The organism is Pantoea sp. GABEPS69 (assembly GCF_045780835.1).
GTDB classification, from domain to species: Bacteria; Pseudomonadota; Gammaproteobacteria; order Enterobacterales; family Enterobacteriaceae; genus Pantoea; species Pantoea septica.
This window is the reverse complement of record NZ_CP118618.1, coordinates 3225349-3280842: the sequence shown is the minus strand read 5'-3', so window position 1 is coordinate 3280842 and position 55494 is coordinate 3225349. Positions and strand designations below refer to the sequence as shown.

The following is a 55494-nucleotide window of genomic DNA, read 5'->3' as shown; positions in this document are numbered from 1 at the left end:
ATGCAAAAGCAGAGGCGATCGGCCAGGCCGACATGTTCGGCGTGCTGGCGGAAGAGCCGGAGCAGGTAGAGAAATCCTACGCCAGCGTGGCGCCCTGGCCGGAGCAGGTGCAGCTCGACGGCGAGCGGGAAACGCTCGGCCTCTATCTCACCGGCCATCCGATCAATCAGTATCTGAAAGAGATTGAACGCTACGTAGGCGGCATGCGCCTCAAGGACATGCATCCTACCGAGCGTGGCAAAATTACCGTCGCCGCCGGTCTGGTGGTGGCGGCCCGCGTGATGGTGACCAAGCGCGGCAACCGAATTGGTATCTGTACTCTGGACGATCGTTCCGGTCGTCTTGAGGTGATGTTATTTACCGATGCGTTAGATAAATACCAGCAGTTGCTGGAGAAAGACCGTATCCTGATCGTCAGCGGACAGGTCAGCTTTGATGACTTCAGCGGCGGCCTTAAAATGACCGCTCGTGAAGTCATGGACATTGACGAAGCGCGCGAAAAATACGCGCGCGGACTTGCTATCTCGCTGACGGACAGGCAAATTGATGACCAGCTATTAAACCGGCTCCGCCAGTCTCTCGAGCCCCATCGCTCGGGGACGATACCGGTGAATCTCTACTATCAGAGAGCCGACGCGCGAGCGAAGCTACGCTTTGGTGCAGCGTGGCGTATTTCGCCCAGCGATCGCCTGCTCAACGAACTGCGTTCGTTGATAGGGTCGGAGCAGGTTGAACTGGAGTTTGACTAAAACAGGAACATTATGAGTCTTAATTACCTGGATTTTGAACAGCCGATCGCGGAACTTGAAGCGAAAATTGATTCGCTTACGTCGATTGGTCGTCAGGATGATAAACATATTAATCTGGACGAAGAGGTGCAGCGCCTGCGCGAGAAAAGCGTCGAGCTGACCCGTAAAATCTTCGCCGATTTGGGCGCATGGCAGGTCGCGCAGCTGGCGCGCCATCCGCTGCGTCCTTATACGCTTGACTACGTTCGCAACGCTTTTGACGACTTTGACGAGCTGGCTGGCGATCGCGCCTATGCCGACGACAAAGCGATTGTCGGCGGTATCGCCCGGCTCGACGGCCGCCCGGTCATGATCATTGGTCATCAAAAAGGTCGCGAAACCAAAGAGAAAATCCGCCGCAACTTCGGTATGCCGGCGCCGGAGGGCTACCGCAAAGCGCTGCGCCTGATGGAGATGGCCGAGCGCTTCAAGATGCCGCTGATCACCTTTATCGACACGCCGGGCGCCTATCCGGGCGTGGGCGCGGAAGAGCGCGGCCAGTCGGAAGCAATCGCCCGCAACCTGCGTGAAATGTCCGGCCTGAAAATCCCGGTGATCTGCACCGTCATCGGCGAAGGCGGTTCAGGCGGCGCGCTGGCCATCGGCGTGGGCGACAAAGTGAATATGCTGCAGTACAGCACCTATTCGGTAATCTCGCCGGAAGGCTGCGCCTCGATTCTGTGGAAAAGCGCGGATAAAGCCCCGCTGGCGGCAGAAGCGATGGGCATCACGGCCAACCGTCTGAAAGAGCTGAAGCTGATCGACTCGATCATTCCTGAACCGCTGGGCGGCGCGCATCGTCAGCCGGTGGATATGGCGCTGTCGCTGAAAAACCAGCTGCTGGCGGATCTGGCCGATCTCGACACCCTGAGCACCGAAGAGCTGCTCGATCGTCGCTATCAGCGTCTGATGAGCTACGGCTACGCTTAAGGGCGTACAGCGGTGAAAAAGCGGACTCCGGTCCGCTTTTTTTATGCCTCTGATTTGCCGATCGGCAACAGAGTAGAGCATTCCGACAGCACCCGACCGCTATCCTTCGCTATGATTAGCCCTGCCACACTAAAAGGGAGGTGCGCATTGAATATTCTGGCGATCATGGGTTCACACGGCATGTTCTACAAAGACGAGCCGCTGCGCGAACTGAATACCGCGCTGACGCAGCAGGGCTTTCAGCTGATTTATCCGACGAACATCGACGACCTGCTGAAGCTGATAGAGCACAACCCGCGTATCTGCGGCGTGATCTTTGACTGGGACGCGCACAACAGTCCGGCGCTCTGCGCCGATATCAATCAGCTCAATGAACACCTGCCGCTCTACGCCTTTATCAACACCCATTCCCAGATGGATGTCAGCATCAATGAGATGCGCATGGCGCTGCACTTCTTTGAATATGCGCTGAGCGCCGCGGACGATATCGCGCTGCATATCCGTCAGTACACCGACGACTATATCGACCACATTACTCCGCCGCTGACCAAAGCGCTGTTCACCTACGTGAAAGAGGGGAAATACACCTTCTGTACGCCCGGTCATATGGGCGGCACCGCTTTTCAAAAAAGCCCGGTCGGCAGCCTCTTTTACGACTTCTTCGGCGCTAATACGCTGAAGGCGGATATTTCGATCTCCGTGACCGAGCTCGGTTCGCTGCTCGATCATACCGGCCCGCACCTGGAGGCCGAAGAGTACGTCGCCAGAACTTTCGGCGCCGAACAGAGCTATATGGTGACCAACGGCACCTCGACCTCGAATAAAATCGTCGGCATGTATGCGGCGCCGACCGGCAGCACGGTATTGATCGACCGCAACTGCCATAAGTCGCTGACGCATCTGCTGATGATGAGCGATATTGTGCCGATCTGGCTAAAGCCGACGCGCAACGCGCTGGGCATTCTCGGCGGCATCCCTAAGCGGGAGTTCACCCGCGCCAGCATTGAGGAGAAGGTGGCGAACACCGCGCGCGCCAGCTGGCCGGTGCACGCCGTGATCACCAACTCCACCTACGACGGTCTGCTCTATAACACCCAGTACATCAAGGAGACGCTGGAGGTGCCGTCGATACACTTCGATTCCGCCTGGGTGCCCTATACCAACTTCCATCCTATCTATGCCGGCAAAAGCGGCATGAGCGGCGAGCGTACGCCTGGCAAAGTGATCTATGAGACCCAGTCGACCCACAAGCTGCTGGCGGCCTTCTCGCAGGCGTCGCTGATCCATATTAAAGGCGATTACGACGAGCACACCTTCAATGAAGCCTACATGATGCACACCACCACATCGCCCAACTACGCGATTGTGTCGTCGATTGAAACGGCGGCGGCGATGCTGCGCGGCAATCCCGGCAAGCGGCTGATCAATCGCTCGGTCGAGCGCGCGCTGCATTTTCGCCGGGAGATTCAGCGCCTGCGGGAGGAGTCCGACAGCTGGTTCTTCGATATCTGGCAGCCGGAGCATATCGACGAAGCGGCGTGCTGGCCAATTCAGCCGGGCGAGGAAGAGTGGCACGGCTTTACCCAGGCGGACGCCGACCATATGTATCTCGATCCCATTAAGGTCACCATTCTGACGCCCGGTATGAGCGAGCTGGGCGAGATGGCGGAAGAGGGGATTCCGGCGGCGCTGGTGGCGAAATTCCTCGACGAGCGCGGCATTGTGGTAGAGAAAACCGGGCCTTATAACCTGCTGTTTCTGTTCAGCATCGGCATCGACAAGACCCGGGCGATGAGCGTGCTGCGCGGCCTGACCGAGTTCAAGCGCGCCTACGATCTCAATTTGCGGGTGAAAAACATGCTGCCGGATCTCTACGCCGAAGATCCCGACTTCTACCGCAATATGCGCATCCAGACGCTGGCGCAGGGGATCCACCAGCTGATCCGCCAGCACGATCTGCCGCGCCTGATGCTCAAGGCGTTCGACGTGCTGCCGGAAATGAAGATGACGCCGCATCAGGCGTTCCAGCAGCAGGTGCAGGGCAGAGTAGAGACGGTGGATCTGAAGCAGCTGGTGGGACGCGTCTCCGCCAATATGATCCTGCCCTATCCGCCAGGCGTGCCGCTGGTGATGCCAGGGGAGATGATCACCGAAGAGAGTCGCGCGGTGCTCGACTTCCTGCTGATGCTCTGCACTATCGGACGCCACTATCCCGGTTTTGAGACCGATATTCACGGCGCGACGCTGACGGAAGAGGGCGATTATCGCGTTCGGGTGCTGAAATAATGGAAAAAGGCTGCGGCTTCAGACAATTGCGCATTGCAAGCCGCCGCCGCACGTCTCAGGATAGACAAAACAGTTACGGAGTCTTTTCATGTTGCAGTTATCTTCTGTTCACCATATCGCCATCATCGCCACCGATTATGCGCGCAGTAAGGCTTTTTACTGCGATGTGCTCGGCTTTAGCCTGATGGGCGAGGTTTACCGCGAAGCGCGCGATTCGTGGAAAGGCGATCTGGCGCTGAACGGCCAGTACACCATTGAGCTTTTCTCCTTTCCTTCGCCGCCGGCGCGCGTCAGTCACCCTGAAGCCTGCGGCCTGCGTCATCTGGCCTTTACCGTGCCGGACGTGGGCGCAGCGGTTGCAACGCTGGCGGAAAAAGGCGTAGTGTGCGAACCGATCCGCATCGACGATCTGACCGGCAAGCAGTGCACCTTCTTTGCCGATCCGGATGGTTTGCCGCTGGAGCTCTATCAGGCGTAAAATAGCGCGCGCAGGGGCCGCATCCGGCGGCCCTGATTCTGGAACGCGTCATGCCTTTGTCTCATCTCGCTTCGCTGTTGCCCGACGATGCCGCGCTGGTGGTGGCGTTTAGCGGCGGTCTCGATTCCACTGTGCTGCTGCATCAGCTGGTTAGCTGGCAACAGGCGCACCCACAAGCGCGCCTGCGCGCCCTGCATGTCCACCACGGATTAAGCCCCAACGCCGACAGCTGGGCCGCGCACTGCGTGGCGATCTGCGAATCCTGGCAGCTGCGTTGCGAAGTGCTGCGCGTGCAGGTCGACGCGCGCGAGCAGGGCGTCGAGGGCGCAGCGCGCACGGCGCGCTATCAGGCGCTGACGACGGCGATGCAGCCTGACGAGTGGCTGCTGACCGCACAGCATCTCGACGACCAGTGCGAGACGCTGCTGCTGGCGCTGAAGCGCGGCAGCGGACCGGCCGGGCTGGCGGCGATGCCGGTGCGGCATCAGCGCCACGGCCGCGTGCTGCTGCGTCCGCTGCTCGGGCAGTCGCGTCAGCAGCTTGAAGCCTACGCGCGGCAGCATCAGCTGCGCTGGATCGAAGATGAAAGCAATCAGGACGCGCGCTACGATCGCAATTTCCTGCGCCAGCATCTGCTGCCGACGCTGCAGGCGCGCTGGCCGCACTTCGCTGCCGCGTGCGCGCGCAGCGCGGCGCTGTGCGGCGATCAGGAGCAGCTGCTGGACGAACTGCTGGCGGAGCAGCTGGCCGGTCTGATGCATCCAGACGGCAGCCTGCATTTCCCGCCGCTTTTACAGATGAGCGAGACGCGCGCGAACGCGCTGCTGCGACGCTGGATCGGCTGGCAGGGCGCGCCGATGGTGTCGCGCGCCGCGCTGACGCGTCTGCGCGAGGAGGTGATGCTGAGCCGCGAAGACGCGCAGCCGCGTTTACGCTTTGGCGAGGCCGAGGCGCGCCGCTATCGCGATCGGCTCTACTGGGTGCCGCGCTGCGCGTCGCTAAAGGATCGGCTGCTGCCGTGGCCCGATCGCCGCGCGCCGCTGGTGCTGCCGCAGCGGCTCGGCGTGCTGCATGCCTACCGCGCGCCTTCGGCGCTGCGTCAGCCCGACGCGCACGAAGAGGTGAGCGTACGTTTTCATGCGCAGGGCTATTTTCATCTGGCGGGCCGCGCTGGCGGCCGCGAAATCAAAAAGCTGTGGCAGGAGCTGGCGATCCCGCCGTGGCAGCGCGGACGTATTCCGCTGATCTACTACAATCAGACGCTTGTCTGCGCGCCCGGTCTGTTCGTCACCCGGGAAGGCGCCGCCGTTGACGACAGCGGCTGGCAGGCGATCTGGCAAAATAACGAGAGTGCTGGAGAGCAACCATGAAGAGATTACTGGCCGCCTTACTGCTGGCGGCGGCGCTGCCGACGCTGGCCGACGGCGACGTCAACGCGGGGGCGCAGAAGTCGGCCGCCTGCGCCGCCTGCCATGGCGCGCAGGGAAAAAGCAGTATGCCGCTCTATCCCAACCTTGCGGGACAGAATGCCGCTTACCTCAACCATGCGCTGCAGGCTTATAAAAAGGGCGAGCGCAGCGGCGGGCAGGCGGAAGTCATGAAAGCGTTTGTGGCTGGATTAAGCGATGAGGATATGTCGGATCTGTCGGCTTACTATGGGTCGCTGAAACCTTAGGGAAGGGGGCGGGAATATCCCGCCCGAGGCGCTGTCGTTATTCTTCGCTGACGACAACGGTGCCCAGCTCAGGATGGCTGAAGCTGGCGATGTGATCGAGGCGCAACTCGCGCGTTTCGCCGGAGAGATCGATAGAAAGGTATTCGACGTTTTTACGTGAAACCATATCCGTCGCTTTCGCCTTCAGCGCTTCCCCGTTTTTCAGAGTCAGCTCAAGCGTCCAGCGTTTCGTGCAGGCGAGTTCCAGGTTGTCGTAATCATCGCAGTTGATGGGTCTATAAGCTTCATTCGTCAACATAGTCGCTCACCAGTAAGTTTGCAGCGGCATAGGCTGCCTGTTCCCTGACAGAAGAGTTTAGCGCAGAATTTGCGGCAATATCATCGAGTGCCTTTAAAACGCATCCGATCGCATCGGGCACATATCCCAGTTCGCCGCTGCCGATCTCGGCATACTTCTGACGAACCAATTCACAATATTTTTGCACTTTCACCTCCTCAGCAGAGCAAGAATACTCTGGTTGCCTGAGGAACTATATCACAGGCATTTCCAGGATTTCAGCCAGACCAAAGCAGGATCGTAGCGTCGAAAGAGGCTAAAGTGACAGAATCCGCTGGCTACGCGCCACAAACAGCAAGCACAAAAGGTTAAGTTGATGAACAGGTTAAACGAGACGACGTTGTCTCAGGTGACAGATGATTAAAGTTTCACATACGGTTGAGCTGCCTGACAGCGAAGTCGAGCTAAGCGCCATTCGCGCCCAGGGCGCAGGTGGGCAGCATGTGAATAAAACCAGCACCGCTATCCATCTGCGTTTCGATATCGCCGCGTCGTCACTGCCGCCGTTTCACAAACAGCGCATGCTGGCGGCGAAGCATCATCTGATTACGCCGGAAGGCATAGTGATTATCAAAGCGCAGGAGTATCGCAGCCAGGAGATGAACCGCGAGGCGGCAGTGCAGCGGCTGGTCAATTTGATTCAGGAGCTGACGCGGGTAGAGAAGGCGCGGCGCGCCACGCGGCCGACGCGCGCGTCGAAAGAGCGGCGGCTGGAAGGGAAAGCGCGGCGCAGTTCGACCAAATCGATGCGGGGAAAGGTGCTGTAAAAAAACGCCCCCGAAAACGGGGGCGGGAAGGATCTTACTTGTTAAGCGCTTTCAGCAGGAAGTCGACGATTTCGCTCTGCTTGATCATCTCTTTCTCGCCGGCGCGGCGCGCTTTGTACTCAATCTCTTCGTTATCGAGATTGCGGTCGCCGATGACGATAGTGTGCGGCACGCCAATCAGCTCCATATCGGCGAACATCACGCCCGGGCGCTCTTTACGGTCGTCGAGGATCACTTCGACGCCTTTGGCGCGCAGGGTGTGGTAAAGCTCTTCCGCCAGCTCTTTCACGCGGAAAGATTTGTGCATGTTCATCGGCAGAATCGCAACGTCGAACGGCGCCAGCGCCGCAGGCCAGATAATGCCGCGCTCGTCATGGTTCTGCTCGATGGCTGCCGCGACGACGCGCGTAATGCCGATACCGTAGCAGCCCATGGTCAACACCTGATTGCGGCCATCTTCGCCCTGAACCGCCGCTTTCATCGCTTCCGAGTATTTGGTGCCGAGCTGGAAAATATGGCCGACTTCGATGCCGCGTTTGATCTGCAGCGTGCCTTTACCGTCCGGGCTCGCATCGCCTTCTACCACGTTGCGGATATCGGCCACGATCGCCTGCGGCAGATCGCGTTCCCAGTTAATCCCGACATAGTGTTTGCCGTCGACGTTGGCGCCGGCGCTGAAGTCGCTCATCTTGTCGACGCTGCGATCGGCGATAATCGGCATCGCCAGACCCACCGGGCCAAGCGAGCCTGGACCAGCGCCTACTGCGGCGCGGATCTCTTCTTCGGTGGCGAACGCCAGCGGCGAGGCGACGATGTCGAGCTTCTCCGCTTTAATCTCGTTCAGCTCGTGATCGCCGCGCACCAGCAGCGCAACCAGCGTATGGCCGCTCTCTTCGCTGGCTTTCACCATCAGCGTCTTCACGGTTTTCTCAATCGGCAGCTGGAACTGCTCTACCAGCTCGGCGATGGTTTTCGCGTTCGGCGTGTCGATCTGCGCCAGCGCCTGAGTCGGCTGCGGGCGATCGCCAGCCGGCGCCACCGCTTCGGCCATTTCGATATTGGCGGCGTAGTCCGATTCGGTAGAGAAGATCACATCATCTTCGCCGCTCTGCGCCAGCACCTGGAATTCGTGCGACGCGCTGCCGCCGATCGAGCCGGTGTCCGCCTGAACCGCGCGGAAGTCGAGGCCCATACGGCTAAAGCTGTTGCTGTAGGCGCGGTACATCGCGTCGTAGGTTTCCTGCAGCGACTCCTGCGAGATGTGGAAGGAGTAGGCGTCTTTCATGATGAACTCGCGCGAGCGCATCACGCCGAAGCGCGGACGCACTTCATCGCGGAATTTAGTCTGGATCTGATAGAGGTTCAGCGGCAGCTGCTTATAGGAGCTGAGCTCGTTGCGGATCAGATCGGTGATCACTTCTTCATGCGTCGGACCGAGCACGAACGGGCGCTCGTGGCGATCGGCCACGCGCAGCAGTTCCGGACCGTACTGTTCCCAGCGACCGCTCTCCTGCCACAAATCGGCAGGCTGAACCACCGGCATAGAGATCTCAATCGCGCCCGCGTTGTTCATCTCTTCGCGCACGATGTTTTCGACTTTTTTCAGCACGCGTAAACCGGTCGGCAGCCAGGTGTAGAGACCTGAAGCCAGTTTGCGGATCATCCCGGCGCGCAGCATCAGCTGGTGGCTGATCACTTCCGCGTCGGAGGGCGTCTCCTTAAGGGTGGAGAGCAAATATTGAGTAGTACGCATTGATTAAGGTTCCAGTTGAACGGAGAGTCACTGACAAAAGTTTTGTTGGCGGCTAGTGTACCAGCGAGATCACGGGCTCAAAAGCGCGTTTTCGCGCGGCTCGATGCCGGTTACCTCGGTACCGCTTTCATCGACGCGCCAGCGCACATTGAAATCGAGCAGCCAGACGGCATATTCGCGCGACTGCGCTTCGCCTTTGCGGTAGGCGGGACGCGGATCCTGCGCCAGCACGTCGCGGATAAAACGCGCCAGATAGGGATAGCGCTGCTGCTGCTGCGCCAGCTGCTGTTCCGCCTGCGGCGAGAAGCGCACCGGCATATCGGCCGCGGGCGCTTCCTGCGCGAAACCGGCCCTTGCCTGCGGCAGCGCCTCGGCGAAGGGGAGGTAGGGCTTGATATCCACGACCGGCGTGCCGTCCACCAGATCCAGGCTGCCGAGCTGCAGGATCACCTGATTCTTCTCGCAGCGTATGGCTTTCAGCTCAACCAGCGACATGCCGATAGGGTTTGGGCGAAAGGTCGAGCGCGTCGCGAACACGCCCATGCGGGCATTGCCGCCCAGGCGCGGCGGGCGCACCGTGGGCCGCCAGCCGCCTGCCATGGTCTGATGAAACACGAACAGCACCCAGAGATGGCTGAAACTCTCCAGGCCGCGTACCGCCTCCGGCTGGTTATAGGGCGCCATCAGATGTAGCTCGCCGCGACCATCCTGCACCAGGCCAGGCTGGCGCGGAACGGCGAATTTTTCTTTCCACGGTGAACGGATTACGCCGATCTGCTCGAAGGCGAAAGCGCTCATTGATTCACTTTCAGCGCGGAGCCCTGACAGATCGCCTGACGATAGCAGCCTGGCGTGCTGCTGACGATTTCACATTTATGCAGCAGAACGGCATTGGCTTTCAGATAAGAGGCTTTAATCTGCAGACGCTTGCGCGCGGTGGCGATATTCGGCGGCGAATCCTGGCGGCTGCTCTGACAGTCATCGCCGGCGACTTCGCCCAGATCGCGGAACGGCTTGCTGACCAGATCGGCGGCGTCGGTATAGACTTTGACCGGCGCGGGACGCGGCGCGGGCTTGCGCGCGGGCTCGCGGGATGGCTGCGAATGAGCGGGTGCGCTGCTTATCGGGTGATATTCGTGAACGCACCCGGTCAGCATCAATGCTAACAAGCAGAGCGGTAATAAACGCATGGCAACATCCTCAAGGTTGTAAAAAGTGGCGTTATTGAAACAAGGACCAGGCGAAATAACAAGTCGCGCCGGATGCGGCGCAAAAGAAAGGGCGGCTAAGCGCCGCCCTGGTCAGAAGTGTCAGGAAAGAGATTACCAGCCTTTCACTGCGCCGCCGTTAAAGATCTTGTTCGCAGCTTCCGCGACTTCGTCAGACTGATAAGCCTGAACGAATTTTTTCACGTTTTCAGCATCTTTGTTATCTTCGCGGCTGACGAGCAGGTTCACGTACGGCGAATCTTTATCTTCAACGAAGATGCCGTCTTTGGCCGGCGTCAGGCCGATCTGGCTGGCGTAGGTGGTGTTGATTACCGCCAGCGCGATCTGCTGGTCATCCAGCGAACGCGGCAGCTGCGGCGCTTCCAGCTCGACGATCTTCAGGTTTTTCGGGTTCTCGACGATATCCAGCGAGGTCGGCAGCAGGCCGACGCCATCCTTCAGCTTGATCAGGCCCACTTTCTGCAGCAGCAGCAGAGAACGGCCAAGGTTGGTCGGATCGTTAGGGATAGCGACCTGCGCGCCGTTCTGCAGCTCGTCCAGCGATTTGATTTTTTTCGAGTAGCCAGCAATCGGATAAACGAAAGAGTTGCCGACCGGCACCAGCTTGTAGCCGCGATCTTTGATCTGCTGATCCAGATAAGGTTTGTGCTGGAAGGCGTTGACGTCGATATCGCCTTTGCTCAGCGCTTCGTTCGGCAGCACGTAGTCGTTAAAGGTCACCAGCTCGACGTCGAGGCCATATTTATCCTTCGCGACTTTCTGCGCCGCTTCGGCGACCTGCTGCTCTGCGCCGACAATCACGCCCACTTTGATGTGGTTCGGATCTTTGGCTTTCTGATCGCATCCTGCCAGCGCAATCGCGCCAATCAGTGCACCCACAGCGGCAATCTTTTTAAATGTAGAAGTCATATCTCTTCCTTAATGGAGACGTAATGATATTGCTGACTTATTTATGGGACACGGCACGCACGATGCGGTCGCCACAAAACTGAATTAAATACACCAGAACGACCAGTAACACGAGCACCGTATTCATCACCGTCGCGTTATAGCCGATATAGCCGTACTGATAGCCAATCTGCCCCAGCCCGCCCGCGCCGACGGCGCCGCCCATGGCGGAGTAGCCGACCAGCGTAATCAGCGTGATAGTCGCGGCGTTCACCAGGCCCGGCAGCGCTTCCGGCAGCAGCACCTTGCGCACAATTTGCAGCGGCGTGGCGCCCATGGCGCGCGACGCTTCGATCAGTCCAGTCGGCAGCTCAAGCAGCGCGTTCTCAACCATACGCGCGATAAAAGGCGCGGCGCCGACGGTCAGCGGCACGATAGCCGCCTGCAGGCCGATAGAGGTGCCGACGATGGCGCGAGTAAAGGGAATCATCCAGACCAGCAGAATGATAAAGGGAATAGAACGGAAAATATTCACCAGCGCGGAGAGGATGCGATAGAGCGTCCGGTTTTCCCGAATCTGTCCCGGACGAGTGACGTAGAGCAGCACGCCGACCGGCAGACCCAGCACGAAGCCAAAGAAGCCGGAGACAAAGGTCATCATCAGCGTTTCCCAGACGCCGCGCGCCAGTAAAGCCATCATCGCCTCAGACATAACCCAGTACCTCTACTTTCACATGATTTTCCTGCAGCCACGCGATAGCGGCGTTGGCGTCGCTCTCAGCGCCGTCCATTTCGGCCAGCATAATGCCGAACTTCACGCCGCCGGCGTAATCCATCTGCGCGCTGATAATATTGTTATTGACGTTAAAGCGTCGCGCGGCTTCAGAGAGCAGCGGCGCGTCGACCGACTTGCCGGTGAATTCAAGACGCAGCAGCGGCACGCGCTCGGCAGCAGGCTGCGACATCATGCGCTGCTGATAATCCTCAGGGATATCGAGGTGCAGCGTCGACTGGATAAACTGCTGCGCCAGCGGCGTTTTCGGATGCGAGAAGACTTCGCTGACGCTGTCTTTTTCAATCAGCTCGCCCTGGCTGATTACTGCAACCTGATCGCAGATGCGCTTCACCACGTCCATCTCGTGCGTAATCAGCAGAATGGTCAGGCCGAGGCGACGGTTAATGTCTTTCAGCAGCTCGAGGATAGATCGGGTGGTAGCGGGATCGAGCGCGCTGGTGGCTTCGTCGCACAGCAGCACTTTGGGATTGCTGGCCAGCGCGCGGGCGATGGCGACGCGCTGTTTCTGACCGCCGGAAAGATTGGCGGGCCAGGCGTCATGCTTATCAGCCAGGCCGACCAGCTCCAGCAGTTCCGTTACGCGCTGTTTAATCGCTTCGCGCGACAGACTGCCCAGCTCAAGCGGCAGCGCCACGTTGCCGAAGACGGTACGCGAGTTCATTAAATTAAAGTGCTGGAAGATCATGCCGATTTGACGGCGCGCCTGAGTCAGCTGACGTTCGCTCAGGGCGGTTAACTCCTGGCCATCAACCAGTACGCGGCCTGACGTCGGGCGTTCCAGCAGGTTAACGCAGCGGATAAGCGTACTTTTACCGGCGCCGGACGAGCCGATAACGCCATAAATCTGTCCTGCAGGCACATGTAGGCTCACATCAGAGAGCGCCTGAATAGTGCGTGAGCCTTGCTGGAACACTTTGGTAATATTTTCGAGTTTAATCATTAGGTTATTTATTATCGTCTTGCGTTGTCCGTGGTGTGGAACCTTTCGCGCTGAACTCCGGTGCGAAAGCTGAACGGATGGTAAGGCATCCAGACGTCTAAATCAATCAAAGTCATCTCATCTGCCATTCTCTCTTTTATTGCAATCATGCAATACTAGGCGGCAATTTTAGTAGCATCTTTAGTAGCAGGAGTTTCTCAGTGGCGAATAAAGTCCCGGCTGTATTTCTCGATCGTGATGGCACCTTGAACGTGGATCACGGCTATGTCCATGAAATCGACAACTTCCAGTTTATCGACGGCGCCATCGAGGCGTTGCAGGAGCTGAAGAAGATGGGATTCGCGCTGGTGCTGATCACCAATCAGTCCGGCATCGCCCGCGGCATGTTCAGCGAAGACCAGTTCATGCAGCTGACTGAATGGATGGACTGGTCGCTGGCGGACCGCGACGTCGATCTCGACGGCATCTATTTCTGTCCGCATCTGCCGGACGCGCCGGTGGAAGCCTATCGTCAGGAGTGCGACTGCCGCAAGCCGCATCCTGGCATGCTGCTTTCAGCGCAGAAGCATCTCGATATCGACATGGCGGCTTCTTATATGGTGGGTGACAAAACAGAAGACGTGCTGGCCGGCAAAGCGGCGGGCGTAGGCATAAACGTGCTGGTGCGCAGCGGCAAACCCGTCACGGCGGAAGGGGAAGCGGCTGCAGATTGGGTACTTAATAGTATCGCCGAGCTGCCTCAGGCGATTAAAAAGCGCTAAAAACATGCGTTTTGCGCATTAATCAGACGAACGACACAAAACTTTAAAAAAGGGTCTTGCGCTCTCTGAACGACTCCCTATAATGCGCCTCCATCGACACGGCACAACGGCTTACGGAATGCGGTGTTGAGGTGATGAAAGTCACCGTCGGTCAGAGCGAAAATAAACGCTTGACTGACACAGAGAGTAGCGTAATATACGCCACCTCGCAGCAGCAGGCTCCGCCGCTGACTGCACCGCTCTTTAACAATTTATCAGACAATCTGTGTGGGCACTCGAGAGCAGATATCAAAGCCTCCGGGCTTAAAAAATATCAAGCCTCACGAGTGGACACATAATGACATTCATTATGACGTTTTACAGATGAGCACCGCTTAACTGGTTTAAGCAAATCAAACTTAAATTGAAGAGTTTGATCATGGCTCAGATTGAACGCTGGCGGCAGGCCTAACACATGCAAGTCGAACGGCAGCACAGAAGAGCTTGCTCTTCGGGTGGCGAGTGGCGGACGGGTGAGTAATGTCTGGGAAACTGCCCGATGGAGGGGGATAACTACTGGAAACGGTAGCTAATACCGCATAACGTCGCAAGACCAAAGTGGGGGACCTTCGGGCCTCACACCATCGGATGTGCCCAGATGGGATTAGCTAGTAGGTGGGGTAACGGCTCACCTAGGCGACGATCCCTAGCTGGTCTGAGAGGATGACCAGCCACACTGGAACTGAGACACGGTCCAGACTCCTACGGGAGGCAGCAGTGGGGAATATTGCACAATGGGCGCAAGCCTGATGCAGCCATGCCGCGTGTATGAAGAAGGCCTTCGGGTTGTAAAGTACTTTCAGCGGGGAGGAAGGCGACGCGGTTAATAACCGGGTCGATTGACGTTACCCGCAGAAGAAGCACCGGCTAACTCCGTGCCAGCAGCCGCGGTAATACGGAGGGTGCAAGCGTTAATCGGAATTACTGGGCGTAAAGCGCACGCAGGCGGTCTGTCAAGTCGGATGTGAAATCCCCGGGCTTAACCTGGGAACTGCATTCGAAACTGGCAGGCTAGAGTCTTGTAGAGGGGGGTAGAATTCCAGGTGTAGCGGTGAAATGCGTAGAGATCTGGAGGAATACCGGTGGCGAAGGCGGCCCCCTGGACAAAGACTGACGCTCAGGTGCGAAAGCGTGGGGAGCAAACAGGATTAGATACCCTGGTAGTCCACGCCGTAAACGATGTCGACTTGGAGGCTGTTCCCCTGAGGAGTGGCTTCCGGAGCTAACGCGTTAAGTCGACCGCCTGGGGAGTACGGCCGCAAGGTTAAAACTCAAATGAATTGACGGGGGCCCGCACAAGCGGTGGAGCATGTGGTTTAATTCGATGCAACGCGAAGAACCTTACCTACTCTTGACATCCAGAGAACTTGGCAGAGATGCCTTGGTGCCTTCGGGAACTCTGAGACAGGTGCTGCATGGCTGTCGTCAGCTCGTGTTGTGAAATGTTGGGTTAAGTCCCGCAACGAGCGCAACCCTTATCCTTTGTTGCCAGCGATTCGGTCGGGAACTCAAAGGAGACTGCCGGTGATAAACCGGAGGAAGGTGGGGATGACGTCAAGTCATCATGGCCCTTACGAGTAGGGCTACACACGTGCTACAATGGCGCATACAAAGAGAAGCGACCTCGCGAGAGCAAGCGGACCTCATAAAGTGCGTCGTAGTCCGGATCGGAGTCTGCAACTCGACTCCGTGAAGTCGGAATCGCTAGTAATCGTGGATCAGAATGCCACGGTGAATACGTTCCCGGGCCTTGTACACACCGCCCGTCACACCATGGGAGTGGGTTGCAAAAGAAGTAGGTAGCTTAACCTTCGGGAGGGCGCTTACCACTTTGTGATTCATGACTGGGGTGAAGTCGTAACAAGGTAACCGTAGGGGAACCTGCGGTTGGATCACCTCCTTACCTGAAGATACTGCCTTTCGAAGTGCTCACACAGATTGTCTGATAGAAAAGTAAAGAAGCAAGACGGCTGCGAAGTCGTGACGCATTTTTTGTGTCCCCTTCGTCTAGCGGTTAGGACTCCGCCCTTTCACGGCGGCAACAGGGGTTCGAATCCCCTAGGGGACGCCACTTGCTTGGTGACAGGTGAAAGGTGTCTCCACGAAGTATCTCAAAACTGGCCTCAGGGTCACGTTTGAGATATTGCTCTTTAACAATCCGGAACAAGCTGAAAATTGAAACGACGCGTCGCGTTATTCCTCCGTAATAAGGAATAAAGGCAGCGCGTTCGAGTCTCTCAATTAATCACATCCGCGACGTCGCAAGACGCCTGTGGGTTGTGAGGTTAAGCGACTAAGCGTACACGGTGGATGCCCTGGCAGTCAGAGGCGATGAAGGACGTGCTAATCTGCGAAAAGCGCCGGCAAGGTGATATGAACCGCTACAGCCGGCGATGTCCGAATGGGGAAACCCAGTGTGTTTCGACACACTATCGCAACATGAATACATAGTGTTGCGAGGCGAACCGGGGGAACTGAAACATCTAAGTACCCCGAGGAAAAGAAATCAACCGAGATTCCCCCAGTAGCGGCGAGCGAACGGGGAGCAGCCCAGAGCCTGAATCAGCTTGTGTGTTAGTGGAAGCGTCTGGAAAGTCGCAGGGTACAGGGTGACACTCCCGTACACGAAAACACACATTCTGTGAGCTCGATGAGTAGGGCGGGACACGTGGTATCCTGTCTGAATATGGGGGGACCATCCTCCAAGGCTAAATACTCCTGACTGACCGATAGTGAACCAGTACCGTGAGGGAAAGGCGAAAAGAACCCCGGCGAGGGGAGTGAAACAGAACCTGAAACCGTGTACGTACAAGCAGTGGGAGCCTCTTTATGGGGTGACTGCGTACCTTTTGTATAATGGGTCAGCGACTTATATTCTGTAGCAAGGTTAACCGTATAGGGGAGCCGCAGGGAAACCGAGTCTTAACTGGGCGTTAAGTTGCAGGGTATAGACCCGAAACCCGGTGATCTAGCCATGGGCAGGTTGAAGGTTGGGTAACACTAACTGGAGGACCGAACCGACTAATGTTGAAAAATTAGCGGATGACCTGTGGCTGGGGGTGAAAGGCCAATCAAACCGGGAGATAGCTGGTTCTCCCCGAAAGCTATTTAGGTAGCGCCTCGTGAACTCATCCTCGGGGGTAGAGCACTGTTTCGGCTAGGGGGCCATCCCGGCTTACCAACCCGATGCAAACTGCGAATACCGAGGAATGTTATCACGGGAGACACACGGCGGGTGCTAACGTCCGTCGTGAAGAGGGAAACAACCCAGACCGCCAGCTAAGGTCCCAAAGTCATGGTTAAGTGGGAAACGATGTGGGAAGGCCCAGACAGCCAGGATGTTGGCTTAGAAGCAGCCATCATTTAAAGAAAGCGTAATAGCTCACTGGTCGAGTCGGCCTGCGCGGAAGATGTAACGGGGCTAAACCATGCACCGAAGCTGCGGCAGCGACGCGCAAGCGTTGTTGGGTAGGGGAGCGTTCTGTAAGCCGTCGAAGGTGTGCTGTGAGGCATGCTGGAGGTATCAGAAGTGCGAATGCTGACATAAGTAACGATAAAGCGGGTGAAAAGCCCGCTCGCCGGAAGACCAAGGGTTCCTGTCCAACGTTAATCGGGGCAGGGTGAGTCGACCCCTAAGGCGAGGCCGAAAGGCGTAGTCGATGGGAAACAGGTTAATATTCCTGTACTTGGTGTTGCTGCGAAGGGGGGACGGAGAAGGCTATGTTGGCCGGGCGACGGTTGTCCCGGTTTAAGCGTGTAGGTGTGTGCTCCAGGCAAATCCGGTGCACTTTACACTGAGGCGTGACGACGAGGCACTACGGTGCTGAAGCAACAAATGCCCTGCTTCCAGGAAAAGCCTCTAAGCTCCAGGCAACACGAAATCGTACCCCAAACCGACACAGGTGGTCAGGTAGAGAATACCAAGGCGCTTGAGAGAACTCGGGTGAAGGAACTAGGCAAAATGGTGCCGTAACTTCGGGAGAAGGCACGCTGGCGCGTAGGTGAAGGGACTTGCTCCCGGAGCCGAGGCCAGTCGAAGATACCAGCTGGCTGCAACTGTTTATTAAAAACACAGCACTGTGCAAACACGAAAGTGGACGTATACGGTGTGACGCCTGCCCGGTGCCGGAAGGTTAATTGATGGGGTTATCCGCAAGGAGAAGCTCTTGATCGAAGCCCCGGTAAACGGCGGCCGTAACTATAACGGTCCTAAGGTAGCGAAATTCCTTGTCGGGTAAGTTCCGACCTGCACGAATGGCGTAATGATGGCCAGGCTGTCTCCACCCGAGACTCAGTGAAATTGAAATCGCTGTGAAGATGCAGTGTACCCGCGGCAAGACGGAAAGACCCCGTGAACCTTTACTACAGCTTGACACTGAACACTGGTCCTTGATGTGTAGGATAGGTGGGAGGCTTTGAAGCGTGGACGCCAGTCTGCGTGGAGCCATCCTTGAAATACCACCCTTTAATGGCTGGTGTTCTAACGTAGGCCCGTTATCCGGGCTGCGGACAGTGTCTGGTGGGTAGTTTGACTGGGGCGGTCTCCTCCCAAAGCGTAACGGAGGAGCACGAAGGTTGGCTAATCCTGGTCGGACATCAGGAGGTTAGTGCAATGGCATAAGCCAGCTTGACTGCGAGAGTGACGGCTCGAGCAGGTGCGAAAGCAGGTCATAGTGATCCGGTGGTTCTGAATGGAAGGGCCATCGCTCAACGGATAAAAGGTACTCCGGGGATAACAGGCTGATACCGCCCAAGAGTTCATATCGACGGCGGTGTTTGGCACCTCGATGTCGGCTCATCACATCCTGGGGCTGAAGTAGGTCCCAAGGGTACGGCTGTTCGCCGTTTAAAGTGGTACGCGAGCTGGGTTTAGAACGTCGTGAGACAGTTCGGTCCCTATCTGCCGTGGGCGCTGGAAAACTGAGGGGGGTTGCTCCTAGTACGAGAGGACCGGAGTGAACGCACCGCTGGTGTTCGGGTTGTCATGCCAATGGCACTGCCCGGTAGCTAAGTGCGGAAGAGATAAGTGCTGAAAGCATCTAAGCACGAAACTTGCCCCGAGATGAGTTTTCCCTGAGCACTTGATGCTCCTGAAGGGACGTTGAAGACGACGACGTTGATAGGCCGGGTGTGTAAGCGCAGCGATGCGTTGAGCTAACCGGTACTAATGACCCGTGAGGCTTAACCTTACAACGCCAGAGGCGTTTTGTGAGACGCGAGATTTTCAGCTTGTGACGGATATATTCTGCGCGGCCCGTCGGGCGGCGCGGAGACAGAATTTGCCTGGCGGCCTTAGCGCGGCGGTCCCACCTGACCCCATGCCGAACTCAGAAGTGAAACGCCGTAGCGCCGATGGTAGTGTGGGGTCTCCCCATGCGAGAGTAGGGAACTGCCAGGCATCCAAATTGGTATCCACCCGCGAGGGTGACACCGGTTATCAGCGAGACCCCGCTGGTAGCAGCAGTATTCGGTGGTGCGGTAGTTCAGTCGGTTAGAATACCGGCCTGTCACGCCGGGGGTCGCGGGTTCGAGTCCCGTCCGCACCGCCACCTAACAGATAAGCCCTGACTGCAAAGTCAGGGCTTTTTCTTTTGCGTTAAAAAACCTCATTCGCACACGATGATTCCGACAATTACCAACACCAATTGAAACCCCCGACTAAAATCCCTATAACTGACAGGTGCAACGGGTACGGAAGGAATTGGGCAATAACGTGCGAAAAAAAACTTATGCAATGCGCTATGTCGCGGGTCAGCCGGTCGAACAGATCTTTCCGCCGGGCGCCATGCTACATCTTGGCCAGGCGCTTCCGCCAGGGGCGCCGCTGTCGCCTGACGCCCATCTGAAAGTACTGGTGTGGAATATTTTCAAACAGCAGCGCGCCGACTGGATGTCCGTACTACAGGGATTTGGCAAAGACGCGCACCTGGTATTGTTGCAGGAGGCACAAACCACGCCTGAACTGGTAAAGTTTGCGACCAGTAACTATCTGGCCGCCGATCAGGTTCCTGCCTTTGTGCTGCCTCAGCATCCTTCTGGCGTGATGACGCTCGCTTCTGCACATCCAGTCTACTGCTGCCCGCTGCGTGAGCGAGAGCCGCTGCTGCGGCTGGCTAAGTCGGCGCTGGTCACCGCCTATCCGCTGCCGACCGGTGAAATGCTAATGGTCGTCAATATCCACGCGGTTAATTTCAGCCTCGGCATCGATGTGTACAGCAAGCAGCTGGGGCCGATAGGCGAACAGATCCTGCATCACAAAGGGCCGGTTATCATGGCGGGCGATTTCAACGCATGGAGCCGCCAGCGCATCCACGCGCTCTATCGGTTCGCGCGCGAAATGACGCTGAAAGAGGTGAGGTTTACGGACGATCACCGACGTAAGGCCTTTGGCCGCCCTCTGGACTTTGTCTTCTATCGCGATATGAACGTCAGCAGGGCCTCTGTACTGGTTACGCGCGCCTCAGACCATAACCCCTTACTGGTCGAGTTTAACGCCGCACGCTAACGCCAGCACGCGCCTGTTCGCCTTCTCCCTGTAATAACGCGAGAAGGCGAATTTCTCGCCTGAATGCCATTCTCGCATCCTCAGCTTTTATTTTTGCCGCGCATAGCATTTCAGTCCGCGTGTGAGAGGAAGGCGTGTTTTATGCGCGACTATCAAGAGATTGAAAAGGGGAGAGAAAAGCGTGCAGAAATGAAAAAAGGCCAACAAATGTTGGCCTTTTCAACGCATCAGGTATCAGGCGATGCGCTATTATTGACGTAGAGCGTTAGCCTGTCACCAGGCTGGATATCTTTCGTGCTGCTCAGGACCGTATTCCAGCGCATCACATCTTTGATATCGACGCCGTGGCGCCTTGCAATACTGGCAAGAGAATCACCTTTACGCACGCGATAGGTGATGCTGTTGCTATTATCAGCCAGGCTTGTGCCGCTATCGCCGACGGTCAGCGTCTGACCGATACGAACATTGGCGCCCCGCAAATTATTCTGCTGCTTCAGCGACGCAACGCTGACGCCCAGCTTGCTGGCGATGCCGGAAAGCGTATCGCCGCGACGCACTTTATAGCTGCTGCCAGACGCGCTGTTTTTCGCCAGCTGCGTCGGCTGTACCGCTGCGATGTCGCCGGAAGCCAGCGAGCTACGCAGCTTCGCCACGTGGGACTTCGGTACTAAAATGTACTGCGGTCCGTTGGGCGCGGTAGCGCCTTTTTTATAGCCGGTATTGAAGCTCTTGAGCTTGCTGAGCGACATACCCGCCATTTCGGCAGCCTGCGTCAACTGCATCTGCTGACCGACTTCAACACGCGCCAGCGCGCGGCTTTCGTCAGGCGTCGGCAGTTTAATACCGTAGCGCTTGTTGTTCTTAAGCAGATCGCTCAAGGCCAACATTTTCGGTACGTAGACCGTGGTCTCGCGTGGCAGCGACAGATTCCAGAAGTCGGTAGGCTTTCCGCGCGCCTTATTCTGTTTAATCGCCTTTAACACACGTCCTTCACCGCTGTTATAAGCAGCAACGGTCAGCAACCAGTCGCCGTCAAACATCTTGTTCAGACGCTGCATCATATCCAGCGCAACCTTGGTCGAGGCCACCACATCGCGGCGTCCGTCGTACCACTGGTTTTGTTTCAAACCATAGTTTTTGCCCGTTGTCGCAACAATCTGCCAGATGCCGGCGGCATTGGCTGATGAGGTTGCATGGGGGTCAAAAGCGCTCTCCACTATGGGTAGCAGTACCAGTTCCATCGGCATCTTACGTTTATGTATCTGCTCGACTATCCAGTACATGTACGGCTCTGCCCGTAATGTTACATCGTGGAGATAGCTCTTATTTTTTAAGTACTTTTGTTTTTGTTCGCGGATCCGGCTGTTTTCCGGAATCCCCATCTTCAACTCGTCACTAATGAAACTCCAGAGATCGGTATCTTCTGCGAGGCCAGTTCCATCTTCCTGCCATCGCGGCGACAACATTCGATCACCGTACTTTCCATTTTCACCTTGACCAGCTGAAGACAGACTCTGGGCATGCTGTTCGGGGATATTGGCGTCATTCCGTGATGCCTGACATCCCACCAGCAAGACCGAGGCGAGTAATATCGCTTTAGCCTTCATGTGTGTGTCAATAGTTCGCTTAAAAGACGAGCAACTATACGTGACGCCCTGTCACAACACAACCCGAAAAATCAAAACTGGTCTTTCTTCTCCCGTAAAAGGGCAAATGTGTCCCATATGTGGTCGGGTGTTAAATTTATGTTCAATGCTCTTTGTAAATCAGGATCTTGCGTACGCAAAAATAAATTTATTTGCCGTTCGTGCGCCAGTTTTGTGGGTAAAGTAATGCCATTTTTGGCGCGTAAGTCCTTAATTTTCTGATATTCGGCCGTAATTTGCGGATCATGGGGCAGAATAGCCGCAGCAAACTTCAAATTAGATAAAGTGTACTCATGCGCGCAGCAAATCAGAGTGTCGCCGGGAAGCTGATCAAGCTTCTGAAATGATTCATACATTTGTTCGGCTGTGCCCTCAAAAAGCCGCCCGCAGCCGCCGGAAAACATCGTGTCGCCACAGAAAAGATAAGGTGAACTGTAATATGAGATATGTCCTAAAGTATGACCAGGCGTATGGATCACGCTGAAGTTCATACCCAGCAGCGACACCGTATCGCCTTCACTTACTACCGTTGTCGCGCCTTTATCTTCGGTTTCCTGTGGACCGAAAACCTCGATGCCGGGAAATTTTTCCCGCAGAGCTTGTACGCCGCCGACATGATCGTGATGATGGTGAGTCAGTAGAATCCCCGCCGGTTTCCAGCCGTTCGCGTAGACTTTCTCCAGCACGGGTTGCGCTTCGCCAGGATCGACAATCAGGCAGTTGCCGGCGTCGTCGTTTAGCGTCCAGATGTAGTTATCCTGTAGCGCAGGAATACTGGTAAGATTCATAATCACCTCTCGCAGGCCGTTAGAAAAGGAAGATGGTAAAGCATGAAGCGCGCTAAAACACGCCAGATTCTGACCGCGCCGCACTCCTGGCGCGATATGCCATGGGGAGACTATTTCCGCGACGCGCTGACTCAGCAACTCCAGCCCTACCTGGGAAAGCTATATGGCTTTCATATGCTTAAGCTTGGCAACCTTAGTGCAGAAATCAACACTGAACACTGCGCTATTTCACATCAGGTCAATGTCGGCAGCGAAGGCGAGCTGCTGCAGGTGCTGGCGCACCCGACGCAGCTGCCGTTTGAGTCCAAGTCTATCGACGCCTGCTTGCTGGCGCACACGCTGGCCTGGAGCCAGGACCCGCACCGGGTGCTGCGCGAAGTGGATCGCGTACTGATCGACGACGGCTGGATGATTATCAGCGGGTTCAACCCCTTTTCGCTGCTGGGCATCAGCAAAGCGCTGCCCGGCATTCAGCGTAAAGCGCCGTGGAGCGGACGGATGTTTAGCCAGATGCGCCTGCTTGACTGGCTGAGCCTGCTTAATTACGAAGTGGTGTTTCGCACCCGATTCCAGGTGGTGCCCTGGCACCGGCAGGGCGGCAAGGTGATCAGCGCGCATCTGCCTGCGCTGGGCTGCCTGAATATCGTCGTAGCGCGTAAACGCACATTCCCGCTCACGCCGACTAAGGCGAAAAAGGCGCTGGGCAAGGCGCAGCTGCGTCCGGCGGTGAACGCCACGCGGCAGTTCCGCGCGGCGAAGGATCAGGACTCGACCTTGTAGCCGATATCCTCTGACTGCGGATGCGACGCCGCGCTGCGCGCCAGCTCGTCGCAGCGTTCGTTTTCCGGATGGCCAGCATGACCTTTGACCCATTCCCACTGGATCTCATGCCCGGCCAGCGCGCTGTCGAGGCGCTTCCAGAGATCGACGTTTTTCACCGGCTTCTTATCCGCCGTTTTCCAGCCGCGCTTTTTCCAGTTGTGGATCCAGCTGGTAATGCCCTGACGCACATACTGGCTGTCGGTGCTCAGCACCACGTGACAAGGCTCTTTCAGCGCCTCCAGCGCCACAATCGCCGCCATCAGCTCCATGCGGTTATTGGTGGTGAGTCGGTAACCGGCGCTGAACAGCTTTTCGTGCTGACCGTAACGTAAAATCGCGCCGTAGCCGCCGGGACCGGGATTGCCGAGGCAGGATCCGTCGGTGAATATTTCTACCTGCTTGCGCATCTCTGGTAGACTCCCTTCTGAGAAAAACGCCAAGTCTGACATAAAACGAATCCTATGAGCACTGCAAATAACCGCCAGATCGTACTCGATACTGAAACCACCGGCATGAACATGATCGGTGTGCATTACGAAGGTCACCGCATCATTGAAATTGGTGCGGTAGAGGTGGTGAACCGTCGCCTGACCGGCAATAACTTCCATATCTATCTGCGCCCCGATCGGCTGGTGGATCCGGAAGCGTTCGGCGTACACGGCATTGCGGATGAGTTTCTCGCCGATAAGCCGACCTTCGCCGAGATCGCGGACGAATTCCTCGACTACATCCGCGGCGCTGAGCTGGTGATCCATAACGCCTCGTTTGATATCGGCTTTATGGACTATGAGTTTTCCATGCTGAACCGCGGCATTGCGAAAACCGAAACCTTCTGTCGCATCACCGACAGCCTGGCGATGGCGCGTAAGATGTTCCCGGGCAAGCGCAACAGTCTGGATGCGCTCTGCTCGCGCTATGAGATCGACAACAGCAAGCGTACGCTGCACGGCGCGCTGCTCGACTCCGAAATCCTGGCGGAAGTCTTCCTGGCGATGACCGGCGGCCAGACGTCGCTGGCGTTTTCGCAGGAAGGGGACGGCGCGCAGCAGAACGAAGGCGAAACCATCCAGCGCATCGTTCGGCCCGCCTCAGCGCTGCGCGTCGTGGCGGCATCGGACGAAGAGGTGATTGCGCATGAGTCACGGCTCGATCTGGTGATGAAAAAAGGCGGAAGCTGCCTGTGGCGCGGTTAGCAGAAAGGGTTTCGCTGGTTAAATCAGCGTTAAGCGTAAAAAAACAGCAAACGCGCGGCGCGGCGAGAAAAAGCGTTGACGGGGTCCTGAGCGGCCATTAATATGCGCCTCGTTCCCGACGGGGAACACAGCGCGGTGCGGTAGTTCAGTCGGTTAGAATACCGGCCTGTCACGCCGGGGGTCGCGGGTTCGAGTCCCGTCCGCACCGCCAACTCTTCAGAAAGGCCGATTCAGCAATGAATCGGCCTTTTGCTTTTCTGCGCTCTCACCCCTTACTTTTCCTGCATCGCAACGCCGCCAGCGAAAGGCTGCGCCGCGCTCGCTTCGCGCTCATGACGCGCCAGATAGCGATAGCATCCGCCGCCCAGCGCCGCACCGATAAACCAGCTAAAGCTGGCGACCTCATGCAGCGACGGCACAAAGCTGATAATCAGGCCGATAATCACCGACGGCAGCAGCGCGGCGATCGCTTTCGGGTTAAAGCCGCCGCGATACCAGTAGCGGCCCTGCGGCGTCGCGTCGAACAGGTCGTCGACAAAGACGCGGCTGCGTTTGATCAGATAGAAATCCGCCAGCAGAATGCCGAACAGCGGCCCGATAAAGGCGCCCAGCACGTCTAAGGTGTAGTGGATCAGCTCAGGCGACTGAAACAGGTTCCACGGCGTCAGCAGCACCGATCCCACCGCGGCAATCATACCGCCGGTGCGGAAGCTGATTTTCTGCGGCGAGCAGTTAGAAAAATCGAACGCCGGCGAGACGAAGTTCGCCACGATATTAATGCCGATGGTGGCGGTGATCATGGTCAGCAGCCCGATAGCGACCGCCACATCGTTGCCGACCATACTGACGGTTTCGATCGGATCGGTAATCATTTTGCCGAACAGCGACTGCGTGCCGGAGACGATCACCACCGTCACCACCGAGAAGAGCAAAAAGTTAAAGGGCAGGCCCCAGCGGTTGCCGCGACGGATCTCGCCCATGCTTTTGCCGTAGCGCGAGAAGTCGCCGAAGTTGAGCAGCGGCCCGGAAAAGTAGGAGACCACCAGCGCGGTGGCGGTGATCATCTGCCAGCTCTGTTCGCCTGCGCTCAGCGACTTGCTCGCCAGGGTAAAAGAGATACCGTCGAAGCCGGTTTTGTATACAATCCAGCCCGCCAGCGCCACCATCACCACATAGACGGCGGGACCCGCCACGTCGATAAAGCGCTTAATGGCGCTCATGCCGTGCCAGAACACCATCGCCTGTAACAGCCACATCACGCCGAAACAGCACCAGCCCAGCAGCGACAGGCCCAGCCAGCTGGCGTGGGTCATCGACGCCAGCGCCGGAAAGAATTTCAGCAGCACCAGCATCAGCGCGTTGGCGGCCAGATAGGTCTGAATGCCATACCAGGCGAAAGCGATCAGCCCGCGGATCACCGCTGGAATATTGGCGCCAAAGACGCCGAACGCCTGGCGACAGATCACCGCATAGGGTACGCCTGCCATCTGGCTCGGCTTCGCCACCAGGTTGGCGCACAGCTGTACGATGCAGATCCCCGCCAGCAGGCAAATCAGCACCTGCCAGCTCGCCAGCCCAAGGGTGAAAAAGCTGGCCGCGACCACATAGCCGCCCATGCTGTGCACATCCGACATCCAGAAAGAGAAGATGTTGTACCACGTCCAGCTCTGCTGGCGCGTCGGCGCCAGATCCTCATTGGTCAGGCGGGGACTGTAGCGCGCGCGGGCTTCAGCGGCCGACGCGGAAACATGTTGTTGAGGGTTTGGCATGAAACCTGCTCCTTATCACGAGGGTTAACGGTCATAGCAACGTGAAAAGCTGTTGCAGGATCCAGGCCAGAATTGAAATCTTGTATACAAAAAAAAGTGTTCACGTATACGATGGTGGCACACAGCCTGTAAAGGGAGTCCGGTATGAGAAGTGAGACAGGCCAGCCGCTGGCCGCCGATCTCGGGGATAAAGACGAACCTATCTACCAGGCGTTGATGAACGCCATAGTGGAGCATCAGTTGCCGCCAGGCAGCAAACTGCCGGAAGAGGCGCTGGCAGAGGTGTTCGGCGTCAGCCGCACCGGCATTCGCAAAGTTCTGCAGCGCCTCGCCGCAGTGCAGATGGTGACGCTGTTGCCCAGGCGCGGTGCACAGGTAACCACGCCAGGCGTTGATGAAGCGCGCGATATTTTCCGCACCCGGGCGCTGATCGAGTGCGCCAATCTGCCCGCCGTGCTGGCGCATCTGCAGCCGCCGCATCTGGCGGGACTCGCGCAGCGCATCGCCCAGGAGCAGCAGGCGCACGACGCGCGCGACGGCGCGGCGGCGATCCGTCTCTCCGCGGCTTTCCATATCGAACTGCAGGCGATTGCGGGCAATCAGGTGCTGACCGAACTGGTCACGCGCCTGACGCAGCGCTCCTCGCTGGTGATCGCCGCATGGGGCGCGCCCTGGCAGCAGGGCTGCCGTTGCGACGATCACGACCGACTGGTGTCCTACCTGCGCGCGGGCGACCTCGCCGCACTGACCCAGGCGCTGCAGCACCACTTCGACCATATCGTCTCCAGCCTGCACTTCGAGCGCAGCGGCGAAACGCTGCCCGACTTCTCACGGTTATTTGCCCGTCATAAAGAGGTGACATCATGAGCCTGATCCAGGTGATCAACCCCAACACCAGCCTGGCGATGACGGAAACCATCGGCGCTGCGGCGCGTGCGGTGGCGGCGCCGGGCACCGAGATTATCGCCGTGTCGCCCTCGCAGGGCGTGCCCTCGATTGAAGGCCACTTCGACGAGGCGATCGCGGCGATCGGCGTGCTGGAGCAGGTGAAACGCGGCAAAGCGCAGGGCGTCAGCGGCCACGTTATCGCCTGCTTCGGCGACCCCGGACTGCTGGCGGCGCGCGAGCTGGCCAGCGGGCCGGTCATCGGCATCGCCGAAGCGGCGATGCACGCCGCGACGCTGGTGGCGACGCGCTTTTCCATCGTCACCACGCTGCCGCGTACGCTGATCATCGCGCGCCATCTGCTGCAGCAGTACGGTTTTACCCATCACTGCGCCGCGCTGCACGCTATCGATCTGCCGGTGCTGGCGCTGGAGGATGGTTCGGGGCTGGCGCAGGAGAAGGTGCGCCAGCAGTGCCTGCAGGCGAAGCAACAGGATGGCAGCGGCGCCATCGTGCTGGGCTGCGGCGGCATGGCGACGCTGGCGCGCGAGCTGACGCAGGAGCTGGGGATGCCGGTGATCGATGGCGTCAGCGCGGCGGTAAAAATGGTCGAGGCGCTGGTGGCGCTTGGCTTCGGCACCAGCAAGCATGGCGATCTCGCTCAGCCGATCGCCAAACCTCTCTCAGGCGCGTTTCAGCATCTAAACTAACGAAACCTTGCCGCAATTAAACAGGAATTGATGAATGGATAGTGCAGAGAAGAAAGAGTACAGCTTCAACAAAAACTATCCGCGCGATCTGATTGGCTATGGCGCCACGCCGCCGCACGCCGCCTGGCCGAACAAGGCGCGCGTGGCGGTACAGTTCGTGCTCAACTATGAAGAGGGCGCAGAGAACAACGTGCTGCACGGCGATGCCGGATCCGAGCAGTTCCTCTCCGATATCATCGGCGCGGCCAGCTATCCCGATCGCCATATGTCGATGGATTCGCTCTACGAATATGGTTCGCGCGCCGGCTTCTGGCGCATCCACCGCGAATTCCAGAAGCGCGGCCTGCCGCTGACGGTGTTCGGCGTCGCGATGGCGCTGGCGCGTCATCCGGAGATCGTCGAGGCGATCAAACAGGCCGACTACGACGTGGTAAGCCACGGCTGGCGCTGGATCCACTACCAGTCGATGGATGCCAAAACCGAACGCCAGCATATGCAGCAGGCGGTCGACGTGCTTACCGATCTGTTCGGCAAAGCGCCCACCGGCTGGTACACCGGCCGCGACAGCCCCAACACGCGGCGGCTGGTGGTCGAGCAGGGCAGTTTTAGCTACGACAGCGACTATTACGGCGACGATCTGCCGTTCTGGATGCAGGTCACCTGTCAGGACGGCACCGTGAAGCCGCATCTGGTGATCCCCTATACGCTGGAGTGCAACGATATGCGCTTCGCCACGCCGCAGGGGTTTAACACCGCCGAGCAGTTCTTCACCTACCTGCGCGACACCTTTGACGTGCTCTATGAAGAGGGCGAAACCCAGCCGAAAATGATGTCGGTCGGCATGCACTGCCGCCTGCTAGGCCGGCCTGGCAAATTCAAAGCGCTGCAAAACTTCCTCGACCATATCCAGCAGCATAACGACGTCTGGATCTGTACCCGCCAGCAGATCGCCGACCACTGGGCTGCCGTACATCCCGCGCCGCAACCCTGAGAATAACCCGGCGCGGCTGCACAGATAGCCGCGCTTCTCCTCTGTTCTTGTTAAAAAGATGTAACGGATTATTTAGCAGAAATATTAATGCATCTGCTCAACCGTTAGCGATTCGTGCGCGCGATAAAGCCTATTCTGACGCCATTTTTTAACCGTGGTTAAATGAAATAAAAATATTCCCACCACAAAATTGATTAATAAACCTGAGGTTCCTCGCAGTTCAGTGGACTGTTACATCTTGCCTGCCGCCGACGGTTCGCTTTGCGCGTATAGATATTCCGGTCAACCACGGAATAAGGAATCGTTTAGATGAGCAAGCTTTCCCGAAGGAACTTTATGGCGTTCGCCGCAGGCGGCACGGTAGCCCTGGCAGCAGGCCAGGTCCACGCCCACGACGCCATCGCCTCATGGCCCGCCAACACGCCGCGCGATCCTGGCCCGCACGATCCGACGCGTGAGGCGCAAAACCCCGATATCGTCGATCCGCCCGCCACTGACAGCGGCACGCTGCCCAACCTGCGCTTCTCTTTCAGCGACGCGCACGTGCGCAAAGGCAGCGGCGGCTGGACGCGCCAGGTGACGCAGCGCGAGCTGGGCATCTCCACTACCATCGCCGGGGTCGATATGCGCCTCAATGCGGGCGGCATTCGTGAACTGCACTGGCACAAAGAGGGCGAGTGGGCCTATATGACCTTCGGCAAGGCGCGCGTGACCGCCTTCGATACTGACGGCGGCTGGTTCGTTGACGATATCGGCGTCGGCGATCTCTGGTATTTTCCGCCGGGCATACCGCACTCGATTCAGGGACTGGGGCCAGACGGCTGTGAGTTTCTGCTGGCGTTTGACGACGGCGGCTTCGATGAAGACAGCACCTTTCTGTTGTCAGACTGGTTCAAACATATTCCGCCCGAGATTCTGGCGAAAAATTTCAGCGTGCCGGTCTCCTCCTTTGCAAAACTGCCTTCGCCGGACGATGAGTATATTTTTGCCGGCAGGGTGCCGGGCAGTCTGGCTGCGGACGCCATCAAGGGCGCGCCGAAATCAAAACGCGTCTTCACTCATCACATGCTGGCGCAGGCGCCTATCGTCGCGCCGGGCGGCACGGTGCGCATCACCGACTCTTCGACCTTTCCGGTATCGAAAACCATCGCGGCCGCGCTGGTGGAGATTGCGCCGGGCGGCATGCGCGAACTGCACTGGCATCCGAACAACGATGAGTGGCAATACTATCTGGAAGGCGAGGGGCGCATGGGCGTATTCGCCTCATCCGGCCAGGCGAGAACCTTTGATTACCGCGCGGGAGACGTCGGCTATGTCCCCTTCGCCATGGGGCACTATATCGAGAATACCGGTACCGGGCCGCTGCGGTTTCTGGAGCTGTTCAAAAGCGATTACTACGCCGATATCTCCCTTAACCAGTGGCTCGCCAGCACGCCGCGCGAGCTGGTGGCGCAGCATCTGCAGCTCGACGATGCGTTCCTCTCGGCGCTGTCGCTGAAAAAGAATCCGGTCGTCAAATAGCCTCTCGGGCTGGCGCATCGCCAGCCCTGGGCACAATTCCGAATCCTGACCAGGCGGCCAACCCTGCGGTTGTTACCGCCAAATCGATCGGCGACAATCGTCGCTTCCATAATTTTTTCTGATGAATAAGCGTTGTGAACATGACTGAATCGCGTCAGGCGAAGGGGAGAAGCGCGCTGCGCACCTTTTTTGCCCGCTTCTGGCCGCATCCGCTGCCGGTGGCCAAAAAAGAGATCGTTATTGCCAGCGTCGGCGCCGGGCTTGGCCTGACCATCACCAGCCTGATCAGCCACTGGCTGTTAGGGCAGGCTAACTTGTGGTTCGTTGCGCCGATGGGCGCCTCCGCCGTGCTGCTGTTCGGCATCCCGAACAGCCCGCTGGCACAGCCCTGGTCGATTGTCGGCGGCAATATGGTGGCGGCGGCGATTGGCGTCACCGCGGCCATGACGATTCCCTATGCGCCGCTGGCCTGCGGCGTTGCCGCCTGCCTGGCGATCGCCGTAATGTTTCAGCTGCGCTGCCTGCATCCGCCCAGCGGCGCGGTGGCGCTGACCGCTATTCTCGGCGGCGGCCGCGTCCACCAGCTGGGCTACCACTATATTCTGACGCCCATACTGCTTAACTCACTCTGTCTGGCGCTGCTGGCGATCCTCTTCAATAACCTGGCGGGCCGCCGCTATCCGCATCCGCTGGCCGCCGCCGAAGCGAAACCCGCGCCGGTAGCGCTGGACGTGCCGATTACCCGCGACGATCTGCATCAGGCGCTGGAAAGCGGCGAACTGCTGGATATCGATGAAGACGACCTCCAGCAGCTGCTGCAGCGCGCCGAAGCGATTGCGGTGCAGCGACAGGCGCGCGCCCGCTAATCTCAGCTTTCGCTCATCAGGCTCACCTGCGCGGCGACGATGCGCCAGCCTTCCGGCAGCCTGACCCAGCTCTGCTGCTGACGGCCGATTTTCGCCGAGCCTGCGCGCGTAAACTCGGTGCTGCACACCGCATAGGCTTCGCCGAAGGTGGTGATGACGCTGTTGCGCAGGGTGCGCGCCAGCCCGGCGGCGGGCCGCTGGGCGCGAAAGGCGCGGATCTGCTCGATACCGTAGAGGTTCTCGCCCGCGCCGAGGCGCACGGTGCGTTCATCGTGCCAGAAGAGCGCGTCGAGCGTTGCGATATCGTTGCTCACCAGCGCCTGTTCGTAGCGGTAAAAGGCGGCGGTCACCTCTGCTACGACGTGCGGTAAATTAATCTCTTCAGTTTGCATCAGGTTTATCCATAGTGGTGGGCGCGAGGGTAATGCCCTGCTGCTCAAGGGCGAAGGCGACGCGCAGCGCGGCGGCTTCGTTAAAGGGCGCGGCGATGAGCTGGAGCCCGATCGGCAGGCCGCTTTTCGTCGCCAGCGGCACGCTGCACACCGGCAGCCCCAGGAAGGAGATCGGCTGCGTCAGCATGCCCATGCTGGCGCGTGACGGCAGGTCGGTGCCGTTAACGCGGATGCTTTGCTGGCCGATCAGCGGTGCGACGCAGGGCGTGGCGGGCGCGATCAGGACGTCGAAGCGTTCGAACAGCGGCAGCACCTGCTGCTGGAAATGGCGGCGGAAGCGCTGCGCCTGCACGTACCAGGCGGCGGGCAGCATCGCGCCCGCCAGCAGCCGCTCGCGCGAGGCGGGTTCGAAACGCTCCGGCGAGGCGCGCAGCGCGGGCAGATAGTGATTGCCGCCCTCGCAGGCGGTCAGGATAAAGGCCGCCGAGCGCGCCAGCTCCGCTTCCGGCAGCGTCACCTCATCATGGATAGCCAGCGCCCGCGCGGCCCGCGCCAGCGCATCGCGCGCGTCGTCGTCGCACCAGGTCGAGAAAAAGCCGCCCAGCACGGCACAGCGCTGACCGCTCTCCTCTAGCCCCACCTGCGCCGGATCGGCGGGCCGGTTTGCCTGAAATGCATCCTGAGGGTCGTGGCCCTGCAGCATATCGTAGACCAGCGCCAGATCCTCGACGCGGCGCGCGAAGGGGCCGATATGATCGAGGCTGGCGACAAAGGGATGGCTGCCGCTGCGCGACAGGCGGCCGAAGGTCGGCTTCAGGCCGAAGATGCCGCACAGCGACGCGGGCACGCGGATCGAACCGTTGGTGTCGGTACCGAGCGAGAAGTGCGCCAGTCCGGCCGCGACCGCCGCTGCGGAGCCGCCCGACGAGCCGCCCGCCACGCGCGTCGGATCGTGCGGGTTGCGCGTCGCGCCGAAGTGGCTGTTCTCGGTGGTGAAGCCGTAGGCGTAGGCGTCCATATTCAGCATGCCGGAGAGCAGCGCGCCGGCGCGGCTGAGGCGGCTCACCGCCCAGGCGTCCTGCGTCGCCGCTGGCCGATCTTCAAACAGGGCGGCGCCCGCCAGCGTGGTGTGGCCGGCCACGTCGAACAGGTTTTTTACCGCATAGGGCACGCCTGCCAGCGGCGGCAGATCGTCGCCGCGGCGTCGCTGCGCGTCGACGGCGTCAGCCTCGCGCAGCATGCGTTCGTCGGTGACTTCGGTCCAGGCGTTAATCGCCCGGTGGCGTTCAATTCCTCTCAGGGTTTGCTGCGCCACCTCGCGCGCGCTGAGATCGCCGCGCTGGATCGCCTGCTGCAGCGACCGGAGAGATAATTCGCTGAGATTCATGGATGAAACACCCCCGCCACTTCGAGCCGGTCGTCGAGAGGAAACGCCATCAGCGGCGCCGCCAGCGCGGCGATGCGTTCAAGCTGAATCACCAGTTCGGCGCGGCGCGGATCGTCCAGCTCCAGCGCCAGCAGCTGCTCCATCAGCGCCAGATAGCGCCCCCAGTCTGTTGTCTGATTCATTTTTCTCTCCTGTCAGAATCCGCTCGCGCTGCCGTTGCTGCGCGGATCGCATGCGCCTTCCAGCATGCCGTTGATATGGCGCACGATGGCGCCTGCGTGGCCGACCGCCTCGCTAAAGTCGGGCAGCAGCTCGACCTCGTGTCCCAGCTGACGCAGCCTGGCGACGCTCTCCGGCGCAAAGCGGCCCTCCAGCTTGAGCGAGTCGGAAGACTGGCCCCAGGTGCGGCCCAGCAGCCAGCGGGGCGCGCTCACCGCCTGCTGCAGCGGCATGCCCTGGATCACATGGCGGGTAAAGATCGCCGCCTGGGTTTGCGGCTGGCCGTCGCCGCCCATCGCGCCGTAAACCAGCGTGCGGCCATCTTTCAGGCGCGCGGCGGCGGGATTAAGGGTATGGAACGGCTGTTTGCCCGGCGCCAGCGCCAGCAGATGATCCGCGTCGAGGCTGAAAGCCGCGCCGCGGTTCTGCCAGGTGATGCCGGTGCCGGGGATCACCACGCCGCTGCCGAACTCGTGATAGATGCTCTGAATAAAGGAGACGGCGAGGCCGCTGCTGTCCATCACCCCCATCCACACCGTGTCGCCGGGACCGCGCCCGGCGCCCCAGGGCGCCGCCTGCGTCTCGCTAATCTGGCTCGCCAGCGTGGCGAAGTGATCCTGGGTCAGCAGCGACTGCGCCTCGCAGCTCATATGGCGCGGATCGGTAAGATGGGCGTCGCGCAGCGCAAAGGCCTTTTTGGTCGCTTCCACAATGCGGTGCACCGTCTGCGCCTCGTCAGCCTGCGCCATCGCCAGCCGATCGGTAACGCCGAGGATCGCCAGCGACACCAGCCCCTGCGTCGGCGGCGCGATATTCCACAGGTCGCCTTCGCTGTGCGCCACATGCAGCGGCACGCAGCGTCGCGCGCGCTGCTGCTGCAGATCCGCCAGCGTCACCGGCATGCCGAGCGCTGACATTTCGCGCGCCAGATGATGCGCCAGCTCGCCGCGGTAGAAGCTGTCGAGACCCTGCTCGCTCAGCAGGCTAAGCGTCTGCGCCAGCGCCGGCTGGGTAAAGCGGCTGCCCTCGCGCGGCGGTTCGCCGTCCGGCATAAAAGTCGCGGCGAATCCCGGCTGATGCGCCAGTTCATGCTGTTTCGCGACGGTGGCGGCCGCCTGCGAGGCGGTAACCGGAATGCCGTCGGCGGCGTAGCGGATCGCGTCGCGCAGCAGGCGCGGCAGCGGCAGCGGAGCGCCGCCCAGCTCGCCGGAGAGCGCCAGCGCCTCCTGCCAGCCGCTCACCGTCCCGGCCACCGTTAGCGCGGCGGCGGGACCGCGATGCGGAATCGCGCTCTGGCCGCGGTAGAAATCGGGATGCGCCAGCGCGCCCGCCGCGCCGCTGGCGTCGATAGCCACAGGATCGCCGTTCGGGGGCAGCACCAGCCAGAAGCCGTCGCCGCCGAGGCCGTTCATATGGGGATAGACCACGGCAATGGTCGCGGCGGCGGCGACCATCGCCTCAATAGCGTTGCCGCCGTCGCGCAGCACCGCCAGCGCGCTCTCGCTCGCCAGGTGGTGCGGCGCGACCGCCATGCCCAGCGGAGCCATATTGCTCTGAATCATAGTGAGGGTTCTTATTGGGTAACAGAGCGGGGATCCAAGCAAGAGCCGTTCCAGTTTTTTGCTGTGGCGCACGACGGCGGTAACCTGGATCGAATTATGCTAGCTTCTGCTGAAACGAAAGTTACAGGACGACGCATGAAACAGCTTGATGAACGACTCAGAAGCCACTATCCGCAGCTCTCGCCGCAGGAGCAGCGTATTGCGGATTTCGTCTTTGACCATTTCGACGATCTAATCAGCTACAACAGCGCCGAGCTGGCGCGGCTCAGCGGCGTGTCAAAGGCCACGGTCAGCCGCCTGTTTCGACGGCTGGGCTACGACAAATACAAAGATATGCGCGACGAGCTGCGCATTCTGCGCCAGAGCGGCATGCCGCTGACCGACAACCGCGACGCGGTGCAGGGCAATACGCTGCTGGCGCGCCACTATAAGCAGGAGATGGCGAACCTGACGCAGTGGGTGAACGCGCTCGACGCGCAGCAGTTCGGCGAGGCGGTGCAGCAGATGACCCGGGCGAGGCGTATTTTCGTCATCGGCATGCGCAACTCCTGGCCGCTGGCGCTGCATCTGCGCCAGCAGCTGCTGCAGGCGCGCGCCGACGTTATGGTGCTGCCGCAGCCAGGCCAGACGCTGGCGGAAGAGATAGTCGATATCACGCCTGACGATATGGTGGTGGTGATGGCGTTTCGCCGTCGTCCGCGCCTGATCCGCCCGCTGATGCAGCAGCTGCAGCAGCGAGATATCCCGCTGCTGGCGCTGTGCGAGCCGCAGGCGCAGTCGATGAGCGGCCTGGCGCGCTGGCAGCTCTGCGCGCCGCTCGACAGCGTATCGGCCTTCGACAGCTACGCCTCGGCGATGAGCCTGATCAATTTGCTGACCAACGCGCTGCTGCATGAAATGCTGACGCAAGGACGCCAGCGTATTCACCAGATCGCCGATCTCTATCAGCAGCTGGACGAGCTGGAGCACCGTTAAAGAGCACCTTTTTGGTGCTTTGCCTCATTTTGATCCTCTGATATCAGGCGGCGGCAGGCCGCCTTTCTTCCTTAAAATTAGCGTTTCTGCCGCTTAATCCGCCGAACCAGTGGTTGGCACATTAGTTGCAAATCACATTTACAAGAATCTTTTGTTTCAGGTCAACTTACCGGGGTGCATAATGAAAAAAGCGTTAATGGCGGTAGCAGCGGCGGCGTTACTGATGGTTCAGACCGGCAGCGCGCTGGCGGATCAGCTACAGGATATCGAGAAGCGCGGCGTGCTGCGCGTGGCGGTACCGCAGGATTTCCCGCCGTTCGGATCGGTCGGCACGGATCTGCAGCCGCAGGGCTACGACATCGATACGGCGAAATACCTCGCGAAACAGATGAAACTTAAGTTGCAGCTGGTGCCGGTCACCAGCGCCAACCGCGTGCCCTATTTGCAAACCGATAAGGTCGATCTGGTGATCTCCAGCATGGGGAAAAACCCTGAGCGTGAAAAAGTGATCGACTTCAGCCGCGCCTATGCGCCGTTCTTCCTCGGCGTCTTCGGCCCGAAAGGCGAGACGCTGAAAGACGCGGCGGCGCTGAGCGGCAAGAGCATCGGCGTCACGCGCGGCGCGGTGGAGGATATGGTGCTGAGCAGCCTCGCGCCGAAAGAGGCGCAGGTGAAGCGCTATGAGGACAACAACACCACGCTGTCGGCTTATCTCTCTGGCCAGGTGCAGTATGTGGCGACCGGCAACCTGGTCGTGGCGGCGATCGCGCGGCAGAACCCGCAAAAAGCGCCGGTCGCGCAGTTTATGCTGAAGGATTCGCCCTGCTTTATCGGCCTGAAAAAAGATGAGCCGGCGCTGAAGGCAAAAGTGGACGCGCTGATTGAGCAGGGCATCAAAGACGGCACGCTTAACAAACTGTCGGAAGAGTGGCTGAAAGCGCCGCTGCCCGCCAGCCTCGGCGCATAAGGTCGCGCTATGCTCGGGCAACTTAACTTCCCTGCGCTCTGGCCCTACTGGCCGGAGCTGCTCGCCGGGCTGTGGGTCACGATTCAGCTGACGGTGCTGGCCACCGTCGGCGGCGTCGGGCTGGGGATCCTCGGCGCGGCGCTGCGCAGCGGCAAAGCGAGCTGGGCCAGCCGTCTCTGGGGCCTCTACGTTGAGATCATCCGCAACACGCCCTTTGTGGTGCAGCTCTTTTTTATCGTGTTCGGCCTGCCCAATCTGGGGCTGAAGCTGACGGCGGGCGAGGCGGCGCTGCTGGCGATGCTGATTAATCTCGGCGCCTACAGCACCGAAATTATCCGCGCCGGCATCCAGGTGACGCCGAAAGGGCAGTGGGAAGCGGGACGCGTGCTGGGCCTGACGCGCACGCAAACCTTTCTGCGCGTGGTGCTGCCGCCGTCGCTGCAGCGTATCTATCCGGCGCTGGTCAGCCAGTGCATTATCGTGATGCTCGGCTCGTCGGTGGTATCGCAGGTCTCCTATGAAGAGCTGACCTTCGCCGCCAACCTGATCCAGTCGCGCACCTTTTTAAGCTTCGAGGTCTACCTGGTGACCACGCTGATCTATCTGCTGTTGTCGATCGCCATGCGCCAGGTGCTGCTGGCGCTGGGCCGTAAATGGTTAGGAGCGCAGGCATGATGACGACCTTTACCGACTGGGACATTCTGCGCAACCTGCTGCTGGCGGCGCGCTGGACCCTGCTGCTGTCGCTGACCGCCTTTGTCGGCGGCACGCTGGTGACGCTGCCGCTGCTCTTTTTGCGTCTGCTGCAGCGCAAGTGGCTGACGCGGCTGATCCGCTGCTACACCGAGCTGTTCCAGGGCACGCCGCTGCTGATGCAGCTTTTCCTCGCCTTCTTCGGCGTCGTGCTGTTCGGCATCGACGTCGCGCCCTGGACGGCGGCCTCGCTCGCGCTGACCTTTTATACCAGCGCCTTTCTGCTCGATATCTGGTTCGGCAGCATTCGCGCGCTGCCAAAAGGGCAGTGGGAGGCGTCGCGCTGCCTCGGCCTCAGCTTCGGCCAGACGCTGTACCGGGTGATCGCGCCGCAGGCGATCCGCATCGCCATCGCGCCGACGGTGGGCTTCGCCGTGCAGGTGATCAAGGGCACCGCGCTCGCCTCGATTATCGGCTTTATCGAACTCACCAAAGCCGGGACCATTTTGAACAACGTGACTTATCAGCCTTTTAAAGTGTTTGGGCTGGTCGCGCTGGGCTACTTCCTGATGTGTTATCCGCTGTCCCGCTACAGCCAGTATCTGGAGAAAAAATTCCATGCCGCTCATCACCATTAATCAGGTGCAGAAGTACTACGGCGACAACCACGTGCTGAAAGGCGTCGACCTCGATATCGAAATGGGCGAAGTGATCTCGATTATCGGCCGCAGCGGTTCAGGCAAAAGCACGCTGCTGCGCTGCATGAACGGCCTGGAAGGCTATCAGGAAGGGAGCATTAAGCTGGGCGGCATGACCATTACCGACCGCGACAGCCAGGCGCGCGACATCAGCCGCTCGGTCGGCATGGTGTTCCAGAACTTCAACCTCTTTCCGCATATGACCGCGCTGGAAAACGTCATGCTGGCGCCGCGCCGCGTGTTGAAAAAAAGCGAGGCGGAGTGCCGCGCGCTGGCCACTCAGATGCTGGAGAAAGTCGGCCTCGGCGAGCGTCTCGACTACTCGCCGGCCAACCTCTCCGGCGGCCAGCAGCAGCGCGTCGCCATCGCCCGCGCGCTGGCGATGAACCCGAAGGTACTGCTGTGCGACGAGATCACCTCGGCGCTTGACCCCGAGCTGGTGGGCGAGGTGCTGAAAGTGCTGGAGCAGCTCGCCGCCGAAGGCATGACGCTAATCCTGGTCACCCATGAAATGAACTTCGCGCGCGACGTCGGCGATCGCGTGGTCTTTATGCATCAGGGGCGCGTCTGGGAGCAGGGCAGCAGCAAAACCCTGTTCGCCGCGCCGCAGACGCCGGAGCTGAAGCAGTTTATCTCCTCGGTGCGACTCTAATTTAGTAAGGAAATCAACATGGAAAACCGCTATCCGCAAATCAATCCGCCGCAGCGCCTGCTAATGGGGCCCGGCCCGATCAACGCCGATCCGCGCGTGCTGCGCGCCATGTCGACCCAGCTGATCGGTCAGTACGATCCGGCGATGACCCACTATATGAATGAGGTGATGGAACTCTATCGCGGCGTCTTCCGCACCGAAAACCGCTGGACGCTGCTGATCGACGGCACTTCGCGCGCCGGGATCGAGGCGATCCTGCTGTCGGCGATCCGCCCTGGCGATCGGGTGCTGGTACCGGTATTCGGCCGCTTCGGCCATCTGCTGTGCGAGATCGCTCGCCGCTGTCGTGCCGAGGTGCACACCATCGAAGTGCCGTGGGGCGAAGTGTTTACCCCGGATCGGGTCGAGGACGCCATTAAGCGCGTGAAGCCGCGCCTGCTGCTGACGGTGCAGGGCGACACCTCGACCACCATGCTGCAGCCGCTGGCGGAGCTGGGCGCCATCTGCAAAAAGTACGGCGTGCTCTTCTATACCGACGCCACCGCGTCGCTCGGCGGCAACGCGCTGGAAACCGACGCGTGGGGGCTGGATGCGGTCTCGGCCGGGATGCAGAAATGCCTTGGCGGCCCCTCCGGCACCTCGCCGATCACCTTAAGCCCGCAGATGGAAGAGGCGATCCGCCGCCGCAAATGCGTCGAAGAGGGGATCCGCACCGCCGCGCATCAGGACGGCGATGAAGAGATGATCTACTCGAACTACTTCGATCTCGGCATGATCATGGATTACTGGGGGCCGGAGCGCCTTAACCACCATACCGAAGCGACCACCGCGCTGTTCGGCGCGCGCGAGTGCGCGCGGCTGATCCTGCAGGAAGGGCTGGATGAAGGCATCGCGCGTCACAAGCTGCACGGCGACGCGCTGCTGAAAGGCATTCAGGGCATGGGGCTGGAAACCTTCGGCGATCCAGATCACAAGATGAACAACGTGCTTGGCGTGGTGATTCCGCAGGGCGTGAACGGCGACCAGGTGCGTCAGCTGATGCTGGAGGATTTCGGCATCGAGATCGGCACCTCGTTCGGTCCGCTGCACGGCAAGGTATGGCGCATCGGCACCATGGGCTTCAACGCGCGCAAAGATTGCGTGATGACCACCCTGTCGGCGCTGGAGGCGGTGCTGACCCATCTCGGCTTCCGTGCGACTCAGGGCGCGGCGATGCAGGCGGCGTGGGACCACTACGGGAGCCGCGTATGATGATGAACGCCGCTGAGGCGCAGCTGGCCGCCGAACGCGTCATGGTGCGCTGCGACGCGCTGGCGGCGATCAGCGAATCGCCCGATCAGCTGACGCGCGTCTACCTCTCGCCGGAGCATCTGCGCGCCAACGCCCAGGTCGGCGAGTGGATGGAGCAGGCGGGCATGCGCGTCTGGCAGGACGAAGTCGGCAATATCTGCGGCCGCTACGAAGGGGCGAGCGACGGCGCGCCCGCGCTGCTGCTCGGCTCCCATCTCGATACGGTGCGCAACGCCGGCCGCTATGACGGCATGCTGGGCGTGCTGACCGCGATTGAGACCGTGCAGTGGCTGCATCAGCAGCGGCAGCGCCTGCCGCTGGCGATTGAGATAGTCGGCTTCGGCGATGAAGAGGGCACGCGCTTCGGCATTACGCTGCTCGGCAGCCGCGGCGTCGCCGGCAGCTGGCCGGAGAGCTGGACCACCCATCCGGACGGTAACGGCATTACCGTCGCCCAGGCGATGGCGGATGTGGGGCTGGACGCCGGAGCGATTCCGTGCGCCGCCCGCGATCTGAATGATATCGTCGCCTACCTTGAACTGCATATCGAGCAGGGGCCCTGCCTGGAGCAGGAGGGGCTGGCGCTGGGCGTGGTCACCGCCATCAATGGCGCACGCCGCCTTCGCTGCCGTTTTACCGGCGAGGCGGGCCATGCGGGCACGGTGCCGATGACCCACCGCAAAGACGCGCTGGCGGCGGCTGCGGAGTGGATGGTGTTTATCGAGGCGACCACGCGCGAGCAGGATCCGCAGCTGGTGGCGACGGTCGGCACTCTGAGCTGCGCGCCCGGCGCGGTCAACGTTATTCCCGGCGAGGTCACGCTGTCGCTGGACGTGCGCGGCCCGCAGGATCTGCCGCTGGAGCGGCTGCTGTCGAGCCTGCTGACTCAGGCCGAGGCAATTGCGCTACGGCGCGGGCTGCGCTTCGAGGCGGAGGAGTATTACCGTATCAGCGCCACCGCCTGCGACAGCGCGCTGCAGCAGGCGCTGAGCAGCGCCGTCGAGACGGTGCAGGGCCGCACGCTGGCGCTGCCGAGCGGCGCGGGCCATGACGCTATCGCCATCGCCGAGCGCTGGCCGGTCGGCATGCTCTTCGTGCGCAATGAACGCGGCCTCAGCCACCATCCGGCTGAAGCGGTGATGGCCGAAGACGTGGCGCTGGCGGTGCGCGCTTACCTGCACGCCGTGTGCCAGCTGGCGCAGCGAGGCGCACCATGAACCTTGTGACGTTCAACGCGCTGCCGACGTCGGCGGCGCAGGCGGCCATCGCGCACTGCGTGGCGATCCCGCGCTGGCAGCAGGCGCTGGCGGCTGCGCGGCCTTTTGCCTCGCAGGCGGCGCTGCTGGCGGAGGCGGAGCGGCTGGCGCAAACGTGGAACAGCGACGATCTTGAACAGGCGCTGAGCGCGCATCCGCGCATCGGCGAACGTGCCAGCGGCGCGGACAAAGAGGCGGCGCTGTCGCGTCAGGAGCAGGTCGCAATGAGCGACGCCGATGCGGCGCTGAAGCGGGCGATGCAGGCAGGCAACCGGGCCTATGAAGCGCGCTTTGGCCGCGTCTTTTTAATCCGCGCCAAAGGGCGCAGCGGCGAAGAGATGCTGGCGCAGCTTCAGCGCCGCCTGACGAATGACGAACCCACCGAAGCGCGCGAAGCGCTGGAGCAATTGCGGGAGATCACCCTGTTGCGTCTGAAGGAGAGCCTGACATGAGCACCATCACCACCCATATTCTCGACACGGCGCTGGGCAAACCGGCAGTCGGCGTCGCTATCTCCCTGGAGCAGAATAGCCCCGAGGGCTGGTTGCCGGTTGCCGACGGCGAGACGGACAGCGATGGACGCATCGGCGACTTAACGCCGGAGCCGCTGACGCCGGGCCACTACCGGCTGACCGCTGAGATTGGCGACTATTTCGCGGCGGACGGGCGCGATGCGCTCTACGTCTCCGCGCAGATCGATTTCGTTATCGCCGAGGCGGGCAGCCATTTCCACCTGCCTTTTTTAATTTCGCCCTGGTCGTGGTCTACCTATCGCGGTAGCTAATTTTGAAAGCCTGCGGCTATCAAAACCGTCGGTTTAGCCAAATGGTATTCAGGCAAGCGTAACGCTATCGTAGCCGGGTAACCAAAAGCCAACGGAGCCGATAATGAGCACGCCCGAAGATAACAATAACGCCGCAGGTAAATGCCCTTTCCCGCACGGAGCATCGCAAGAGAAAAACCAGAATGAGAGCGGCGTCGATGCCGGTAAATGCCCGTTCAACCACGGCGCCTCTGAAGAAAAAAGCGTGCTGGCGCGCGGCGCCGGCAGCGGCACCACTAACCGCGACTGGTGGCCTAACATGCTGCGCGTCGACCTGTTAAATCAGCACTCCAGCCGTTCCAATCCCCTCAGCGCCGACTTCAACTACCGCGAAGAGTTCAGCAAGCTCGACTATTCGGCGCTGAAAGCGGACATCCGCGCGCTGCTCACCGATTCACAATCCTGGTGGCCGGCCGACTGGGGCAGCTATATCGGCCTGTTTATCCGTATGGCGTGGCACAGCGCGGGCACCTATCGCACCGTTGACGGTCGCGGCGGCTCTGGCCGTGGTCAGCAGCGTTTCGCGCCGCTCAACTCCTGGCCGGACAACGTCAGCCTCGATAAAGCGCGCCGCCTGCTGTGGCCGGTGAAACAGAAGTATGGACAGAAAATTTCCTGGGCCGATCTCTATATCCTGGCGGGCAACGTTTCGCTGGAGAACGCTGGCTTCCGCACCTTCGGCTTTGGCGCCGGACGTGAAGACGTGTGGGAACCGGATATGGATGTGGACTGGGGCCACGAAACCGAATGGCTGGCGCATCGTCATCCGGAAAGCCTCGCCAACGCGCCGCTCGGCGCGACGGAAATGGGTCTGATCTACGTTAACCCGGAAGGCCCGGAAGCGAGCGGCAACCCGGCCTCGGCCGCGCCAGCCATTCGCGCCACTTTCGGCAATATGGGCATGAACGACGAAGAGATCGTGGCGTTGATCGCCGGCGGCCATACGCTGGGTAAAACCCACGGCGCGGGCGCCGCTAGCCACCTCGACGTCGACCCGGAAGCCTCGCCGATTGAAGCCCAGGGCTTCGGCTGGCGCAGCAGCTACGGCAGCGGCGCGGGCGCAGACGCCATTACCTCCGGTCTGGAAGTCGTCTGGACGCAGACCCCGACCCAGTGGAGCAACTACTTCTTCGAGAACCTGTTCAAATATGAGTGGGTGCAGACGAAGAGCCCGGCGGGCGCCATCCAGTTTGAAGCCAGCAACGCCGACGCGATTATTCCCGATCCTTTCGATCCGGAGAAAAAGCGCAAGCCGACCATGCTGGTCACCGACCTGACGCTGCGTTTCGATCCCGAGTTCGAAAAGATCTCCCGTCGCTTCCTTAACGATCCGCAGGCGTTCAACGAAGCCTTCGCCCGCGCCTGGTACAAGCTGACCCACCGCGATATGGGGCCGAAAGCGCGCTATCTCGGTCCGGAAGTGCCGAAAGAAGATCTGCTGTGGCAGGATCCTTTGCCGGCGGCGATCCATCAGCCGGACGCCAGCGATATCAGCGAGCTGAAAGCGAAGATTGCGGCCTCTGGACTGAGCGTGAGCCAGCTGGTTTCCGCTGCCTGGGCATCCGCCTCGACCTTCCGCGGCGGCGACAAGCGCGGCGGCGCGAATGGCGCGCGTCTGGCGCTGGCGCCGCAGAATCAGTGGGCGGTTAACGCCAGCGTGATCCGCGACGTGCTGCCGGTATTGCAGGAGATTCAGCAGGCGTCGGGCAAAGCGTCGCTGGCGGACGTCATCGTGCTGGCGGGCAACGTCGGCATCGAAATGGCTGCTGCGGCGGCGGGCGTAGCGGTGCAGGTGCCCTTTACTGCGGGGCGCGTCGATGCGCGTCAGGACCAGACCGATGTCGAATCCTTTGATCTTCTGCAGCCGCTGGCTGACGGTTTCCGCAACTATCGCCGCGTGCAGGGCGGGTCTTCGACCGAAACGCTGCTGCTGGATAAAGCGCAGCAGCTCACGCTGAGCGCGCCGGAGCTGACGGTGCTGCTGGGCGGTCTGCGCGTGCTGGGCACCAACTTCGACGGCAGCGATCGCGGCCTCTTTACCGATCGCCCTGGCGTGCTGAGCACCGACTTCTTCGTTAATCTGCTGGATATGCGCACCGCATGGCGCGCCACCGATGAGAGCGAGGAGCTGTTCGAAGGACGCGACCGTCAGAGCGGGGAAGTGAAATATCATGCGACTCGCGCCGATCTGGTCTTTGGCTCTAACGCCATCCTGCGCGCGCTGGCGGAAGTCTACGCCAGCAGCGATGCGCACCAGAAGTTCGTCACCGACTTCGTGGCGGTCTGGACTAAGGTAATGAACCTGGACCGCTTCGATATCTGATCGCGCGACGCGTAAAAACGAGAAAGCCGCAGCTTAACCGCTGCGGCTTTTTTTTTTGCCGGGCACAGACTACTGGCGCGCTAACTCAGGGTAAAGCCATCTGCGTCGCGCCAGGCAGGGAAGCGCTCGCGATAAGCGGTCAGCGTCTCCCGCGACAGCGTGGCGTCAAGCCGCGCCTGGGCAAACGGCTCCGCTTCGCTGAGGATCTCGCCCTGCGGCGAGATAATCCGGCTGTCGCCGCTGTACTGATGCTGATTGCCGTCGCTGCCGACGCGGTTGCAGCCCGCGACATAGGCCTGATTCTCTATGGCGCGCGCCAGCAGCAGCGCCTGCCAGTGCAGGGCGCGCGGCGCCGGCCAGTTCGCCACATAGAGCGCCAGGTCGTAGTCGTTGCGATTGCGGGAGAAGACCGGAAAGCGCAGGTCGTAACAGATCTGCGGCAGAATGCGCCAGCCGCGCCACACCAGCACCGCGCGCGTCTCGCCCGGCAGATAGTGGTGATGCTCGTCCGCCATGCGGAACAGATGACGCTTGTCATACTGGTGCAGCGTGCCATCTGGCTCCACCAGCAGAAAGCGATTCACCGCGCCTTTGTCCGTCTGTATCGCTGCGCTGCCGCCCACCAGCGCGTCGCTCGCCGCGGCGTGTTTGCGCAGCCACGCCACCACCTGCGCCTGCGGCAACGAACGCTGGGCCGCCTCCATGGCGAAGCCGGTGGTGAACATCTCGGGCAACAGAATCAGATCGCGGCCCGTCACGCCCTCGAGCACGGCGTCGAAATGGCGCAGGTTCGCTTCGCCATCCATCCAGTGCAGGGTTTCCTGCAGAACGGTAATCTTTAAATCTGACATAAGCGCTCCGCGGCGGCGTCGAGCGTCGCTTCCTGTTTGGCGAAGCAGAGGCGGATCAGCCTGTGCGGGAACGGGTCGGCGCAGAACACCGACAGCGGAATCGCCGCCACGCCCACCTCTTTGGTTAGCCACTGGCAGAAGCTGACGTCGTCGAGATCGGAGATGGCGCTATAATCCGCCAGCAGAAAGTAGGTGCCTTCGCACGGCAGCACCTTAAAGCGGCTCTTCTCCAGCGCCTGCGCCAGACGATCGCGGCGCGCGCGGTAGAACGCGGGCAGCTCGCGGTAGTGAGCAGGCTCGTGGCGCAGCATATCGGCGATCGCCAGCTGGGCAGGCGTATTCACCGCGAAGGTCAGATACTGATGCACCTTGCGGATTTCTGCGCTGATGGCGGCGGGCGCGACGCTGTAGCCTACCTTCCAGCCGGTCATATGAAAGGTTTTGCCGAAGGAGGAGACGGCGATGGCGCGCTCGCGCAGCTGCGGATGCGCCAGTACGCTGGCGTGGCCCGCCTCGTCGAAGCAGATATGCTCGTAAACTTCGTCGCTCAACACGTAAATTTCCCGATCGGCGATCGCCTGCCAGAGCGCCGCAAAATCTGCTTTACGCCAGACGGTGGCGGAAGGATTGTGCGGCGTATTGAGGATCACCAGGCGGGTTTTGCTGGAGAGCAGCGCGGCGAACGCCGTCCAGTCGACGCGAAAGCCCGGCGGCTGCAGCGCGATGCGTTTCAGCACGCCGCCCGACAGCTCGACGGCGGGCGCATAGCTGTCGTAGCTTGGGTCGAAGCAGATCACCTCGTCGCCCGGGCGCACCAGCGCGGTGATCGCCGCATAGAGCGCTTCGGTCGCGCCGGCGGTCACGGTGATATCGCTGTTAACGTCGGGGCGGTAGCCATACAGCTCAGCGGTTTTCTCGGCGATCGCCTCGCGCAGCGGCAGCGCGCCGGTCATCGGCGCATACTGGTTGGCGCCCTCGCTGACGTGATGCGCCAGGCGCGCCTGTAAATAGCGCGGTCCGTCAAAGTCGGGAAAGCCCTGCGAAAGGTTGATGGCGTTATGCTGCTGCGCCAGCGCGCTCATCTGGGTAAAGATGGTGGTGCCGAGAGCGGGAAGTTTACTCTCCGGCGTCAGGTTGGGCTGCGTCATGGTTAATGGCCTTAAGCGCGAATGTCATTGCGGAGTAACCCTGTGTTGAAGCCACTATAAACAGGATGTTAGTATTTGGCAATCGAGACGCTTAGACGTCTAAAACCTACCTTACAGGATGCCTGATACGCTATGTCTGAACTCTCTCCACTCGACCAGCTGGTGGCGGCCTGCCACTGGATTGGCGCCAAAGGCTGGGCGCCCGCCACCGGCGGCAATATGTCAGTACGCGAAGATGCCCGCTTCTGCCTGCTCAGCGAGTCGGGCAAGGATAAAGGCAGCCTGACGCGCGACGACTTTATCCAGGTGGAGATCGCCACCAACCGCGCGCCGTCCGGGCGCAGGCCCTCGGCGGAAACCGGATTGCATACCCTGATCTACCGGCTGTTCCCCGAGGCGGGCGCAGTGCTGCATACCCATACGGTGAACGCGACGGTACTGTCGCGCGTCGAGAAGGGCGCTGCGCTGCGGCTTGAAGGCTATGAGATGCAAAAATCGCTGGCGGGGCAGCGCACTCATCTTGCCTGCGTGGCGATCCCGCTGTTTGATAACGATCAGGATATCGACGCGCTGGCGGGGCGCATTGAGGCGTACGCCCGCAACGCTCCGCTGCGCTATGGCTTTCTGCTGCGCGGTCACGGCTTAACCTGCTGGGGTGAGGACGTCAACGAAGCGCGTCGTCATCTGGAAGGTCTGGAGTTTTTATTTGAATGCGAACGCCAACGTCGCCTGCTGGAGGCCCAATGATCCGCGCCATTGTTACCGATATAGAAGGCACCACCAGCGATATTCGCTTCGTGCATGATGTGCTCTTCCCTTATGCGCGTGAACATCTCGCCGCGTTTATCCGTGCGCAGCATGCGCATCCGGAAGTCCGCGCAGCGCTTGACGCGGTGCGCGCTGAAGCGGGCCAGCCTGAAGCCGATCCTGAGGCGCTCACCGCTATTTTGCTGAGCTTTATGGATGAAGATCGCAAATCCACCGGGCTAAAAGCGCTGCAGGGGATGATCTGGCGCGACGGCTATGTGAACGGCAGCTTTACCGGCCATCTCTATCCCGACGTCGTGCCGGCGCTGCGCGCCTGGCGGGAGCAGGGCCTTGAGCTCTACGTCTATTCTTCCGGCTCGGTTGCGGCGCAAAAACTGTTATTTGGCTACAGTGATGAAGGAGATATTACGGACCTGTTTAGCGGCTATTTCGACACGCGCGTCGGCGCTAAGCGAGAGGTCGCCTCCTACCGCAATATCGCCGAACAAACCGGCCTGCCCGCTGAGCAGCTGCTGTTCCTCTCCGACATTCGTCAGGAGCTGGATGCGGCAGCGGAAGCCGGATGGAATACCGTGCAGTTAATTCGCGGCCCCGCAGACAGCGAAAGCCGCCATCATCAGGTGAACACCTTTTCGGGAGTCGTTTTAGCATGAGCGCATTGACCATTTTTACCGATACCGAAGCCACGCTGCCGGTGTGGCACAGTACCGATGCGGAGATGATCCGCGAGCGGCTGAATGCAAAGAATGTGCGCTTCGAGCGCTGGGCGGCGGATCGCGATTTAGGCGAAAATCCACAGCCCGCCGACGTGATTGAGGCCTATCAGCACGCTATCGATCGGCTGGTGGCGGAGAAGGGCTATCAGAGCTGGGACGTGATCAGCATGCGCGCCGACAACCCGCAAAAAGAGACGCTGCGCCAGAAGTTTCTCTCTGAGCACACCCACGGCGAAGATGAGGTGCGCTTCTTTGTCGAGGGCGCGGGCCTTTTTTGCCTCCATCTCGACGGCCAGGTTTATCAGATCCTGTGTGAAAAGAACGACCTGATTTCAGTGCCGGCGGGCACGCCGCACTGGTTCGATATGGGCTCCTCGCCCAACTTCACCGCTATCCGCATCTTCGATAATCAGGAAGGCTGGGTGGCGCACTTCACCGGCGACGCCATCGCCGACGCCTATCCGCGCCTGCCTTAACCATGCCAGCCGGGCGCGCTCAGCGCGCCCGGTCAGGGCTGAAAAATCCCCGCTTCTACCGCCTCCGGCGTCACCACGCCGGTATCCAGCACCCAGCCGCTAATTAGCGCCGCAGGCGTCACGTCGAACGCCGGGTTATAGACGTTTGCCGCTTCCGGTGCCCACTGCACGCTGCCGAAACTGCCCGCCGCGCCGGTTACTTCACTGGCGGCGCGCTGCTCGATAGGAATGTCGCGGCCGCTGACGCACTGGCGGTCCAGCGTGGTGTGCGGTGCGGCAACGTAGAAGGGGATCTGATGGTAATGCGCCAGTACCGCCAGGCTGTAGGTGCCGATTTTGTTCGCCACGTCGCCGTTGGCCGCGATGCGGTCCGCGCCGACCCAGACGGCGTCGACCTGACCGCTCGCCATCAGGCTGGCCGCCATCGAATCGGTGATCAGCTGAAAGGGGATCGCCAGCTCGCCCAGTTCCCAGGCGGTAAGGCGTCCGCCCTGCAGCAGCGGGCGCGTTTCACCCACCCAGACGTTCGCCACCTTGCCCTGCTGATGCGCGCGGGCGATGACGCCCAGCGCGGTGCCGACGCCCGCCGTCGCCAGCCCGCCGGTGTTGCAGTGCGTGATCAGACGGCTGTTCGGCTTCACCAGCGCGCTGCCCGCCTCTGCAATATTGTCGCATAGCTGGCGATCCTCCTCGACCAGACGCAGCGCTTCCTGACTCAGCGCGGCGGCGAAATCCGCCTGCGCCAGCGCCAGCTTCATTCGATCGAGATTATTCATCAGGTTGACCGCCGTGGGACGCGCGGCGCGCAACACCTCCAGCGCCTGCGCCAGCGCGTCGCGGCTGGCGCCCGTCTCGGCCAGCAGCGCCAGCAGCAGCGAGGCGGAGAGGCCGATCAGCGGCGCGCCGCGCACGCGCAGGGCGTGAATATGGCCAACCAGCTGCGCCACGTCGTGCGCCGGCAGCCAGTTTTTTTGCTGCGGCAGCGCCTGCTGATCGAGGATCCAGAGCTGATTGTCACGAACCTGTAAGCTGGTGGTGCGGAGTGTTTGCATTGTCTGTGAAATCCCTGTTGCGTTGTTGTCACGTATTGTGCCAACATGCGGAACGGATGTATAGACGTCTGCACGGCTTATTGTGCTGCCCTGGCGGGGTTTCGTTTCAGTTTGGTATAAGAGGAAAGGCAATGTCGCAATACCGTACCTTCACCGCGGCGGATGCCGTTGAGTATGCCCGGCAGTTTGGCGGCGTGGACGATCCCGCTTCGCTGGTCGAGGCGGAAGAGATTGGCGATGGCAACCTTAACCTGGTCTTCAAAATTTTCGACCGCCAGGGCAACAGCCGGGTTATCGTAAAACAGGCGCTGCCTTACGTGCGCTGCGTCGGCGAGTCCTGGCCGCTGACGCTGGACCGCGCGCGACTAGAGGCGCAAACCCTGATCGAGCACTACAAATATTGCCCTCAGCATACCGTCAGGGTGACGCACTATGACGAGACGCTGGCGGTGATGGTGATGGAGGATCTCTCCAGCCATCGCATCTGGCGCGGCGAGCTGGTGAAGGGCGCTTTCTACCCGCAGGCGGCGGCGCAGCTGGGCGAATATCTGGCGCAGACGCTGTTTCATACCTCTGATTTCGTGCTGCATCCCCATCAGAAAAAAGCGGAAGTGGCGCGCTTTATCAATCCAGAGATGTGCGAAATTACTGAAGATCTCTTCTTTAACGATCCCTATACCGATCACGCGCGCAACAGCTACCCGCAGGCGCTGGAGCCGCTGGTCGCCAGCCTGCGCGACGACGAGGCGTTGCGCATCGCCGTCGCCGGCTTGAAACATCGCTTTTTCGCCCATGCTGAGGCGTTGCTGCACGGCGATATTCACAGCGGCTCGATTTTTGTCGCCGACAACAGCCTGAAGGCGATCGACGCGGAGTTCGGCTATTTTGGCCCGATCGGCTTTGACGTCGGCACGGCGCTGGGCAATCTGCTGATCAACTACTGCGGTCTGCCGGGGCTGCTCGCTCCGCGCGAGGCGGCGGAAGGGCGCGAGCTGCGTCTCAACGACGTGCGCGAGGTGTGGAATACTTTCGCCGCGCGCTTCCTGGCGCTGGCGCAAGAGAAGACCATTGACGTGGCGCTGGCATATCCCGGCTATGCGCAGGCGTTTCTGCGCAAGGTGTGGGCCGATACCATTGGCTACTGCGGCACCGAGCTGATCCGCCGCACCGTCGGCATGTCGCACGTGGCGGATATGAAGCTGATTAAGGATGAAGCGATGCGCACCGAGTGTATTCGCAGCTGCATTACGCTGGGACGCACGCTGATTCTGGCGGCGGATCACATCGAGGACGCCGAGGCGCTGCTCGCGCGTATTCGGCAGGCGGGGTAAGGGCAGGCAGGCCGCACGTTAGTTTAGGCGCGGGTGGCAAGGCTCGAAGAGCAAAGCGTCCCACGCCAGGGATGGCGTGGGCCGAGCGAGCAGGGATGCCTTGAGCGACTTTGCGATCGAGCCTTGCCACCCGCGCATGCTCCATGCCTCATGCTCTTTCCACGTCAACCTTACTGTTATTACTGTTACGCCGCCTCGCTCTCCCGCGCCGCCTTCACCGCCGGCTGCTTCACCGGCACCGCCAGCGCATCCGCGGCAAACTCATCGACGTTAATGGCGCGCAGACGGCTCGCTTCGGCGCGCGTCAGCACCTCGGCCTCGGCGGCGTCAATCCAGCCCGCTTTTAATGCCCGCTGCGCCAGCGCGTCCAGCCGGGTGAAAGAGAAGTGCTCTTTCTGCTGTTTGCACAGACGATCGTGGATCACTTCCGCCGCCATCACCTCCTGCAACGCCTGCTCAAGCTGACCGGCCGGGTTATGCTCGCTCGGCGTCAGATACTGACCGCGTCCCAGCCTTGTCCGCGTGGCGGAAGGCACCTGCAGCAGCTTCGCCAGCTTATGATCGAGACGGTCGCTCGGCGCCGGGCAGTGCTTGCCGCCGGCGAAAATCATCATGCGCAGCGCGCCAGCCGCCAGCGGGCTGGGGAAGTTGCGCAGCAGATCCTCTATCGCCTGCTCGGCCTGATGCAGCGCATCCTGCACGCCCCAGTGCAGCAGCGGCAGATCGGCCTCGTGACGCCCCTCGTCGTCATAGCGTTTCAGCGTGGCAGAGGCGAGGTAGAGCTGGCTCAGCACATCGCCCAGGCGCGCCGAAATGCGCTCGCGTCGCTTCAGGCTGCCGCCGAGCACCGCCATCGAGACGTCCGCCAGCAGCGCCAGGTTGGCGCTGAGACGGTTCAGATGCTGGTAGTAGCGGCGCGTGGCGTCGCGCGTCGGCGTGGCGCTGCCGCGTCCAGCCGTCAGGCCGAGCCACAGGCTGCGCACGGCGTTGCTGCCGACATAGCCGACATGGCTGAACAGCGCGGCGTCGAAGGCGTTGAGATCCTGACTGGCTGCCGCCGCCATCTCTTTCAGCACGAACGGATGGCAGCGGATGGCGCCCTGACCAAAAATAATCATGCTGCGCGTCAGGATATTGGCGCCTTCTACCGTAATGGCGATAGGCGCACCCTGATAGGCGCGGGCGAGGAAGTTATTGTTGCCGAGCATAATGCCTTTGCCGCCTGCAATATCCATGGCGTCCATAATGGCGCGCTGGCCGCGGTGGGTGCAGTGATACTTCACAATCGCCGACAGCACTGCCGGTTTTTCGCCCTGCATAATGCCGGTAGTGATCAGCGTCGCCGCAGCGTCCATTACGTAAGCGTTGCCGGCAATACGCGCCAGCGGCTCTTCGATGCCTTCCATCTTGCCGATTGAGACTCTGAACTGACGACGGATATGCGCATAGGCGCCGGTGGCGAGCGCCACGCTTTTCAGGCTGCCGGTGGAGTTCGAGGGCAGGGTAATGCCGCGTCCCACCGACAGGCACTCAACCAGCATCCGCCAGCCCTGGCCGGCCATCTGCGGCCCGCCGATAATAAAATCGATCGGCACGAAAATATCGTTGCCGCGCGTCGGCCCGTTCTGGAACGGCACGTTGAGCGGGAAGTGGCGCTTGCCGATCTCCACGCCCGGCGTGCTGGTGGGGATGAGCGCGCAGGTAATGCCCAGCGATTCGGTATCGCCCAGCAGACGATCGGGATCGAACAGCTTAAAGGCCAGTCCCAGCACGGTCGCTACCGGCGCCAGCGTGATATAGCGCTTATTCCAGGTCAGGCGCATGCCGAGCACCTGCTTGCCCTGCCACTCGCCCATGCAGACCACGCCGGTATCAGGGATCGCACCGGCGTCGGAGCCCGCTTCCGGGCTGGTCAGCGCGAAGCAGGGGATCTCGTCGCCGCGCGCCAGACGCGGCAGATAGTGATTTTTCTGCTCGTCGGTGCCGTAATGCTGCAGCAGTTCGCCTGGCCCCAGCGAGTTAGGCACGCCGACGGTAATTGCCAGAATGCCGGAGACGCCTGCCAGCTTTTGCAGCACGCGTGCCTGCGCATAGGCGGAGAACTCGAGGCCGCCATACTCTTTCTTAATGATCATGGCGAAGAAACGCTGCTCTTTCAGATAGGCCCAGAGTTCCGGCGGCAGATCCGCCATCTCATGGGTGATGGCGAAATCGTTCGCCATGCGGCACGCCTCTTCCACCGGGCCATCGAGAAACGCCTGCTCGGCCGGTGTCAGGCGCGGCTGCGGATAGTTGTGCAGCTTCTGCCAGTCCGGCTTGCCCTGAAACAGGTCGCCCTCCCACCAGGTGGTGCCGGCGTCGATCGCCTCTTTTTCCGTGCGCGACATCGGCGGCATCACCTTTTGAAAGCGCTGCAGCGTCGGCTTTGAAAACAGCGAACGGCGCATCGAGGGGAGGTTAAGCGGCAGCAGAAGGATCGCCAGCGGCAGCAGCAGCCAGGGCGTCCAGATATGCGCCGCCGCCCAGGCAGCGGTCCACAACAGTAAAATCGCGCTGCTCGCCGCCAGAGAGACGCGGTGATAAAACAGGGCGCTGATTAACACCAGCGTCGCGAGGATCGACACAACCATCATAATCACGGCTCCGTAAGTAGTAAGAGGTCTGACCTGTTATGTGTAGAGGTGTATGCCACCTGCGTTCAATTAGCAATTTGTTTACATCGCAATTACAACCTTACTCACAAAATCGTTAAATCCGCTGTGGAGAGGAGGCGGGCTTTCGCGCGGCGCGCGCTTTGCGCCAACCCGCCATTCCGTTAAACTTGAAAAGTCACTCTTTTACTAACAAGGACATCCCTATGTACCAGGACATCATTCGCTCCGAGCTGAATGAAGCAGCGGACACGCTTAATACCTTCCTCAGCGACGAGGCGAATATTCACGCCATTCAGCGCGCGGCGGTGCTGTTGGCCGACAGCTTTAAAGCGGGCGGGAAAGTGCTCTCATGCGGCAACGGCGGCTCGCACTGTGACGCGATGCACTTCGCCGAAGAGCTGACCGGGCGCTATCGCGAGAACCGTCCGGGCTACCCGGCGATCGCCATCTCCGACGTCAGCCATCTCTCCTGCGTCAGCAACGATTTCGGCTACGACTACGTTTTCTCACGCTATATCGAAGCGGTGGGCCGTCCGGGCGACGTGCTGCTGGGGCTGTCGACCTCTGGCAACTCCGCCAATATCATTAAGGCGATCGAGGCGGCGCGCGCGCAGGACATGAAGGTCATCACCCTGACCGGCAAAGATGGCGGCAAAATGGCGGGCTCGGCGGATATCGAAATTCGCGTGCCGCACTTCGGCTACGCCGACCGCATTCAGGAGATCCACATCAAAGTGATCCATATCCTGATGCTGCTGATTGAAAAAGAGATGGTGAAGTAACGGTGCTGGCCGCCATCTTGCTGGCTGGCGGCTTTTCTGACTAAGGCGGTAGCTATGTGCGAATTGCTCGGGATGAGCGCTAACGTTCCAACCGATATCTGTTTTAGTTTTACCGGCCTGGTGCAGCGCGGCGGTGGAACCGGGCCGCATAAAGATGGCTGGGGCATCACCTTTTATGAAGACCGGGGCTGCCGCACCTTTAAAGATCCGCTGCCGAGCTATAACTCGCCTGTCGCGCGGCTGGTGCAGGAGTATCCCATCAAGTCCCATTCGGTGGTGGCACATATTCGCCAGGCGAACCGCGGGCCGGTCTCGCTGGAAAACACCCATCCCTTTACCCGCGAGCTGTGGGGACGCAACTGGACCTACGCGCATAATGGCCAGCTAAAAGGTTATCGGCAGCTGGAAACCGGCCACTTCCGTCCGGTCGGCGAAACCGACAGCGAGAAGGCGTTCTGCTGGCTGCTGCACAAGCTGGCGACGCGCTATCCGCGCACGCCCGCCAACTGGCCGGCAGTGTTTCGCTATGTGGCGGAACTGGCGGGCGAGCTGCGGCAGAAAGGGGTGTTCAATATGCTGCTGTCGGACGGGCGCTATCTGATGGCGTTCTGCTCGACCAATCTCTACTGGATTACGCGCCGCGCGCCCTTCGGCAAAGCACAGCTGCTCGATCAGGATGTCGAGATCGACTTCCAGCAGCACACCACCGCCAACGACGTGGTGACGGTGATTGCGACGCAGCCGCTAACGGCAAATGAAACCTGGCACCGCATCGTGCCAGGGGAGTGGGCGTTATTCTGCCTTGGAGAGCGCCAGAAATGATTTAGAGGCGGCTTCGGGATTGACGATCGCCGGGCTGCCGCTGTTCATCACATAGCTGCCGCTGGCGACGTTGACCGTCGGCGGCTGATGGTATTTCGCAAAGTACGCGTAGCCGGGCTGCAGCTCGCGCCAGAAGCTGGCGTAGGCGGAATAGCGATGGCGCTGCATGTTGGCGTCGGTCATGCGGAACGGGAAGATGCTGATGTTCACCTCTGACTGGCCGTTACGCAGCGCCGCGTTCACATAGGTGAAAATCTCGTCCATGTAGGCGTCGGTCATCGCGTAGCAGCCGAT

General features: G+C 60.4%; 53 protein-coding genes, 3 tRNA genes and 3 rRNA genes (2 of these 59 cut by a window edge). 38 read left to right on the top strand and 21 right to left on the bottom strand.

The annotated features are described in order from the left end of the window. The 6 genes from dnaE to PVE98_RS16075 form a co-directional block, all read left to right on the top strand. Window positions 1-749, top strand: partial view of a DNA polymerase III subunit alpha gene (gene dnaE, locus PVE98_RS16100; protein ID WP_096072611.1) — the end only. It extends 2734 nt beyond the left edge of the window; the window shows 749 of its 3483 coding nt (coding positions 2735-3483); the start codon falls outside the window, past its left edge; its stop codon occupies window positions 747-749. A 12-nt stretch (window positions 750-761) separates the two neighbouring features. Next, a complete protein-coding gene (gene accA / locus PVE98_RS16095; RefSeq protein WP_033749600.1) occupies window positions 762-1718 on the top strand; it encodes an acetyl-CoA carboxylase carboxyl transferase subunit alpha in 957 nt (318 codons plus the stop codon). Window positions 1719-1865: 147 nt separating this feature from the next. Further along, window positions 1866-4004, top strand: coding sequence for a lysine decarboxylase LdcC (locus PVE98_RS16090; RefSeq protein WP_033749602.1), 2139 nt, complete (start codon window positions 1866-1868; stop codon window positions 4002-4004). An 88-nt stretch (window positions 4005-4092) separates the two neighbouring features. Next, window positions 4093-4482 carry a VOC family protein gene (locus tag PVE98_RS16085; protein ID WP_033749603.1) on the top strand — a complete coding sequence of 130 codons (390 nt, stop codon included), beginning with the start codon at window positions 4093-4095 and terminating at the stop codon, window positions 4480-4482. Between the two features lie 50 nt (window positions 4483-4532). Further along, window positions 4533-5852 carry a tRNA lysidine(34) synthetase TilS gene (tilS, locus tag PVE98_RS16080; protein WP_033749604.1) on the top strand — a complete coding sequence of 440 codons (1320 nt, stop codon included), beginning with the start codon at window positions 4533-4535 and terminating at the stop codon, window positions 5850-5852. Continuing rightward, on the top strand, window positions 5849-6157 hold the full coding sequence (locus PVE98_RS16075) for a cytochrome c (protein WP_033749605.1): 309 nt from the start codon (window positions 5849-5851) through the stop codon (window positions 6155-6157). Before tilS ends, PVE98_RS16075 begins: the two co-directional genes overlap by 4 nt. 37 nt (window positions 6158-6194) lie before the next feature. Here PVE98_RS16075 and rof read toward each other — a convergent pair whose 3' ends face one another. After that, window positions 6195-6455: a Rho-binding antiterminator gene (gene rof, locus PVE98_RS16070; protein WP_033749607.1), complete on the bottom strand. Its 261-nt coding sequence runs from the start codon at window positions 6453-6455 to the stop codon at window positions 6195-6197. Next, a complete protein-coding gene (locus PVE98_RS16065) occupies window positions 6442-6642 on the bottom strand; it encodes a YaeP family protein (RefSeq protein ID WP_033749608.1) in 201 nt (66 codons plus the stop codon). Before PVE98_RS16065 ends, rof begins: the two co-directional genes overlap by 14 nt. Before the next feature lie 208 nt (window positions 6643-6850). On the opposite strand from PVE98_RS16065, the gene arfB reads away from it, so the two are divergent. Further along, on the top strand, window positions 6851-7261 hold the full coding sequence (arfB, locus tag PVE98_RS16060; RefSeq protein ID WP_033749609.1) for an alternative ribosome rescue aminoacyl-tRNA hydrolase ArfB: 411 nt from the start codon (window positions 6851-6853) through the stop codon (window positions 7259-7261). A gap of 34 nt (window positions 7262-7295) precedes the next feature. Here the strand turns inward: arfB and proS are convergent, their stop codons facing one another. From proS to metN, 6 genes are all read right to left on the bottom strand, one after another. Beyond that, window positions 7296-9014, bottom strand: coding sequence for a proline--tRNA ligase (gene proS / locus PVE98_RS16055; RefSeq protein WP_033749610.1), 1719 nt, complete (start codon window positions 9012-9014; stop codon window positions 7296-7298). A 69-nt stretch (window positions 9015-9083) separates the two neighbouring features. Further along, window positions 9084-9812, bottom strand: coding sequence for a tRNA (N6-threonylcarbamoyladenosine(37)-N6)-methyltransferase TrmO (tsaA, locus tag PVE98_RS16050; protein WP_096072612.1), 729 nt, complete (start codon window positions 9810-9812; stop codon window positions 9084-9086). Continuing rightward, window positions 9809-10204, bottom strand: a complete 396-nt coding sequence (rcsF, locus tag PVE98_RS16045) for an Rcs stress response system protein RcsF (RefSeq protein ID WP_033749612.1) — start codon at window positions 10202-10204, stop codon at window positions 9809-9811. Before rcsF ends, tsaA begins: the two co-directional genes overlap by 4 nt. Window positions 10205-10336: 132 nt before the next feature. Beyond that, entirely contained in the window at window positions 10337-11152 is an 816-nt protein-coding gene (locus PVE98_RS16040) for a MetQ/NlpA family lipoprotein (protein WP_033749614.1), read from the bottom strand. Between the two features lie 37 nt (window positions 11153-11189). Then, window positions 11190-11843: a methionine ABC transporter permease MetI gene (locus PVE98_RS16035; RefSeq protein ID WP_033749615.1), complete on the bottom strand. Its 654-nt coding sequence runs from the start codon at window positions 11841-11843 to the stop codon at window positions 11190-11192. After that, window positions 11836-12867 carry a methionine ABC transporter ATP-binding protein MetN gene (metN, locus tag PVE98_RS16030; RefSeq protein ID WP_096072613.1) on the bottom strand — a complete coding sequence of 344 codons (1032 nt, stop codon included), beginning with the start codon at window positions 12865-12867 and terminating at the stop codon, window positions 11836-11838. The genes PVE98_RS16035 and metN overlap by 8 nt, the downstream gene beginning before the upstream one ends. Window positions 12868-13067: 200 nt before the next feature. On the opposite strand from metN, the gene gmhB reads away from it, so the two are divergent. From gmhB to PVE98_RS15995, 7 genes are all read left to right on the top strand, one after another. After that, window positions 13068-13628 (top strand): D-glycero-beta-D-manno-heptose 1,7-bisphosphate 7-phosphatase, encoded by a 561-nt coding sequence (gene gmhB / locus PVE98_RS16025; RefSeq protein WP_033749617.1) that lies wholly within the window; start codon window positions 13068-13070, stop codon window positions 13626-13628. A gap of 400 nt (window positions 13629-14028) precedes the next feature. Beyond that, window positions 14029-15570 (top strand): 16S ribosomal RNA (locus PVE98_RS16020). A gap of 93 nt (window positions 15571-15663) precedes the next feature. Beyond that, window positions 15664-15738, top strand: a tRNA-Glu gene (locus PVE98_RS16015). Between the two features lie 212 nt (window positions 15739-15950). Then, a 23S ribosomal RNA gene (locus PVE98_RS16010) occupies window positions 15951-18856 on the top strand. A 93-nt stretch (window positions 18857-18949) separates the two neighbouring features. After that, window positions 18950-19065 (top strand): 5S ribosomal RNA (gene rrf, locus PVE98_RS16005). The 16S, 23S and 5S rRNA genes sit together here with 2 tRNA genes alongside, the layout of an rRNA operon. A gap of 74 nt (window positions 19066-19139) precedes the next feature. Then, window positions 19140-19216 (top strand) — tRNA-Asp (locus PVE98_RS16000). Between the two features lie 164 nt (window positions 19217-19380). After that, window positions 19381-20172, top strand: a complete 792-nt coding sequence (locus PVE98_RS15995) for an endonuclease/exonuclease/phosphatase family protein (RefSeq protein ID WP_033752903.1) — start codon at window positions 19381-19383, stop codon at window positions 20170-20172. A 227-nt stretch (window positions 20173-20399) separates the two neighbouring features. Here the strand turns inward: PVE98_RS15995 and mltD are convergent, their stop codons facing one another. Further along, window positions 20400-21779, bottom strand: coding sequence for a murein transglycosylase D (gene mltD, locus PVE98_RS15990; RefSeq protein ID WP_033752881.1), 1380 nt, complete (start codon window positions 21777-21779; stop codon window positions 20400-20402). 71 nt (window positions 21780-21850) lie between these two features. Continuing rightward, window positions 21851-22606 carry a hydroxyacylglutathione hydrolase gene (gene gloB / locus PVE98_RS15985; RefSeq protein ID WP_033752880.1) on the bottom strand — a complete coding sequence of 252 codons (756 nt, stop codon included), beginning with the start codon at window positions 22604-22606 and terminating at the stop codon, window positions 21851-21853. A gap of 42 nt (window positions 22607-22648) precedes the next feature. On the opposite strand from gloB, the gene PVE98_RS15980 reads away from it, so the two are divergent. Beyond that, the gene (locus tag PVE98_RS15980) at window positions 22649-23386 is read left to right on the top strand and encodes a class I SAM-dependent methyltransferase (RefSeq protein WP_033752879.1); all 738 of its coding nucleotides are present in this window, start codon (window positions 22649-22651) and stop codon (window positions 23384-23386) included. Here the strand turns inward: PVE98_RS15980 and rnhA are convergent. Next, entirely contained in the window at window positions 23368-23835 is a 468-nt protein-coding gene (gene rnhA, locus PVE98_RS15975; protein WP_033752878.1) for a ribonuclease HI, read from the bottom strand. The genes PVE98_RS15980 and rnhA overlap by 19 nt on opposite strands. Before the next feature lie 54 nt (window positions 23836-23889). On the opposite strand from rnhA, the gene dnaQ reads away from it, so the two are divergent. Both dnaQ and PVE98_RS15965 read left to right on the top strand, forming a co-directional pair. Continuing rightward, window positions 23890-24621, top strand: coding sequence for a DNA polymerase III subunit epsilon (gene dnaQ, locus PVE98_RS15970; RefSeq protein ID WP_033752877.1), 732 nt, complete (start codon window positions 23890-23892; stop codon window positions 24619-24621). Between the two features lie 134 nt (window positions 24622-24755). Next, window positions 24756-24832 (top strand) — tRNA-Asp (locus PVE98_RS15965). A gap of 61 nt (window positions 24833-24893) precedes the next feature. On the opposite strand, the gene PVE98_RS15960 is transcribed toward PVE98_RS15965, so the two are convergent. Continuing rightward, a complete protein-coding gene (locus PVE98_RS15960) occupies window positions 24894-26390 on the bottom strand; it encodes an NCS1 family nucleobase:cation symporter-1 (protein WP_033752876.1) in 1497 nt (498 codons plus the stop codon). A gap of 144 nt (window positions 26391-26534) precedes the next feature. Here PVE98_RS15960 and PVE98_RS15955 point away from each other — a divergent pair, with 144 nt between their 5' ends. The 5 genes from PVE98_RS15955 to PVE98_RS15935 all read left to right on the top strand — a co-directional run bounded on the left by PVE98_RS15955 (window position 26535) and on the right by PVE98_RS15935 (window position 31363). Beyond that, window positions 26535-27257, top strand: a complete 723-nt coding sequence (locus PVE98_RS15955) for a GntR family transcriptional regulator (RefSeq protein WP_096072614.1) — start codon at window positions 26535-26537, stop codon at window positions 27255-27257. After that, window positions 27254-27985, top strand: a complete 732-nt coding sequence (gene hpxA, locus PVE98_RS15950) for an allantoin racemase (RefSeq protein WP_096072615.1) — start codon at window positions 27254-27256, stop codon at window positions 27983-27985. The genes PVE98_RS15955 and hpxA overlap by 4 nt, the downstream gene beginning before the upstream one ends. 34 nt (window positions 27986-28019) lie before the next feature. Then, window positions 28020-28976 carry an allantoinase PuuE gene (gene puuE, locus PVE98_RS15945; RefSeq protein WP_096072616.1) on the top strand — a complete coding sequence of 319 codons (957 nt, stop codon included), beginning with the start codon at window positions 28020-28022 and terminating at the stop codon, window positions 28974-28976. Window positions 28977-29285: 309 nt separating this feature from the next. Further along, window positions 29286-30497 carry a cupin domain-containing protein gene (locus tag PVE98_RS15940; protein WP_333621016.1) on the top strand — a complete coding sequence of 404 codons (1212 nt, stop codon included), beginning with the start codon at window positions 29286-29288 and terminating at the stop codon, window positions 30495-30497. A 140-nt stretch (window positions 30498-30637) separates the two neighbouring features. Then, window positions 30638-31363, top strand: coding sequence for an HPP family protein (locus tag PVE98_RS15935; RefSeq protein WP_096073874.1), 726 nt, complete (start codon window positions 30638-30640; stop codon window positions 31361-31363). Between the two features lie 2 nt (window positions 31364-31365). Here PVE98_RS15935 and hpxZ read toward each other — a convergent pair whose 3' ends face one another. Genes hpxZ through PVE98_RS15915 form a run of 4 tightly spaced genes read right to left on the bottom strand, consistent with a single transcriptional unit; the run spans window position 31366 to window position 34923 of the window. Beyond that, window positions 31366-31755 carry an oxalurate catabolism protein HpxZ gene (hpxZ, locus tag PVE98_RS15930; protein ID WP_187143619.1) on the bottom strand — a complete coding sequence of 130 codons (390 nt, stop codon included), beginning with the start codon at window positions 31753-31755 and terminating at the stop codon, window positions 31366-31368. Next, the gene (locus PVE98_RS15925; RefSeq protein ID WP_096072618.1) at window positions 31745-33142 is read right to left on the bottom strand and encodes an AtzE family amidohydrolase; all 1398 of its coding nucleotides are present in this window, start codon (window positions 33140-33142) and stop codon (window positions 31745-31747) included. Before PVE98_RS15925 ends, hpxZ begins: the two co-directional genes overlap by 11 nt. Beyond that, window positions 33139-33324: an oxalurate catabolism protein HpxX gene (hpxX, locus tag PVE98_RS15920; RefSeq protein ID WP_033752868.1), complete on the bottom strand. Its 186-nt coding sequence runs from the start codon at window positions 33322-33324 to the stop codon at window positions 33139-33141. Before hpxX ends, PVE98_RS15925 begins: the two co-directional genes overlap by 4 nt. A 12-nt stretch (window positions 33325-33336) precedes the next feature. Next, window positions 33337-34923 carry a gamma-glutamyltransferase family protein gene (locus tag PVE98_RS15915; RefSeq protein ID WP_096072619.1) on the bottom strand — a complete coding sequence of 529 codons (1587 nt, stop codon included), beginning with the start codon at window positions 34921-34923 and terminating at the stop codon, window positions 33337-33339. A gap of 135 nt (window positions 34924-35058) precedes the next feature. On the opposite strand from PVE98_RS15915, the gene hpxU reads away from it, so the two are divergent. The 10 genes from hpxU to katG all read left to right on the top strand — a co-directional run bounded on the left by hpxU (window position 35059) and on the right by katG (window position 44600). After that, window positions 35059-35898, top strand: a complete 840-nt coding sequence (gene hpxU / locus PVE98_RS15910) for a MurR/RpiR family transcriptional regulator HpxU (protein ID WP_096072620.1) — start codon at window positions 35059-35061, stop codon at window positions 35896-35898. A 181-nt stretch (window positions 35899-36079) separates the two neighbouring features. Continuing rightward, the gene (locus PVE98_RS15905; protein ID WP_033788667.1) at window positions 36080-36865 is read left to right on the top strand and encodes a transporter substrate-binding domain-containing protein; all 786 of its coding nucleotides are present in this window, start codon (window positions 36080-36082) and stop codon (window positions 36863-36865) included. A gap of 9 nt (window positions 36866-36874) precedes the next feature. Beyond that, window positions 36875-37540 (top strand): amino acid ABC transporter permease, encoded by a 666-nt coding sequence (locus PVE98_RS15900; protein WP_033752864.1) that lies wholly within the window; start codon window positions 36875-36877, stop codon window positions 37538-37540. Then, the gene (locus PVE98_RS15895; RefSeq protein WP_096072621.1) at window positions 37540-38196 is read left to right on the top strand and encodes an amino acid ABC transporter permease; all 657 of its coding nucleotides are present in this window, start codon (window positions 37540-37542) and stop codon (window positions 38194-38196) included. The genes PVE98_RS15900 and PVE98_RS15895 overlap by 1 nt, the downstream gene beginning before the upstream one ends. Then, window positions 38177-38908, top strand: coding sequence for an amino acid ABC transporter ATP-binding protein (locus PVE98_RS15890; protein ID WP_033752862.1), 732 nt, complete (start codon window positions 38177-38179; stop codon window positions 38906-38908). Before PVE98_RS15895 ends, PVE98_RS15890 begins: the two co-directional genes overlap by 20 nt. 18 nt (window positions 38909-38926) lie before the next feature. Next, a complete protein-coding gene (locus PVE98_RS15885) occupies window positions 38927-40159 on the top strand; it encodes an alanine--glyoxylate aminotransferase family protein (RefSeq protein ID WP_096072622.1) in 1233 nt (410 codons plus the stop codon). Then, window positions 40156-41415: an allantoate amidohydrolase gene (hpxK, locus tag PVE98_RS15880; RefSeq protein WP_096072623.1), complete on the top strand. Its 1260-nt coding sequence runs from the start codon at window positions 40156-40158 to the stop codon at window positions 41413-41415. Before PVE98_RS15885 ends, hpxK begins: the two co-directional genes overlap by 4 nt. Continuing rightward, window positions 41412-41906 (top strand): 2-oxo-4-hydroxy-4-carboxy-5-ureidoimidazoline decarboxylase, encoded by a 495-nt coding sequence (gene uraD / locus PVE98_RS15875; protein WP_096072624.1) that lies wholly within the window; start codon window positions 41412-41414, stop codon window positions 41904-41906. The genes hpxK and uraD overlap by 4 nt, the downstream gene beginning before the upstream one ends. Further along, on the top strand, window positions 41903-42238 hold the full coding sequence (gene uraH, locus PVE98_RS15870) for a hydroxyisourate hydrolase (protein WP_033752858.1): 336 nt from the start codon (window positions 41903-41905) through the stop codon (window positions 42236-42238). Before uraD ends, uraH begins: the two co-directional genes overlap by 4 nt. 103 nt (window positions 42239-42341) lie before the next feature. Beyond that, window positions 42342-44600: a catalase/peroxidase HPI gene (gene katG / locus PVE98_RS15865; RefSeq protein ID WP_072010451.1), complete on the top strand. Its 2259-nt coding sequence runs from the start codon at window positions 42342-42344 to the stop codon at window positions 44598-44600. Between the two features lie 80 nt (window positions 44601-44680). On the opposite strand, the gene PVE98_RS15860 is transcribed toward katG, so the two are convergent. After that, entirely contained in the window at window positions 44681-45451 is a 771-nt protein-coding gene (locus PVE98_RS15860) for an amidohydrolase (protein ID WP_096072625.1), read from the bottom strand. After that, window positions 45439-46599, bottom strand: coding sequence for a pyridoxal phosphate-dependent aminotransferase (locus PVE98_RS15855; RefSeq protein ID WP_096072626.1), 1161 nt, complete (start codon window positions 46597-46599; stop codon window positions 45439-45441). Before PVE98_RS15855 ends, PVE98_RS15860 begins: the two co-directional genes overlap by 13 nt. A gap of 132 nt (window positions 46600-46731) precedes the next feature. On the opposite strand from PVE98_RS15855, the gene PVE98_RS15850 reads away from it, so the two are divergent. The 3 genes from PVE98_RS15850 to PVE98_RS15840 are packed head-to-tail and all read left to right on the top strand — an operon-like array spanning window position 46732 to window position 48559. Further along, window positions 46732-47346 (top strand): methylthioribulose 1-phosphate dehydratase, encoded by a 615-nt coding sequence (locus PVE98_RS15850; protein ID WP_313621121.1) that lies wholly within the window; start codon window positions 46732-46734, stop codon window positions 47344-47346. Beyond that, complete coding sequence (gene mtnC, locus PVE98_RS15845) at window positions 47343-48020, top strand: acireductone synthase (protein WP_096072628.1); 678 nt, start codon at window positions 47343-47345, stop codon at window positions 48018-48020. Before PVE98_RS15850 ends, mtnC begins: the two co-directional genes overlap by 4 nt. Next, complete coding sequence (locus tag PVE98_RS15840; protein ID WP_033752853.1) at window positions 48017-48559, top strand: acireductone dioxygenase; 543 nt, start codon at window positions 48017-48019, stop codon at window positions 48557-48559. Before mtnC ends, PVE98_RS15840 begins: the two co-directional genes overlap by 4 nt. 32 nt (window positions 48560-48591) lie before the next feature. On the opposite strand, the gene mtnA is transcribed toward PVE98_RS15840, so the two are convergent. Beyond that, window positions 48592-49611 (bottom strand): S-methyl-5-thioribose-1-phosphate isomerase, encoded by a 1020-nt coding sequence (gene mtnA / locus PVE98_RS15835; RefSeq protein WP_096072629.1) that lies wholly within the window; start codon window positions 49609-49611, stop codon window positions 48592-48594. Window positions 49612-49742: 131 nt separating this feature from the next. On the opposite strand from mtnA, the gene mtnK reads away from it, so the two are divergent. Beyond that, a complete protein-coding gene (gene mtnK / locus PVE98_RS15830) occupies window positions 49743-50942 on the top strand; it encodes an S-methyl-5-thioribose kinase (RefSeq protein WP_096072630.1) in 1200 nt (399 codons plus the stop codon). A gap of 185 nt (window positions 50943-51127) precedes the next feature. On the opposite strand, the gene fadE is transcribed toward mtnK, so the two are convergent. Beyond that, entirely contained in the window at window positions 51128-53575 is a 2448-nt protein-coding gene (gene fadE, locus PVE98_RS15825; RefSeq protein ID WP_096072631.1) for an acyl-CoA dehydrogenase FadE, read from the bottom strand. Window positions 53576-53799: 224 nt separating this feature from the next. On the opposite strand from fadE, the gene lpcA reads away from it, so the two are divergent. Both lpcA and PVE98_RS15815 read left to right on the top strand, forming a co-directional pair. Beyond that, window positions 53800-54378, top strand: a complete 579-nt coding sequence (gene lpcA / locus PVE98_RS15820; protein ID WP_096072632.1) for a D-sedoheptulose 7-phosphate isomerase — start codon at window positions 53800-53802, stop codon at window positions 54376-54378. 54 nt (window positions 54379-54432) lie between these two features. Beyond that, a complete protein-coding gene (locus PVE98_RS15815) occupies window positions 54433-55200 on the top strand; it encodes a class II glutamine amidotransferase (RefSeq protein WP_033752848.1) in 768 nt (255 codons plus the stop codon). On the opposite strand, the gene dpaA is transcribed toward PVE98_RS15815, so the two are convergent. Continuing rightward, a protein-coding gene (gene dpaA / locus PVE98_RS15810; protein WP_033752847.1) for a peptidoglycan meso-diaminopimelic acid protein amidase crosses the window boundary here: on the bottom strand, window positions 55171-55494 show its end. 423 nt of this gene lie beyond the right edge of the window; only the last 324 of its 747 coding nucleotides appear in the window; its start codon lies beyond the right edge, outside the window — the gene reads right to left on this strand; its stop codon occupies window positions 55171-55173. The genes PVE98_RS15815 and dpaA overlap by 30 nt on opposite strands.

What these genes read in the sequence shown, in the direction of transcription:
- fadE (WP_096072631.1), bottom strand. Translation starts at nt 53,575, where the DNA reads ATGATGGTTGTGTCGATCCTCGCGACGCTGGTGTTAATCAGCGCCCTG.
- mtnA (WP_096072629.1), bottom strand. Translation starts at nt 49,611, where the DNA reads ATGCAAACACTCCGCACCACCAGCTTACAGGTTCGTGACAATCAGCTC.
- mltD (WP_033752881.1), bottom strand. Translation starts at nt 21,779, where the DNA reads ATGAAGGCTAAAGCGATATTACTCGCCTCGGTCTTGCTGGTGGGATGT.
- mtnK (WP_096072630.1), top strand. Translation starts at nt 49,743, where the DNA reads ATGTCGCAATACCGTACCTTCACCGCGGCGGATGCCGTTGAGTATGCC.
- lpcA (WP_096072632.1), top strand. Translation starts at nt 53,800, where the DNA reads ATGTACCAGGACATCATTCGCTCCGAGCTGAATGAAGCAGCGGACACG.
- PVE98_RS15925 (WP_096072618.1), bottom strand. Translation starts at nt 33,142, where the DNA reads ATGAATCTCAGCGAATTATCTCTCCGGTCGCTGCAGCAGGCGATCCAG.
- PVE98_RS15905 (WP_033788667.1), top strand. Translation starts at nt 36,080, where the DNA reads ATGAAAAAAGCGTTAATGGCGGTAGCAGCGGCGGCGTTACTGATGGTT.
- PVE98_RS15960 (WP_033752876.1), bottom strand. Translation starts at nt 26,390, where the DNA reads ATGCCAAACCCTCAACAACATGTTTCCGCGTCGGCCGCTGAAGCCCGC.
- PVE98_RS16085 (WP_033749603.1), top strand. Translation starts at nt 4,093, where the DNA reads ATGTTGCAGTTATCTTCTGTTCACCATATCGCCATCATCGCCACCGAT.
- uraH (WP_033752858.1), top strand. Translation starts at nt 41,903, where the DNA reads ATGAGCACCATCACCACCCATATTCTCGACACGGCGCTGGGCAAACCG.
- hpxA (WP_096072615.1), top strand. Translation starts at nt 27,254, where the DNA reads ATGAGCCTGATCCAGGTGATCAACCCCAACACCAGCCTGGCGATGACG.
- arfB (WP_033749609.1), top strand. Translation starts at nt 6,851, where the DNA reads ATGATTAAAGTTTCACATACGGTTGAGCTGCCTGACAGCGAAGTCGAG.
- PVE98_RS16075 (WP_033749605.1), top strand. Translation starts at nt 5,849, where the DNA reads ATGAAGAGATTACTGGCCGCCTTACTGCTGGCGGCGGCGCTGCCGACG.
- PVE98_RS16040 (WP_033749614.1), bottom strand. Translation starts at nt 11,152, where the DNA reads ATGACTTCTACATTTAAAAAGATTGCCGCTGTGGGTGCACTGATTGGC.
- tilS (WP_033749604.1), top strand. Translation starts at nt 4,533, where the DNA reads ATGCCTTTGTCTCATCTCGCTTCGCTGTTGCCCGACGATGCCGCGCTG.
- PVE98_RS15955 (WP_096072614.1), top strand. Translation starts at nt 26,535, where the DNA reads ATGAGAAGTGAGACAGGCCAGCCGCTGGCCGCCGATCTCGGGGATAAA.
- rnhA (WP_033752878.1), bottom strand. Translation starts at nt 23,835, where the DNA reads ATGCGCAAGCAGGTAGAAATATTCACCGACGGATCCTGCCTCGGCAAT.
- PVE98_RS15860 (WP_096072625.1), bottom strand. Translation starts at nt 45,451, where the DNA reads ATGTCAGATTTAAAGATTACCGTTCTGCAGGAAACCCTGCACTGGATG.
- PVE98_RS15940 (WP_333621016.1), top strand. Translation starts at nt 29,286, where the DNA reads ATGAGCAAGCTTTCCCGAAGGAACTTTATGGCGTTCGCCGCAGGCGGC.
- rcsF (WP_033749612.1), bottom strand. Translation starts at nt 10,204, where the DNA reads ATGCGTTTATTACCGCTCTGCTTGTTAGCATTGATGCTGACCGGGTGC.
- PVE98_RS16035 (WP_033749615.1), bottom strand. Translation starts at nt 11,843, where the DNA reads ATGTCTGAGGCGATGATGGCTTTACTGGCGCGCGGCGTCTGGGAAACG.
- proS (WP_033749610.1), bottom strand. Translation starts at nt 9,014, where the DNA reads ATGCGTACTACTCAATATTTGCTCTCCACCCTTAAGGAGACGCCCTCC.
- PVE98_RS15815 (WP_033752848.1), top strand. Translation starts at nt 54,433, where the DNA reads ATGTGCGAATTGCTCGGGATGAGCGCTAACGTTCCAACCGATATCTGT.
- PVE98_RS15980 (WP_033752879.1), top strand. Translation starts at nt 22,649, where the DNA reads ATGAAGCGCGCTAAAACACGCCAGATTCTGACCGCGCCGCACTCCTGG.
- PVE98_RS15850 (WP_313621121.1), top strand. Translation starts at nt 46,732, where the DNA reads ATGTCTGAACTCTCTCCACTCGACCAGCTGGTGGCGGCCTGCCACTGG.
- PVE98_RS15900 (WP_033752864.1), top strand. Translation starts at nt 36,875, where the DNA reads ATGCTCGGGCAACTTAACTTCCCTGCGCTCTGGCCCTACTGGCCGGAG.
- PVE98_RS15885 (WP_096072622.1), top strand. Translation starts at nt 38,927, where the DNA reads ATGGAAAACCGCTATCCGCAAATCAATCCGCCGCAGCGCCTGCTAATG.
- PVE98_RS15855 (WP_096072626.1), bottom strand. Translation starts at nt 46,599, where the DNA reads ATGACGCAGCCCAACCTGACGCCGGAGAGTAAACTTCCCGCTCTCGGC.
- mtnC (WP_096072628.1), top strand. Translation starts at nt 47,343, where the DNA reads ATGATCCGCGCCATTGTTACCGATATAGAAGGCACCACCAGCGATATT.
- uraD (WP_096072624.1), top strand. Translation starts at nt 41,412, where the DNA reads ATGAACCTTGTGACGTTCAACGCGCTGCCGACGTCGGCGGCGCAGGCG.
- puuE (WP_096072616.1), top strand. Translation starts at nt 28,020, where the DNA reads ATGGATAGTGCAGAGAAGAAAGAGTACAGCTTCAACAAAAACTATCCG.
- gloB (WP_033752880.1), bottom strand. Translation starts at nt 22,606, where the DNA reads ATGAATCTTACCAGTATTCCTGCGCTACAGGATAACTACATCTGGACG.
- hpxZ (WP_187143619.1), bottom strand. Translation starts at nt 31,755, where the DNA reads ATGCAAACTGAAGAGATTAATTTACCGCACGTCGTAGCAGAGGTGACC.
- PVE98_RS15915 (WP_096072619.1), bottom strand. Translation starts at nt 34,923, where the DNA reads ATGATTCAGAGCAATATGGCTCCGCTGGGCATGGCGGTCGCGCCGCAC.
- PVE98_RS15895 (WP_096072621.1), top strand. Translation starts at nt 37,540, where the DNA reads ATGACGACCTTTACCGACTGGGACATTCTGCGCAACCTGCTGCTGGCG.
- hpxK (WP_096072623.1), top strand. Translation starts at nt 40,156, where the DNA reads ATGATGATGAACGCCGCTGAGGCGCAGCTGGCCGCCGAACGCGTCATG.
- hpxU (WP_096072620.1), top strand. Translation starts at nt 35,059, where the DNA reads ATGAAACAGCTTGATGAACGACTCAGAAGCCACTATCCGCAGCTCTCG.
- hpxX (WP_033752868.1), bottom strand. Translation starts at nt 33,324, where the DNA reads ATGAATCAGACAACAGACTGGGGGCGCTATCTGGCGCTGATGGAGCAG.
- tsaA (WP_096072612.1), bottom strand. Translation starts at nt 9,812, where the DNA reads ATGAGCGCTTTCGCCTTCGAGCAGATCGGCGTAATCCGTTCACCGTGG.
- PVE98_RS15840 (WP_033752853.1), top strand. Translation starts at nt 48,017, where the DNA reads ATGAGCGCATTGACCATTTTTACCGATACCGAAGCCACGCTGCCGGTG.
- rof (WP_033749607.1), bottom strand. Translation starts at nt 6,455, where the DNA reads ATGTTGACGAATGAAGCTTATAGACCCATCAACTGCGATGATTACGAC.
- accA (WP_033749600.1), top strand. Translation starts at nt 762, where the DNA reads ATGAGTCTTAATTACCTGGATTTTGAACAGCCGATCGCGGAACTTGAA.
- dnaQ (WP_033752877.1), top strand. Translation starts at nt 23,890, where the DNA reads ATGAGCACTGCAAATAACCGCCAGATCGTACTCGATACTGAAACCACC.
- PVE98_RS15935 (WP_096073874.1), top strand. Translation starts at nt 30,638, where the DNA reads ATGACTGAATCGCGTCAGGCGAAGGGGAGAAGCGCGCTGCGCACCTTT.
- metN (WP_096072613.1), bottom strand. Translation starts at nt 12,867, where the DNA reads ATGATTAAACTCGAAAATATTACCAAAGTGTTCCAGCAAGGCTCACGC.
- katG (WP_072010451.1), top strand. Translation starts at nt 42,342, where the DNA reads ATGAGCACGCCCGAAGATAACAATAACGCCGCAGGTAAATGCCCTTTC.
- PVE98_RS15890 (WP_033752862.1), top strand. Translation starts at nt 38,177, where the DNA reads ATGCCGCTCATCACCATTAATCAGGTGCAGAAGTACTACGGCGACAAC.